Here is a 47,451-nt window from a genome sequence, read left to right as displayed (position 1 = left end):
CCCAGAGCCATGGAGTGCCTGGCCAAGGATCGGGAGGAGCTGCTGGCGTTCTATGACTACCCGGCAGAACACTGGGTGCATATCCGCACCACCAACCCGATCGAATCGACCTTCGCCACGGTCCGCCTGCGGAGCAAGCGCAGCCGGAACTGCGGCTCCAGAGCGACGACCCTGGCGATGGTCTTCAAGCTGCTTCAGAGCGCCCAGAAGCGCTGGAAGCGGATCAAGGGGTTCAACAAGCTGGAGCTGGTCGTGAACAACGTCCAGTTCAAGGACGGCGAGCCCTTGACCGATCAGTCAGACAGGACTGCCGCCTGACTTGCCGTACACAGGATTTGACAATAACTCAGCCGGCCGAGGTGCCGCGCATCATCTGGCAGACCAACTTCACCGATCAGGCCACACTGCCGGTTTACCTGAACTATCTGTTCAACCGCCTGATGGCACCGAGCTTCGAGTACCGCTTCATGATTACCGCGGCCAGGGCCAGGTTCATCGAGGAGAACTACCCGGGCGAGATTTTCGAGGCGTTCTCGCGGCTGCAGGTAGGGGCGGCTCAGGCCGATTTCTGGCGGGTGCTGGTGCTGCAGAAGCACGGCGGGGTGTATCTGGATATCGACGCCCACGCGGTGTGGCCGCTGGCGCGGATCGTCAAGCCGGGGATGGAGGAGCTGTTCGTGACCACCAAGCGTGGCGACATCAGCAATTACTTCATTGCCAGCAAGCCCGACAATCCGCACCTGCAAAAGGTGATCGACGCCATCTACGCCAACATCGAGAGCGGTGAGGAGAAGGGTATCTTCCACCTCACCGGCCCCACGGTTTACAACGAAGTGCTGCCTCGCGACGAGGTACGCACGGCTTCGTACCGCTACACCTGCAACCAGGGCAACTTCACCAACGAGTACTTTCAGTACATCGACAAGCCCCAGGGCAAGTGGACCAAGGAGCAGTATCAGGTCGACGTGGTGCGCAAGCGGTAGTGAAACGCCTCCCGAACCGCTGGCCGTGGCGTTCGGGAGGGGCTCGCTGAGCAACACTGTGCGTATAAGGTTAATGGTGCTGCTCGAACGCGGCGGCCGTTACATGGTCTTCTTGATGAAGTCGATGACGTTGTCGCATTTTTCGATATCGGCATAGCGGCGTCCGACATCGCGAAGGTTGTCGTGATGCGGACCTTCTTCGATATCGCCCACACAGTCTTCAGGCACGATGGTTCGGAATCCGTAGGAAAAGCTGTCTATTGTGGAAGCTCGGATGCAGCCACTGGTGTTGCAGCCCGTGATGATCACGGTTTCGACACCCTCTTTGACAAAATAGGAAACGACAGGCGTTTGGAAGAAGATGGAAGGGCCATACTTGCACACCACGATATCGTATTCGGGGTCGTACACCTTCGGGTCCAGTGCTGAGCTCGGGTGGTCTTCTCGGAATGTTTCGCGAACGGCCGTGATCTTCCAGTGCGGATGGTGACGTTCGTTCTTGTAGGCCGTATTACATTGTACGATTGGGACATTATGCTCCCTGGCCACGTCGAGTAACCTTGCCGTATTGTCGACGGCACGCATGGTGAGAGGTGCGCCCCCCAGAGGATACTGGGCATCCGTGAACGCAAGTTGGAAGTCGACGACGACGATACCCACTTTGCCTCGCATGCCGATGGCAACTTCCCCATATGAGCGATTCTTGTAGTCATCCATTGTGACACTCCGTTGTTAAATTTATTAGTGTGCTAATTAAATGGTGGCACTGTTCCCGATACTCGATCGTTCAATCGTCGGGTCAGGTGCCTGGAGGCGGCAGAAAGTGAGCGACTGTGGCCTCCCAAGAAAAAAGTCAGGCGTGCTTGCTTTTTTCTTGAACCGAGTCTAGGCTCAGATTTGCAAGCCTGTCAAGGCAACGAAATGTGAGCGCTCAGACAGGCGAAAAGCTTGAAATCCTTACCCAAAAATAACAAAGGAGATCAGCAAAATGTCTTTACTAACCAGCGCTTAGATGTGATCAGCCGGTACGAGGCAGGCCTTCGTCAGGTAGTTGACGTGTCATGGTGTCGAGGTTTTCTGCCTGAGGCCGATAAAAGACAACCGATAACATCAACAATGGTGCTCCAATGATAATCAGAAGACCCCGTACTCCTGAGGCGTTGCCTGCCTCTACAAGCTCGAAATGGGTTGCCGTGCGGCTGGCTACTACGGCCATGACTTGTGCTGCGTTGACGCTTGGCGCTACTGCTCAGGCTTCGATAAATTTCATTGCCAACTCTTGGTACGATCAGCAGCATCCTCACTCACTGTTCGGTTACACGGAATGGGCCGAGACGGTGCGCGAGCTCTCCAATGGAGAGTTGGATCCCGAAGTCTATACAGGTACTGTTTTGCTTGCGCCGCGTGCCGCTTTGCAGGGCATTCGCGACAATATCGTTCAGGTGGCGCACCATGCGGCTATCTTTACCCCTTCGGAGCTTCCGGTTGCCAATGCTGTGCAGGAGTTGGGTTTCAACTTCAGCGACCCACTGGTCACTTCCTTGGCCGTCACCGATTTTAGTCTGAACAATGCCGCTCAGCTCGAGGAGTGGGAGGAAGTTGGTGTCGTCTATCTTGGTGCCTATACTACGTCACCCTACGTGCTTTTCTGTCGTGAGCCAGTGCGAAATCTGCGCGAGATGCAGGGTAAGCGAATCCGAACGGCGGGCTCGATGGTGTCTCAATGGGTAGAGCAGGCTGGTGGCATTCCTGTCAACGTACCTTCAAGTGAGATGTACTCTGGGCTTGATCGTGGCTCGCTCGACTGTGCCTCCAACTCGCCGCTCGATCTGATTACTCGCTCACTATGGGAGGTGGCGGAACATACCACCATGCTGCCGACAGGCATGTATTGGTCCGGTCCGCAGTGGGGGTACAATCCTGATTTTTGGTCTGGGCTTTCCGAAGAGCATCGTAGGGTACTCATGGAAGCCTCAGCAAAAGCGATGACACGCATGATCGTGCAATACGTCAAACTCGATGAGTCTTCACTGGCAGAGGCGAGAGAGAAGGGTAATAACATTTATGAGCCTGAAGGCGACCTGCTCGAATCTGCCGAGAACTTCAGGGAAGCTGCCATTTCCGAGATCTACGATGTTGCGCGCGAGCGACATGGTATCCAGGAGCCGGAAGCCCTGATCGATGATTTTCTGGCTACTTACGAGAAATGGGAGGCGTTGGTCGCCGAGGTAGACCGGGAGGACGAAGAGGCGTTAGCGCAGTTGGCAATGCGTGAGATCTACGACAAGTTACCTGACAATTACGCCGTGCGCTGAACCTGGGGCGGATGCTTGTATATGATCGAGCAGTGCTCCACCATCGATTGGTGGAGCACCTCGGTAAAAGGAAATTTTTATGTGTGCTGCTGTGCTGCAAGCAAGGAAATCCGAAAACACTCGTCAGACGATCCTGAAAGCTGCGATCGAGGAAATTCTGACCGAAGGGATACATCACGCAACGACCATCAATATTGCGCAGCGTGCCGGGATGTCCCGCGGCGCAATATTGCACCATTATCCCACTCGTGATGAGTTAATGCATGCGGCGCTGGAGAAAGTACTGCTTGAAGAGCTTGAGTCCTTCAAGGAGTTGACAAAGCAGGCAAAAAGCAAGGAAATCACGCTTGACGAACTGCTGGATCATATATGGGAGCACTTTTCCGGCCCTATGTTCATGGTTTCTCTGGAGTATCTGACAGCTGCAAGAACGAACAAAGAAATAAAGGGGGTCTTGATGCCTCTGGCCAGGGACTTCAATAATTCGATTGAAGATATATGGGGAACCATGGTGCCGGATCCGCATCTGCGGGAAGCTACTTTGCACTCGACACTCTGCATGATGCGAGGTATGAGCTTGCAGAGTATATGGCGTGAAGATCCCGATTTCAGCGAAAGGTTGCTTTTGTACTGGAAGGAGCAGATTCGAAAGTCGATAGAGGGTGCTGGCGACTGATCTTCATCTCGCTTTAAAATAATAATTGCGAGGCACTGCATGCATATTCTAGATAAAGCTAATAAGTGTGTTGCGAATGTGGCGCTTGTGCTGGGCTGCGCTTTTATGCTCCTGATGACCCTGCATGTTACTCTTGATGTCGCGATTCGATATTTCTTTGCGCGGGGCATACCTGGTACCCTGGAGGTCGTGTCTTTCTATTATATGGTTTGTGCTGTATTTCTTCCCTTGGCATATGTCGAGGCAAGAGGTGAGCATATAAGTGTGGATGTCTTTACCCAACGCTTGCCGAAGAATATACAACTTGCTCTTTATATTTTCGCATGTCTGCTTGGCCTGCTTTATTTTGGCATGCTGTGCTACCAAAGTTTTTTGGATGCCATGCGGGCGACCCAGCGAAAGGAGACAGCCATGGCAAATTTCAGGTTTTATTTGTGGCCAAGTAGGTGGGCGTTACCCATTGGCTTTTTGGCTATGTGTTTTGCTATTTTTTCTAATATGGTCAAGGCAATAAGACTAAAAAAAGCCTTATAGCACTGAGGTTTTATAATAACATTATACAACTGTAAGGCTTGAAAACAATGACAAATCTGGAAATTGGTATTGCAGGTATTGTGGTGGCGTTGTGCTTGATTGCGCTGCGCGTTCCCATAGGTATTGCTCTGGGGCTAGTCTCGATTTTTGGTATTGCAGAAATGACCAGCATGCGCGTGGCCTGGGGGATGATTTCGGCCACGCCTTTCGATTTTGTCGGAACCTGGGAGTTGACTGCTGCGCCCATGTTCTTGCTGATGGGATATCTGGCGACATCAACCAACCTCACTCAGGGTTTATTCAACGCCATGCGCCTATTTCTTGCGCGGCTACCGGGTGGATTGGCGGTTTCGAGCGTGATGGCTTCGGCACTGTTTGCTGCTGCCTCGGGATCGAGCGTGGCCACTTCCGCTGCCATGTCGCGCATTGCCGTGCCTGAGATGCTCAAGTATCACTATAATAAAGGGCTTGCAACGGGCACGGTGGCGGCGGCGGGTACCTTGGGTTCTTTGATACCTCCTAGCGTGTTGCTGGTCTTGTATGGAGTGTACGCTCAAGTCTCGGTTGGCCAACTGTTCATGGCAGGTTTCATACCCGGTGTTATTTCGGCGCTTTTGTATGCCGTCATGATCATGGTGCGTGTCAAGATAAAGCCTTCGTTGGCTGGAAGTGCGCAGATCACTTCCACCAAGGCGGAAAAGCTCACCGCGCTTAAAGAAGTATGGCCGCTGCCATTGCTCATTTTTTCTGTACTTGGGGGTATCTTTATCGGGCTTTTTTCTCCCACCGAAGCGGGTGCGGTAGGCACGGTGGCTGCCGCTCTGATTGCCTTGGCGCGTGGTACCTTGACGCCGGCTGCCATTAGGGAGGCGCTAGCCAATACGGCAGTAAGCACTGCGAGTATTTTCATCATCTTGATAGGCTCTCTGCTTTTTACTCGGTTCTTGGCGATGAGTGGCGTGCCAACGGCTTTCTCATCGCTGATATTAGGGATAAGCACGGAAACATGGTGGATTCTTCTGGCAGTAGCCATTATCTATCTCGTTCTGGGAATGTTCATCGATTCGATAGGTCTGCTATTGCTCACGCTTCCCCTCATCCTTCCTCTGATTCAAGGAGCAGATCTCAATCTCATCTGGTTTGGCATAATCGTAGTAAAGCTCCTTGAAATGGGTCTGGTGACGCCACCTATCGGGCTCAATGTTTATGTCATAAAAGGAACGCTCGGCAAAGCCGTCACGCTCCAGGAAGTATTCAAGGGTGTAAGCTGGTTTATCGTAATGGACGTGGTGGCCTTGCTGTTCATTATCATGATTCCGGCACTTTCCCTCTATCTTCCTGGTCGCATGCTCTGAACGCTTGACGATTTTTATACTGCTAAGGAGAACGAATAATGACAACTCTTGTTTTGAAAAATGCCAATCTCATCGATGTCCGTAAAGGCCAGGTAGTGGGCGAGCGGGACCTGCTGATCCAAGACGGACGCATTGCCGGTATTGATACACGGATTGAAGGGAATAATATCGACGCTGTCATCGATCTTGGCGGCCGTTTCATGATGCCAGGTCTTGTCGATTCGCATGTCCATGTGACTGCCATCACGCCGAATTTTGCACTGTTGGAGGTGCTGTCACCTTTTTACGTGGGGGCGAAATCGAGCGAATTGCTCCAAGGTATGTTGATGCGTGGTTTCACTACGGTTCGCGATGCCGGCGGGGCGGATCACGGTCTGGCGCAGGCTGTCGAGGAAGGGTCGATTATTGGACCTCGCGTCCTCTACGCGGGTCGTGCCCTGTCACAGACGGGGGGGCATGCCGATATGCGTGGCCCCGGACAGCAGACGTTTGAGGGCTGTTTTTGCTGCGCCGGTTTGGGGCGTGTGTGTGACGGTGTTAGCGAAGTTCGCCGTGCAGCGCGTGATGAGATCCGAAAAGGGGCCAATCAGATCAAGATCATGGCTTCCGGTGGTGTCGCTTCACCGACGGACCGTATCGATAGTACGCAGTTTTCCATCGAAGAGATCGATGCCATCGTCGAAGAGGCAACGGCTGCGAACATCCACACCATGGCACATGCCTATACGGCCCGGGCCATCAACCGGCTGCTGCCAAGGGGAGTAAGGACTATCGAGCATGGGAATTTGATGGATGAAGAGAGTTGCAGATTGTTTCTCGAGCATGGCGCGTATTTGACGCCGACACTGTCCACCTACGACGCCTTGGCCAAAGAAGGCGTAGAAGCGGGTATGGCTCCGCACCTCCAGCAAAAAGTTTTTGATGTTCTCGATGCGGGCGGTGTAGCACTGGAAATGGCGCAACGGCATCGTGTCAAGATGCTGTATGGCTCCGATCTGCTGGGGCGCATGCAGCGGCATCAGCTCAATGAATTCCATCTTCGCAAGGATGTAGTGCCGGCTGACGAGTTGATTCGTTCCGCGACGTCGAATGCGGCCGATGCTTATGGTCAAACAGGGGATTTCGGCGAGCTCATCCCAGGGGCACGGGCGGATATCATCGTGCTCGAGAAGAATCCGCTGGAAGATGTTACAGTGCTTACCACTCCCGAGGAGCAACTCAAGCTCATCGTCAAGGGCGGGCGGGTGTTCAAGAATTCGCTCTAATGTAATTTTGCCGGATCGTATGAATGCGACCTTGCGTTAGCCCTTCTGCAATGCAGCATGGTCATTACAGATCGTATTCGTCTAGCCGGCTGCTGGCCTGCTGCCTGAGGAGATGCGGAAAGGCGCGCTCTACTGCCTGTGTTGCCGAGAGTTCGCGCAGCTCGTCGCGTAGCAGCGTGGCGACGAGGCGTGCCTGGGCCTCATCGCGATGGCGCTTGAGGGGCTCTCGGTCGGGCTGCTGACTGACATACCACTTGTGAAGCACGAAAGCTCGCGGGTCCACGGTCGAGAGCCTTAACGGCATGCCTTTCTCGTCGAAGACGACGGCCTCGAAGCGTGGCGAAGCGATGGCCCACTTTAGCGAGTCGATCCCTACCGGTTTCAGGTCTCCCGCTTCCAGATAGCGCTCGAAGTCGCTCATCTTCATAGGATCAGCGGCTTGAGTGATGAAGTCGATCATGTAGCCTTTGGCGTTGGCAGCCCGAAATTCGTAGGGCGCTTGGGTGAGCGGCTGGAAAGATCGGTCGCTGGCCCGTATCACCGATAGCAGCGTCTCCCCGGCGAGAGCGGTGATGATTCTCAAGCCTTGCCGGGCATCCATGAGCACATCGATATCGGCGGTTGCCAGGTGCTCGGGTTCGATCAGCACGCCGGCGCGGGCTTCATAGGCATACAGGGCGTTGGTGCCGATTACCCTGAAAGGGATTTCCTTGCGTTGAAGCGCCCTTATCGCCCTGGCACCGGCCAGTGGGAAGCGGTTCAGCCGGTTGGCCCGTACATAGGCCGCATGCAGCTGAAGCTGCTCCTTGAGCGACTGTTCGCGGGCATGATGTTCCGCTTTGTGCTCCTCGAACACTTGCTGAATGGCTTCAGTTTCGGGGGAGCGCGGGCCGAGAGAGTGGTTCTTGCCGCCTGTGTAGGCGCGGTAAAGATACTCTCGTCCATTGATGTGCTTCCAATGCATCGAGCCCTTTACCTGGCGCGCTTGAGCACGATGCTGCTCCAGCGCCTCGAAGAGCTGGATGGCGTTTACGGCTACACGGGATGCCTCGGATTGAAGGCGTTGGTAGGACATCGAGAGCCCCCTGGATGGGCTTTAACTAATCTCATTCCAATTATGGTCAATAATTAGTTAAAGTCTACCCCCATCGTGCGGGTCACCCCTTCGGGGCGACGCTGTCGCTTTCCTTTCCTTTCCCTTCCCTTCCTTTCCTTGGCAACTAGTAACGTGAAATGGCCAGGGCCGCCTCCGCCGCCAGAGGGAAGAATTTCTCCCGAAAGGCCGCTTCCGTCCAATCGCTCATCGAACCGGCAATGTGCACGGCGCCGCAGGGGCGGCCGTTACGGCCGGCTATGGGCACCCCGATGGCGATCTCGCCGATCAGGATCTCTTCCCGAGCCAGAGCGTAGCCAAGCTCTCGCGCTTCTTGCACCTTGGCCAGGATGGCTTGGGGATCGGTGATGGTTTTTGGCGTGATGGGGGTGCGGTCCGAGCGCTCGATGATGTCCCGTACTTCTGCATCCTCGAGCCGGGAAAGGATGGCGCGCCCCCCCGAGCTGCAGAAGGTCGGTACGCTGTGGCCGACCAGCGTGGCGAAGAAGGTTTCGCGCTTGCTCTGCATGCGGGCGGCGTACACCACCCTCAAGTCGTCGAACAGGCTCAGATCGACTCGCTCCTGAGTATGGCGACGCAGCTCCAGAAGGATGGGCGTGGCGTTGCGGATCATTGGGTCGAGGCTGAGGAAGTCCAGGGTGTGGTCGAGAATGCGCATGGCCGGCAGGAAACCGCGGTCGTCCTGGTCGCGGCGTAGATAACCGAGCTCACGTAGGGTGTGTACGATGCGCTGGGCAGCGCTGCGCCCTATGCCCGCCTTGGCTGCTATCTCCGAGAGGCTCATCGGGCCATCGGCTTCATGAAAGGCCGAGAGAACGCCAGCGGCCCTGGCAATGGATTGTATGAATAACGGGTCCTGGCGGTGCGCTTCCGTGATGGCTTGCTGGTGGGCTGACGATCTGAGCGTGCGCTTCATTAATTTTGTTCCTTCTTTGCAGGATCCTGTTTCCCTGTCTATGGTGTGTTCGTAACCAATAAAACAATACGACCGTATCGCTGTTCAATACAACCAGTGCTTTTTTGCGATTGAGCAACGACACGCGCCAACGGGGAAAATGATAATGACCTACCGTGTGGCCATGGGTGGTTTTCTGCATGAGACCAACACCTTCGCGCCGAGTCCGGCGACCTTTGCCGACTTCGAGCAGGGTGGCGGCTATATGCCCATGGTTCGCGGCCAGGAGATGCTGGCTGCGTGCGCTGGCATCAATCTGGGTATCTCCGGCGCCGTAGAGGCGGCAGAACAGGCGGGGTGGGAACTGGTGCCCCTGGTCTGGGCCGGGGCCATTCCCTCTGCACCGGTGACTCGCGATGCTTATGAGCGTATCGCCGGTGAAATCGTTGAGGGAGTGAGGAAAGCAGGGCCTGTAGATGGCGTTTTCCTGGACCTGCACGGCGCCATGGTATGCGAGCACCTGGACGATGGTGAGGGCGAACTGCTGGAGAGAGTGCGGCGCGTAGTCGGCCCTGCCGTTCCCGTGGTGGCGTGCCTGGACCTGCATGGCAATGTCACCTCCCGGATGGTGGAGATGGCGGACGCGATGGTGGGGTTCAGGACCTACCCTCACATCGATATGGCCGATTCCGGTGGTAGAGCCGTTCGGGTGTTGGCCAGGCTGATGGCCGGTGAGCGTTTTGCCAAAGCGTTTACCCGATTCGATTACCTCATTCCCATTCCCTGGCAGTGCACGGACCTGGAGCCGGCGGCAAGCCTTTACCGCCAACTCGCTGAGGCGGAGCGGCAGGGCGCTGTCAGCGCCTCGCTGTTCATGGGGTTTCCGGCGGCAGACTTTGCCGAATGCGGCCCGACACTGGCGGTTTATGGCGAGACAACCGAAGCCGCCGAGCGTGCAATGACGGAATTGGCGCAAGCTTTTGCCGCGGCGGAAGCGGAGTTCTCCGGTCGTGTGTATGACGCGCAGGCGGCAGTGGCCGAAGCGCAGCGCCTGGTGGGGGCCGGGGCTAAGGGCCCGGTGATACTGGCCGACACCCAGGATAATCCCGGCGCTGGCGGCGACTCGAATACCACCGGCATGTTGCGTGCGCTGGTTGAAGGTGGGGTACGCGATGCCGCGATTGGCCTGCTGGTAGACGCCGAGGCTGCACGGCTTGCCCATGACGCAGGAGAAGGAAGCCTCGTTGCTTTGTCGCTGGGCGGCAGCTCGGGGGTGGCGGGCGATTCCCCTTATTCCGTCGAGGCTCGGGTCGAGCGGTTGGCGTCCGGTCGATTGACCGCCAGCGGGCCTTTTTACGGTGGCGCGCAATTGGATCTGGGGCTTTCCGCCTGCCTGCGTATCGGCGGTGTCCGGGTGGTCGTCACCAGCCACAAGGCGCAGATGGCCGACCGTGAAATGTTCCGGTTCGTGGGTATCGAGCCGGAAACCACCGAGATCCTGGTGGTAAAGAGTTCCACTCACTTCCGGGCCGATTTTGCGCCCATCGCTTCACACATCCTGATCTGCATCGCGCCGGGCCCGATGGCGTTTCATCCAGCCGACCTGAACTGGACTCGACTGGCGCCGGGCATGCGGCTGGGGCCACTTGGCAAAGTCTTTCAGCCTGCCGCACCTCACAACAACAAACTCAACATGAGGGATGACGTATGACGATCGACAATCTGAAGTCCCGCTTCGTACATAAATGGCCAACTGCCGCCGCTGTGGCTCTCTCGGCAGCCGCGTTGACGTTGCCAATGGGCGTCAAGGCTGAAGAGAACACCATTACGGCGGTGATGCACTCGAGCCTTCGGGTGCTCGACCCGATCATTACCACGGCGCACATCACTCGAAATCATGGCTACATGATCTACGACGTGCTGCTTGCTTCCGATGAAGAGTTCAACCCGCAGCCACAAATGGCAGACTGGGAGGTATCGGATGACGGTTTGACCTACACCTTCACCTTGCGGGAAGGGCTCCTGTTCCATGATGGAGAGCCGGTAACGGCCGAGGACGCGGTGGCCTCGCTGGAGCGCTGGGGCGAGCGTGACTCCGGTGGGCAGTTGATTTTCGATGTCACCGACCGGCTTGAAGCAAGTGACGATCGCACCATCAGTTGGACGCTCACCGAGCCGTTTCCGCCCTTGATCGACACACTGGCCAAGCAATCCGCCGTACCGCCCTTCATCATGCCGGCTCGCATTGCCGCGACCTCTTCCGACTCTTCGATCTCGGAGCATATCGGCTCGGGGCCTTTCCGCTTCGTGGCGGAAGAGTACGAGCCGGGTGTCAGCGTGACCTATGCGAAGTTTGAGGAGTACGTTCCGCGCGATGAGGAGCCGAGCTGGATGGCCGGCGGTAAGGTCGTGCACGTGGACCGGGTGGTATGGACCTCGATGCCGGATGCGCAAACGGCAGTGAATGCGCTGGTATCCGGTGAGATCGACTATATCGAGCAGGTTCAGGTCGACCTGTTGCCCATCCTCGAGTCGAGCCCCGATGTCATCGTCGAGAACCGGGATCCACTGGGTTATCAGACCATGGGCCGGCTCAACTTCAAGCATCCACCCTTCGATGACAAGCGTATTCGCCAAGCGGCGCTGAAAGCGATGAACCAGGAGGACGTGCTGGCCGCGATGATGGGCGACCCGGACTATTACGACGTCTGTGGTGCGATTTTCGGTTGCGGTACGCCGTTGGCGGACGATACCGGCTCCGAATCGCTGCTCAATGGAGGCGACCCGGAGGGCGCCCGCCAACTGCTCGAAGAGGCCGGTTACGACGGCACGCCCATCGTGCTCATGCAACCCACGGATGTGAGCAGTCTCACCGCCCAGCCGGTAGTGGCTGCCCAGGCCCTGCGTAATGCCGGTTTCACTGTCGACATGCAGCCCATGGATTGGCAAACCTTGGTCAACCGCCGTGCCAGCATGGCTGCGCCTGACGAGGGTGGCTGGAATGTCTTCTTCACCAATTGGATGGTGCCTGAAATCACTTCACCTCTGATCAACGTCATGCTCAATGGCAGAGGGGAGGATGGTTGGTTCGGCTGGCCGGAAGACGAGGAGCTCGAGGCGCTGCGTGCCGAGTTCATTGCCGCTGAATCGCTCGAGGAGCAGCAGGAGGCTGCACGCAAGCTTCAGGCTCACACGCTGGAGGAAGTCATTTACATCCCTCTCGGGCAGTACATGATGCCGCAGGCACGGCGTGACAACATCACCGACATGATTCCTGCTCCGGTTCCGGTGTTCTGGAACATCCAGAAACAGTGAGGCAGGCCGCGGGCGGCAGCGTTGTCGCCCGCATTGCGAAGCCGTTGAGCTGATTCTCCGGGCGGAACCCAAGGAGTAGTGGCGGATGTTCGTCTATATCCTCAAGCGCCTGCTGGCGGTCATTCCCGTACTCGTGATCGTGGCGCTGTTCGTTTTTCTGATGCTGAGGCTGACGCCGGGCGACCCGGCGGCGATTCTTGCCGGCGATTCGGCAACGCCTGCCCAGTTGGAGCGCATTCGCGAGAATCTGGGCCTCAACCTCCCGCTGCATGTGCAATTCATTCAGTGGGTGACCAATATGCTGCAGGGCGATTTAGGCGTTTCGCTGATTTCCAATACCCCGGTCAGCACCATGATCGCTCAGCGTATCTGGCCGACGCTCAATATCGCTCTGCTGACCATCACCATCTCCGTCCTGCTGGCAGTGCCCATGGGGGTCCTGGCTGCCTGGCGGCACCGTAGCTGGATCGATTACGCGGTAATGACGTTTTCGGTGTTGGGTTTCTCGATACCCGTTTTCGTCATTGGTTATGTCTTCATCCAGATTTTTGCCATTGAGCTTCGTTGGTTGCCGGTACAGGGCTATACCGCGCCGACGAGGGACTTTGCCGCCTTCCTTCAACGAGCGTTGCTGCCGGCGTTTACGCTGGCCACCATCTACGTGGCGCTGATAGCTCGCATGACGCGAGCCAGTATGCTCGATGTGCTGGGGGAGGATTATATCCGCACCGCTCGCGCAAAGGGCTTGCGAGAAAATGTGATTCTTTTCCGGCACGCCCTACGCAACGCAGCGGTGCCCATCATGACGATCATCGGTACGGGGTTTGCGTTGCTGATCGCCGGCGTGGTGGTCACGGAGAGCGTATTCAACATTCCCGGGGTCGGCCGGCTGACGGTGGATGCCATTCTGGCGCGTGACTATCCGGTCATTCAGGCCATGATTCTGCTCACGGCAGGCCTTTATGTATTGGTCAATTTGTTGATCGATATTTCCTACACGCTCATCGACCCGAGGATCCGTTACTGATGGCTCAGATTACGCAACCCTCGTCTGCGATGCAGGTGGTGTTGGGAGTGCTGTCATTTCCCCGGCGCTGGCGGTTGGGAGCCGGCCCTGTCATGGCCGCTGTCGTGCTGCTGGTGATCGTACTCTCGGCGCTGCTGGCTCCTTTCTACATTCCCTATGACCCCATGCAAATGAATTCTCTGAACCGCTTGCAGCCGGCGGGGCCAGAGCATTGGCTTGGAACCGACCAGTATGGGCGTGACCTGTTCAGCCGCATCATGATGGGTGGACGTGTCTCGCTGATGATCGGGATAGGGGCGGCGGCATTCAGCGTATTGGTGGGGCTGATAATCGGACTGGTTTCAGGGTTCTTTCGTACGGCCGACGCCATCATCATGCGCATCATGGACAGCTTGATGGCCATCCCGGCCATTCTGCTGGCCATTGCCCTGGTCGCCTTGAATGGCCCCAGCATTTGGTCGGTCATCGTGGCCATTACCATTCCTGAGGTGCCAAGAGTGGTGCGTCTGGTGCGTTCGGTAGTGCTCAGCGCCCGCGAGGAGCCTTACGTGGAGGCGGCCATCGCCCTGGGCAGCACCATGCCGCGCATTCTTTGGCAGCACCTGATGCCGAACACGTTACCGGCACTGATCGTTCAGGGCACTTATATCTGTGCTTCGGCCATTCTCACCGAAGCGCTGCTTTCGTTTCTGGGCGCTGGGGTGAGTACCGAGATTCCTACGTGGGGCAACATCATGGCGGAGGGGCGCACTTACTTTCAGATCAACCCCGGGCTGATCTTCTGGACGGGGGCGGTACTTTCGCTGTGCATCCTGTCGATCAACCTGTTGGGTGACACGGCTCGCGACATGCTGGATCCGCGGCTGAAGAAGCGGGAGGTTTGAGGATGAAGTTCAAGACCAAGGACCTGGACCGAGCCGAGGTAGTGCTGGATATACGCCATCTCACCGTGAGGCTCGCAGGAGCCGAAAGTGGCCAGGAGCCGGTGCTCAACGACGTTAGCCTACGGGTGCGTGCAGGGGAAACCGCTTGTCTGGTGGGAGAGAGTGGTTCCGGCAAGTCGGTGACCTCGCTTACCGTCATGGGGTTGCTACCCAAGGGAGCGCTGGAAGTTGCGGGCGGCGAGATCGAGCTCGATGGCGAGCAGCTGCTCAGCATGACGCCAAGCCAGATGAGGCGGCTGCGGGGTCAGCGTATCGCAATGATCTTCCAGGAACCCATGACGGCCCTCAATCCCGTCATGCGGGTGGGCGACCAGATTGCCGAGGTACTCAAGACACACGCTTCTCTTGCTGGCCAAGCGTGCCGTGCCCGTGTGTTGGATGTCATGGAGCAGGTGTACCTGCCGGATGTCGAGCGGATCTACGCTTCTTACCCGCACCAGCTCTCCGGTGGGCAGCGTCAGCGCATCATGATTGCGATGGCGTTGGTCATGGAGCCGCGCCTGTTGATCGCCGATGAGCCAACCACGGCGTTGGATGTGACCACCCAGGCCCAGATCCTCTCGCTGATTGCAGAGCTGCAGGAACGCCACGGTACGGCGGTGCTTTTCATCACCCACGATATGGGGGTGGTGGCCGAGGTGGCTCACACCGTACACGTCATGAAGAATGGACGTGTGGTTGAGCATGCGCCGGTGGAGCAGTTGCTGCGCCGCCCTGTGCAGGAGTACACCCACCGTTTGCTGACGTCGGTACCGAGCTTGTTGCCGCGGCCCGAGCGCCCCGTAGGAGCAACTGAGCCCGTGCTCGAGGTGCGCAATTTGAACAAGACCTATGGCCGGGGCGGCTGGCTGTTCCGCCGGCCTGGCACGGCTGCGGCGCGCGAGGTCAATTTCTCGGTCATGCCTGGCAGGACCCTGGGCATCGTGGGGGAGAGCGGTTCCGGAAAATCCACGGTGGCACGCAGCATCATGCGTCTGGTGGATCCCAGCTCGGGAGAGATACATGTCGCCGGCAAGGAAATCGCCCGGCTGTCACGGCGCGCACTGCGGCCGCATCGCCGGCATTTCCAGGTGGTTTTTCAGGATCCGTTCCGCTCTCTCAATCCGCGCTGGAGCGTAGGCCGCAGTCTTACCGAGGGGCTGGTCAACTTTGGCACGCCTCAGCGTGAGGCCAGGGAGCGCGCCTTGGAGATGATGGAGCTGGTCGGCTTGCCGACGGATTCGCTGCAGCGCTACCCCCATCAGTTCTCCGGTGGCCAGCGGCAACGCATTGCCATCGCCCGCGCGGTGATGATGCGACCGGACGTTCTCGTTGCCGACGAGGCGGTATCCGCCCTCGATGTGTCGGTACAGGCCCAGGTGTTGGCCTTGCTCGATGAGATCCAGCTGAAGCTGGGCATTGCCATTCTCTTCATTACCCACGATCTACGGGTGGCGGCGCAGATTTGCGATGACGTGATCGTGATGCAGCATGGCGTCATCGTCGAGCATGGCAGCGCTCGCGAGGTGTTGACGTCGCCTCGTCATTCTTACACCCGCAGCCTGATCGATGCCGCACCCGGTCGCGAGTGGGATTTCGCCAACTTTTGCGAACTGCAAGTGGCTTCCTGACATATCACAACGTTACCGAGAGGTGCTTCATGCCGACTATCTCCCGTATTGCCGAGTACCAGGATGAGCTGGCCGAGATCCGCCACGACATTCATGCTCACCCGGAGTTGGGGTTCGAGGAGACTCGCACTGCGGCGCTTGTTGCCGAGAAGCTCCGCGCCTGGGGCATCGATGAGGTGCATACCGATATCGCGGGCACCGGCGTCGTGGGGGTGATCAAGGGGCGGGAGGAGGGGCGCTGCATCGGGCTGCGGGCCGACATGGATGCGCTGCCGATTCAGGAGGCTACCGACTTGCCCTACGCCTCTCGTCATGCCGGCAAGATGCATGCCTGCGGCCATGATGGCCATACGACCATTTTGCTCGGTGCCGCTCGCTATCTGGCCGAGACACGTGATTTCGCCGGCACGGTGGTGCTCATTTTCCAGCCTGCCGAGGAGGGATTGGGTGGTGCGCGCCGGATGCTGGCCGATCGCCTCTTCGAGCGCTTTCCCTGTGATGAGATCTACGGCATTCATAACGACCCCACCAGCGACCCCGGTAAAGTGTCGGTGACTCCGGGGCCCGCCATGGCGGGAGCGACGTTCTTCGACATCGTCATCGAAGGCAAGGGGGCACATGCCGCGATGCCCCATCAGTCGAACGACCCTGTCATCGTGGCGGCGGAGCTGATTCACCAGCTGCAGACGGTGGTTAGCCGTAACACCTCGCCGACCAGCCCGCTGGTGCTCTCCGTCACTCAGGTGCATGCCGGCTCGGCTTATAACGTGATTCCCAACGAGGCGACCTTGGCCGGCACCATACGCTATTTCGACGATGAGGTGTGCGAGCGCACCCACGAGCGCATCCGGCAGCTATGCAAGGGGCTCGAGCTGGCCCATGAGGTGAAGATCCGGCTCGACCTGCGCAACATCTTCAATGTGCTGGTCAATGAGCCCGGTTGCGCTGGCGCCTATGTGGCAGCCGCCGCTGAGGTTGTCGGAGAGGAAAACGCAGCGCTGGTGGATCGGCTGGTAACCGGCAGTGAGGATTTCGCCGACATGCTGCAAGTGGTGCCGGGCGCCTACTGCTGGGTGGGGCATGCAGGGAGCGTTCCGTTGCACAATCCCGGTTACGTGCTGGACGACGGTATCCTGCCGGTAGGCGCCAGCATCATGGCCAGGGTGGTAGAGCGCCGCCTGCCGGTTCAGCAGGGGGCGAGTGCATGACGATTACGGTTTATCCTGCGCGGCGCATTCATACGCTCAACCCTTCACAGCCTGAAGGGCACTATCTAGCAGTCAAGGATGGTCGGGTGCTCAGCGTGGGGCCTCTGGAGGCCATTCGGGCCTTTGGCGAAATCGAACTCGACGACCGCTTTGCCGATAAAGTGCTGGTGCCTGGCTTTGTCGAAGGGCATAGCCATGCTCTGGAAGGGGCGATCTGGGATTTTGTCTATCTGGGCTGGTTCGACAAGCGGGACCCTGATGGCCAGCACTGGTCGGGAGTACGCGATGCCGAAGCCATTCAGCAGCGGCTTCGGCAGCGTCTGGTCGGACACGACCCGGCCAAGCCGTTGCTTGCCTGGGGGTTCGATCCGATCTACTTCTCCGGTACCCGGCTGGACAAGCGTTTGCTGGATGCGGTGAGCGGCGAGATACCCATCGTCGTGATGCATGCGAGCCTGCATGTGATGACCGTCAATTCGGTAGCCCTTGCCCAGGCGAACATCGCTGCGCAGGAGATCGATGGCATCGTTCGCGATGCCCAGGGGGAATGCATCGGTGAGCTGCAGGAGATGCCTGCCATGCATCTCATCTTCGATCGCTACGATATCGACCTGTTCGAGCAGGCCAGCCAGCCGCGGGCGTTGCGCCAATATGCCCGAGCCGCGCGCCGTGAGGGGATCACCACCATCGTCGATCTGCTCAACCCGTTGAGCGATGAAGCGATCGATGCCATGGTCGAGACCACCCGGGCGCCGGGGTATCAGGTGCGCCTGGTGCCGGCGCTGAATGCGCTGGCCTGGTCGCCGGAGGCGGGCAACGAGCAACTACGCAAGGCCATGGCCAGAGGCCATGAAAAGCTGCATTTCGGTATCGTCAAGATAGTGACCGACGGGGCGATTCAGAACTATACCGCGCGCTTGCAGTGGCCAGGCTATCTGGAGGAAGAGCGGCAGGGGGTGTGGAATGCGCCGCCTCAAACGTTTCACGATCTGGTGCAGTATTACCATCAGGCGGGCCTGCAGCTACATATCCATACCAACGGCGATGAGGCCGTGGCGATCATGCTCGAGGCGTTGGAGGAGGCTCTGGCGTTGTGGCCACGCCCAAACCACCGACACACGCTTCAACATGTGCAGCTGATTCGCCAGGATCAGCTGCTGCGCGCTCGGGAGTTGGGGCTGTGCCTGAATATTTTTGCCAACCATATCTATTATTGGGGCGATATCCACCTTTCGCGCACGTTGGGCTTCGATCGTTGCCAGCGGCTCGAGCCTGCAGCCAGCGCGGAGCGCCTCGGCATTCCATTCGGTATTCATTGCGATGCTCCGGTGACCCCGCTGTCTCCGCTATTCACCGCGCACTGTGCCCATGCACGCGAGACTGCCACGGGCCAGGTATTGGGCACGGCGGAATCCATCGGCCGCCGAAGTGCACTGGAGGCCATTACCCTTGGGGCTGCACGCACTCTGCACCTCGATGCCTACCTTGGCAGCTTGGAGCCAGGCAAGTGGGCCGATGTGGCGGTGCTCGATGAGGATCCGCTCGATGAGCATGTGCCGCTGAAGGAGATAGGCGTCCACGGCACCCTGCTGGGAGGCGTACCGACCCATGACTGAAGCGAGCACACCGATAGGTGTGACGTTGATATGTGGCTTTCTCGGTAGCGGAAAAACCACTCGTATCAACGCCCTGATCGCCAATGGCGAGCTGGAGAACGCACTTTTTCTCGTCAATGACTTCGGTCGCTTGAATATCGATGCCTCGCTGATCGAGTCGCGAGAGGGTGAGGTGGTGCGGCTCAACAACGGCTGCGCATGTTGCGGGTTGGCCGGCGACCTTTCGGCGCAGCTCAGGCGTATTCGTCGCTGGCCCAGGCCACCTTCACGGATGGTGATGGAGGCGAGCGGTGTTGCCAGGCCGAGGCCGCTGGCACAGCTGTTCACCGCGGCGCCGGGATATGCCTTGGAACAGGTGGAGTTTCTGGTGGATGCGTCGACTCTCGGTTCGTTGCTGAACGACCCCAGCGTGGGCGAGCTGGTGCGCGATCAATTGAGGGACGTAGAGAGAATCAGCGTGAATCGCTGGCATCACCTGGAGGCGGCTGAGCGTTGCCACCTCGTGACGCGGCTGAAGGCGCTCAACCCGGATGCCATGCTGCAATGGGACGACGCTCTACCGGAGCCTCTCGACAATATGGAACGAATGGTTGACCGAAAAGTTGACCGAGGTGAAGCGGATGAGGGCAGCCGTGCCGTTGGGCTTACGCCGGGTGCGCTTGCTTCCTTGAGTATACGACTGCCAGCGAGGCTGGATGCGGGTCGGTTAGGCCGGGCTTTGGATGCCGCGCGCCCTTTCCTTCTGCGTGCCAAGGGTTTCATCCATGCCGGCGAAACCCGTGATGGCCTGACGCTGGTTCAATGGACTCCCAGCGGTTGTCGCTTCACGCCCGCGCATGGCGACAAGCCTGCGGTGCTGGTGCTCATCGGCAAAGGGCGGGATAACCTCGAAGCGTTGGCCGAGCGGTTATCCGTACTGTCCCAGATGGCAATTACCGCTTCTCTGCGTTGAGGGCACATGCGGTTTGGCAGCTCGTCAGTGGCCCTCGCCGACAGGTTGTTTTCGGTCCTTGGCGGTCACCTTGTCGATGACGACTTCGGGGTGGTGACGCTTGATCGCCTCTCGAAACGTCTCTTCCTGCTCGTCGGGGACATCGATGATCAGCAGCATGGAGCCCCGCTTGATCGCCTTGTCGTACTTGCCGACTTTGACGTCGCGTACCGAAACGCCGACCATCGTGCTGGTCCACACGCCGAACAGGGCGCCAAAGAGCATCATGCCAAGCGCCATCCAGATGATATTCGTGTCGATCAGCACATAGTGAGCGATAAAGCCCAGCACTAGGCCGAGTACGGCCCCGACGATGGCGCCGCGAATCGAGGCGTTGACCACATCGGTCGTCTGGATCAGCGTGGCGACTGGCACGCCCTCCTTTTCCAGCGGTTGCCAGTCCTTGCCCATGACATGCAGATCATCCTTGGGCAAGCCCATCAAATTCAGCTCGTTGACCACCTCGGTGGTGGTTTCCTTGTCGGGTATCAAAAAGTACAGGCGTTGCATCATGCCCCTCCTTCCTTGTAGGGAGAGTTTCGTCCTTCCTCACCCTGTAGGTGTAGCAGTCTTGCGGCGGAGCTTGCCAGGTGCCTTGCGCTACGACAGGGCGCGCTCGAGCATGCCGGGCTGGCGGGGGAGGAGGCCTACCCTCAGGCCCAGCGGCCGATATACGCGGTTCATGGTGTCCAGCGTGATGTTGGCGCGGTTGCGCTCCAGGTCGGAGAGGGTGCGCCGGCTGATTCCCACCAGCTTGGCGTAGGCGTCCTGGGAGAGGCCCAGCACGTCCCGCCGCAGTATGCGCAGAGCATCGCCCTCGTTGATCTCTTCGGCGAGCAGTTGGCGTACGACCTCCACCAGCTTCGCTTCGCGTTCGTCGGGGTTTAGCTCACGTCTTTTCATGGCATGCTCCTGTTCATTAAAGCTTCGCACCGTTTGAGCAGCATAATGCTCAATTTTGAGCCAAGACGTAAGATTTGAGCAGCATGATGCACATTTTGCATGCACGAGGAAATTATCCCGATTGGGAAAATTCTCACTGGTTGGGGGGTGAGGAGCTGAGTTTTTTTCCCGCTAGGGAAAAGTGCGCTAGGTGAGGGAGCGGCTGCGCCACCGGCCGGCACGCGAGGCGTGCCGGTCGGGGTGGTGCGGGCTTCAGGGCGCCGGCGGTTCGCCCAGGATGTCGGGCCCGGTGCCCAGCTTGGCCTCGATGGCCTGGCCGATGGCCAGCAGCCGCGCTTCTTGCCAGGGGCCGGCCAGTACTTGCAGCCCGACCGGCATGCCGGCGGCATCGCGGCCGACCGGCAGGGTCAGCCCGCACAGCCCCATGAAGTTGGCCATCACGGTGTTGCGCAACGCCTTCATGTTGGCCTTGGGGTAGGCGCCTTCCGGCTCAAGGCTTTCCAGCGTGGGCGGAGTGATGGCCACGGTGGGGGTGAGCACGGCATCCACCTGGCCCATGCGCTCGGTAGCGGCGGTGCAGAGCTTGTCGAGCAGGCTGCGGCGCCGTACGTACTCCCAGGCGGGCATGTCGTCGGCGGCGTGAATGCGGGCTGCCACGTTGGGGTCGAGCGCGTCTTCCATTTCGGGCAGTTCGGCCTTGAGGAAGGCGGCCAGCTCGGCGGCGGCCAGGCCGCCTTTCTGGAACAGCTCGTAGGCTTCGTCGGTGTTGGGCAGCTCAAGGGTGACCACCCGCGCACCGGCGGCTTCCAACTGGCGAATGGCCTGTTGCACGGCTTCGGCAATGCCGGGGCTGCAGTCGTCCCAGAAGAAGGATTCCGGCACGCCGAAGGTGAGGTCGGCCAGCTCTGGGGTGGCGCTTACCCGTGAAGGCCGCGGGCTCAAGTTCGCATCCAGGGCGTCGAAGGCATAGGCCAGATCGTCGACCCGACGGGCCAGCAGCCCGGGGGTGTCGAGCGTGGTGGAGAGCGGCACGATCTGCTGCGCCGGCCAGCGGCCGGCGGTGGTCTTGAGGCCGGCTACGCCGGTCATGCTGGCGGGAATGCGAACCGAGCCGGCGGTGTCGGTACCCAGCGCCAGGCCGGCGGTGCCGCTGATCAGCGAAACGCCCGCGCCGGAGCTGGAGCCGCCCGGTGTGCGGTGCGCCTGGCTGTCCCAGGGGTTGCGCGGCGCGCCCCAGTGGGCGTTGGTGCCCAGCCCGCCGAAGGCGAACTCCACGGTGTGGGTCTTTCCCATCAGGCTGGGTAGCTGGGCCAGCAGTGCCTCGACGATGGGGCCCGGCCGCTCCCAGCTGGCCGGCAGGCGACGCGAGGAGCCGGCGTAGGTGGGCAAGCCCGGTACGGCGTAGATGTCCTTGATCGACACCGGAATGCCCATCAACGGGCCGCTGTCGCCGCCTTGGGCGATTAGGGCGTCGGTGGCGCGGGCGAAGGCCAGGGCGGCCTCGCCTTGCCAGGTGAGGTAGGCGTTGTCGTGCTTGCCCCGGCTGGCGTAGGCCGCGCAGGCGGCTTCGGCCAGCTCGCTGGCGCTCAGCGTGCCGTCACGCAGGGCAGCGGCCTGCTGGCGCAGGGGCTGGAGCAGCGGTGAATTCGTGGTCATGCAGTCTCTCCTGGTCAAGAGGCCCTGTTCAATCGCGAATCTCGAAGATCGCTTCGACTTCCACCGCGGCGTTGCCGGGCAGGGTCGCCACGCCGATGGCGGTGCGGGCGTGGCGGCTGGCCTCGCCGAACAGGTCGATGAATAGCTCAGAGGCGCCGTTGATGACCAGCGGCACGTCGTGGAAGCCGGGCGCCACGTTGACGAAGCCATTCATGCGCACGCAGCGCACCACACGCTCGATATTGCCATCCACGGCGTCGCTGAGCGAAGCGAGCAGGTTCAGCGCGCAGGCCTGGGCGGCAAGCTTGCCGGTTTCGAGATCGAACTCGGCGCCGACCTTGCCGGGGTAGAGCACTTCGCCGCCGCGCTCGCAGATCTGGCCGGCCAGGAACAGTTGGTTGCCGAGCCGCGACCAGGGCACGAAACTCCCCCGGGGCTGGGGAATGGCCGGCAGTGTGAGGCCGCGCTCGGCGACGGCTTGGGCGATGGTCGTCATTGTCATTGTCCTTGTGTCATGGGTTGAGCAGTCTTTCGACGGTGTCGGCAAGGGCGCGCACGGCCGTTTCGGCGTCGCTGCGCTCGATGTGTTCATCCGGGTGGTGGCTGATGCCGGCGCGGCAGGGCGTGAACAGCATGACGGTGGGGCAAACCCGTGCCAGGTGAATGGCATCGTGGAAAGCTCCGGAGACCAGCTGCGGGGCATCTGGGCTGTGCGACTTCGCGGCGCTGTCGGCGAGTTCGACCAGGGCTGGATCGAAGCTCACCGGTGCGACCCGCGACGTGACCCTAAGGCTGATATCGCAGCCGGACCATTGGCGTTGGGCCAGCTCGTGAAACGCGGTATCCAGCCTTTCGAGCACGGCCTGGCTGGGGTGGCGCAGGTCGATGGTGAAGTCGGCCCGCTGGGGAATGGTGTTGGTGGAGCCGGGCGAGACGCTGAACTTGCCGATGGTGAAGCGTACCTGGTCGTCCTGCTCGGCGACGGCATCGCGCAGTGCGCCGATCAGCGCATGGGCGCCCATGAGGGCGTCGCGGCGTGCGGCTTCCGGCGTGGTGCCGGCGTGATTGGCCTGGCCGTGCACCTCGATCTCGTACCAGTTGACTCCCTGGATGCCGCTGACGGCGCACACCGGCACGCCCAGGCTCTCCAGCACCGGGCCCTGCTCGATATGCAGTTCGAGGAAGGCATGAGGCACGAAGGGCGCGGGACGGAAGGCGGATGCCCCATGCCGCTCGAGTTCTGCGAGGCATGCCGCCAGGGCATCGGCAAAGCGGGTGCCTTGATCGTCATGGGCTTCCAGGATGGTGGCGGCGTCGCGCTGGCCGGCGAACCAGGAGGAGCCAGAGGCTCCGGGCGCAAAGCGTGCGCCTTCTTCGTTGGTCCAGGCCACCACTTCGATGGGGCGTGCATGCTCGATGTCTTGCTCTTGCAGCGTACGTAGCACCGCCAGCCCGGCTATCACGCCCAGCGTGCCGTCGTAGCTGCCGGCGCTGGGTTGGCTGTCCATATGGCTGCCGATGAGCAGCGCCGACAGCCCCGGCTCCTGCCCCTCGCGGCGCAGGAAGACGTTGCCCATGGCGTCGTGAAAGGCGTGACAGCCCAGCGCCTGGCCCTGTTCGATCAACCACAAACGAGCGCGGTTGTCGTTTTCGTCGAGCGCCAGGCGGCGCAGCCCCCGTGGCTGCAGCGCGCCGATTTCGGCCTGGGCCTGCAGGTCGGCCCAGAACCGCTCGCCATCGAGACGCTCGCCCAGGGAAGGAGTTTGACTCATGTTCGGGTTTCCTCTTTCCGGTGAGCGTCAGTAGATCAACGAGGGCACCCAGGTGCTGAACCAGGGTACGTAGGTGAGCACGATCAGGGCGATGAACATCACCACGATCAGCGGGATGCAGGCACGGAACACCTCGAGCAGAGACATGCGCGAGATGGCCATGGCCACGAACAGGTTGAGGCCCACGGGTGGGGTGATCATGCCCACCGAGAAGTTGACCAGGGTGATGATGCCGAAGTGCACCGGGTCGACGCCGACCTGGGCCGCAATGGGCTGCAGCAGCGGCGAGAGCACGATGATGGCCGAGGCGCTGTCGAGGAAGAAACCGGCAACGATCATGACCACATTGAACAGTGCCATCACCTGTACCGGATGGTCGGTGAGCGAGAGTACCTGGCTGGCCAACTGGGTCGGGGTGCCGGTGATGGCCAGCAGCCAGGAGAAGGCCGAGGCGCCCGCGGTGATCAGCAGCAGCGTGGCCGAGGTCAGCCCCGAGTTGCGCAGGGTGCCGAGCAGCTCGCGCCAGCCGATGGTGCGATACACCACCATACCGACGAAGAGGCCGTACATGCAGGCCACGGCGGCGGATTCGGTGGGCGTGAAGATGCCGCTGTAGATACCGCCGAGCAGGATGACCGGCAGCCCCAGCCCCCAGGCAGCGGACTTCACCGCGGCAGCGATCTCTCGCAGGGTGGGGAAGGGCGCCCGGGCGTAGCCCTTGAACGAGGAGTAGACCATGCAGTAGGCGATCAGCAGCGAGGCGATCAGGATGGCGGGAAGCAGACCTGCTGCGAACAGGCGCCCTACCGAGGTGCCGGTTACCGAGCCGTAGATGATCAGCGCGATGCTGGGCGGCACGATGGGGCCGAGCGTACCGGCGGTGGCGATCAGGCCGATGGCGAAGCGCTTGTCGTAGCCGGCCGCCACCAGGGCGGGGAACATGATCGAGCCGATGGCTACCACGGTGGCGGGGCTGGAGCCGGAGATGGCGCCGAACAGCAGGCACGAAAGCACCGTGGCGGCGGCCAGGCCACCCGGTACCCAGCCGACCAGTGCCTTGGCCAGTTCGATCAGCCGGCCGGAGAGACCACCGATACGCATCAGCTCTGCGGCCAGAATGAAGAAGGGGATGGCCATCAGCGAGAAGTTGTTCATTCCCGTGAACATGCGCATCGGCACGATCACCGGATTGGTGGTGCCGAAGAAGTCGATGGCGAGGAACACGGCGAAGGCCAGTGAAGCGAAAATGGGCAGCCCCAGCAGCAGCACCGCGAAGAAGATGGGAAGCAGAGCCGTAATCATGAGGAACTCCAGTCGTCAGACGAGCTTGTCTTTTTCGGCGGCGAGCTCTTCGGCGAGGCTGACCGGTGGCTTGGTCCAGGCTTCGTGAATCACCCACAGATAGCGCAGGATCAGCAGAATCCCCGAGACGCCGATCGGCAGATAGAACCAGGCCATTGGCAGGCGCAGGGCGGCGGTGAGCTGGCCACGCCCCAGGGTGTTGAAGTAGAGCTGGAAGCCGTAGTAGGCCAGGTAGCCGGCGAAGGCGATGCCGAGCAGGGCGGCGATGATGTGCAGCCAGCGATTGACGGCAGGCGGCACGAAGGCGTTGAGCACGTCGACGGAGATGTGCACCCCGTGACGTACGCCCATGCTGGCGCCGACGAAGCTCATGCAGATGATGGAGTAGATGACGACTTCCTCGACCCAGAAGATCGAGCTGTTGAAGCCATACCGATAGACGACTTGAAGCGTGGTGAGCACGGTGGCGATCGACATGAACACGACCATCGCCACGCTCTCCAGGAAGTCGAGTACCTTGTTGAGTGCATCGAACATGGTTGAGGCCACTCGGTTGGAGTCAGGGAAGGCACGGTACCGCTGCCCGGCGCTCATGGCGCGGGCAGCGGCAGACCTGCGGTTGCGTGGCTTCAGTAGGAGATGCCGACCTCGTCGTACACCTTGTGCAGCAGCTCGGTGGTCACCACGCTTTCGTATTCGCGGTGTACCGGCATGCTGGCTTCGATGAACGCCTCGCGGGCTTCGGGGGAGAGCTCGTTGATGGCGATCTCGTCCTGGATGGCCTCGAGAATGCGCTCTTCATCTTGCAGCGTCAGCTCGCGGGCCATATCGCGGCCGTTGTCGAACGCTTCGCGCATGACCTCCTGAAGGTCCTCGGGCAGGGAGTTCCAGGAATCGCTGTTCATCACGGCGGCATAGCCGTGGTAGGCGTGGTTGGTCAGGGTGAGGTAGTCCTGCACTTCATGGAAGCGCATGGTGTAGATGTTGGCCAGCGGGTTCTCCTGGCCGGAGACGACGCCCTGCTGCAGGCCGTTGTAAACCTCGGTGAAGGCCATGGCCGTGGCGTTGGCGCCGAAGTTCTGATAGGTGGAAATGATGATCGGCGCCTGCATGGTGCGCATGCGAATGCGCTCCAGGTCGTCCGGGCCTTCGATGGGTCGCTCGTTGTTGCTCATGTGACGGAAGCCGGCCCCCCAGAAGTTAACACCGTACATGTTGTGGGCTTCCAGGGTGTCGAGGATCTCACGGCCCACGTCGCCGTCCAGCACCTTGACCATGGTGTCGTAGTCCGAGATCAGGAACGGTAGATCGAGGATCTGCAGGCGCGGCTCGAAGTTGCCCAGGGTGGCCGTCGGCGGGATGCCGATGTCGATCAGCCCCATCTGGATCTGTTCGATGATCTCCACGTCGCCGCCCACCTGGGCTGCCGGCAACACGTCGATACGAATTCTGCCGTCCGAGTTCTCTTCCACTTCCTGCTTGAAGCGCAGCGCGGCCTGACCGTTCGGGGTGTCTTCGATCAGTACGTGAGCGAAGCGGAAGGTGTATTCGGCGGCCTGGGCCTGACCCATGCCAAGGGAGGCGGCGGCAATGGCCGCGACCAGCGTTGCTTTGCTCAGTTTGTTTTTCATCTTTCACCTCGTTGTGGGTTCTTGTCGCGTGTCCAACGTTGCTGGTTGCGCATGGGCAGCCGATTGCAGCTCGTACGCCATGCGTCATGACCTCGTTTCCCTGCGAAACTCGCCCGAGGCAGGTTCCTGGCTCATGTCCGCTATGGCGCGTCAGGCGGCCAGGAGTTTCACTCTCTCCGCCAGCGGCTGAGCGCCGGTGGAGGCAAGTAGTGTCGATAACGCCAGGCGTGCCTTGCGTGCGCTAAGGTCGGTAACCGGCATGACCCCCGCCGACTCCAGGCTGGCGAGGCTGCCGATGAACTCGTAACTGGCGTGTACGGGGCCGCTGGCGCAGCTGCTGACCACCATGACCGGTATGCCGCGTGCGGTGACATTGGCGATGGCTTGCATCCAGTCGGGAGGTACGTGGCCACGCCCAAGGCCCTCGATCACAAGTCCGACTGCACCGCTTGCCACCGCCGCTTCGATCAGGCTTGGCGAAGCGCCGAGATAAGCGGGCAGGATGTCGACCCGGGGCATGGCGCTCTCTATCGGTAAGGGCGTGCCTGCAGGACGCTGCGGGATGGCGCTCAGCCGCACTTGGGCGCCGTCCACGTACCCCAATGGCCCGGTGTCGGGGGCGGCGAAGCCGTGCACCTGAAAGGTACTGACCTTGCGTACCTGTCTGGCGGCGAAGATCGATTGGTTGAAAACCACCAGCGGACCGAGCCCGGCCGCTTGTGACGAGGCTGCCACCTTCAAGGCATCGGCGATGTTGCAGAAGGCGTCGGTGCCCGGTTCATGAGGAGCCCGCTGAGAGCCGGTCAGCACTACTGGCTTGCCGACGGGCAGGGTGATGTCGAGAAAGTAGGCGGTCTCTTCGAGGGTGTCGGTACCGTGAGTGATGACGATGCCGAGCACGTCGTCTTGGGCGGCGATATCCAGGCACGCTTCACGTAGGCCCAATAGGTCTTCGAAGGTAATGGCATTGCTGGGCTTTTGCAGGAGCGAGCGCACCTCGACCTGTGCGGTGAAATCGCTCGGCAGGCTGACCTGGGCCAGCAGAGTCTCGCCCTTGAGGGCTCCGGAGCGGTTGCGTCCCGAGGCGTCGAGCTGGCTGGCGATGGTGCCGCCCGTGGTCAGGACGACGATCTTGCTTCTTGTCATTGCGGTGTCCGTTCAGATGGCGCGTACCTATGACGCCTGCTTGCAAGACATCTGATGTCTGATGTCAGTTGTGATATGCTATGCAAAGATTTGCTACAAACGCAAGAGAGCGACACAATCGAGAGGCTATGGACGATACTTGAGGGGCAGGCAGCGGTGCGTTAACTGGTTGTTGTGTCTAATAAAAATTTGGAAGTTCGTTAACCGTAGAACGAGAGGCCACATGAGTACGAAACGCCAGCTCACCGCCCGAGCCACCCCATGCGACTCTTTTGGTGGCTCCATCGAGAGAAGCTCAGTGGCCATGCAACTGCTCGAGCGAATCAAGGGCGCTCTGATCCGTGGTGAGCTCAAGCCTGGCGATTTCCTGCCCTCCGAGACGGAGTTGACGCATAGTCTGGGCATCGGCAAGTCCAGCGTTCGTGAGGCCATCAAGATGCTCCAGGCAATCGGCATCGTGGAGGTGCGGCGTGGGCAGGGCACGATGATTCGGCGCGAACCCGGCGACCCGATCGTCGACCCCATGGCCTTCGGCATGATCCTGGCCCGCGGCATGACCCGCGACTTGCTCGAGTTTCGCCGGATGTTCGAGCCGGCCTACACCTTGCAGGCGATGGGCAATGCCACTGCGGAGGATCATGCGCGGATTCGCCAGGCCATCGATGACATGGAGGCGGCCATTGCCAACGGTGAGCAGACGGCGCGACACGATGTTGCCTTCCACCGGGCCATTCTTCACGCCACCCACAACCCGATGACCATTCGCGTCGGCGAGACGCTGCTGCAATTGATCGAGGCGGCGCTGGAAACCTCCATGCAGACCCTGCCCGACGTGGCACTGAAGGATCACAAGGCGATCTACCAGGCATTTCAACAAGGTGATGGCGAAGCCGTTCGCGCCGCCATCGAAGTGAGCAGCAAAAGCTGGGAGACCAATCTGACCTACGTGGAAGGAGAGACCTAGCGGTTGATCAATGCGCGGTCCAGCCGCCATCGACCATCAAGGCGCTGCCGGTGATCAGGTTGGCGGCGGGCGAGGCGAGAAACACCACAGGGCCCATCACATCTTCGATGCGGCCGAGCCTTTCCAGCGGTATTTGCGCGAGCACTGCCTCCCGGAAGCCGGGTTCCTGGAAGAAGGGTTGTGTCATCGGGGTTTCGATGAAGGTCGGGCAAAGGGTGTTGACGCGAATGCCGCGAGAGCCCAGCTCGACTGCCATGGCGCGGGTCATGCCTTCTACCGCGGCTTTCGAGGCGCAGTAGAGACTGCGGTTCTTGGCGCCCACGTGCCCCATCTGCGAGGAGACGTTGATCACGCTGCCGCCGGCGGGCATCTCTTCGATCACCGTTTGAGTCAGGAAGTAGGTAGCCCGGACGTTGAGTTCCATGACGGCGGCGTAGTCCTCTTCCGTGACCTGGTCGATCGGTTTGGGCCGGTTGGTGCCGGCGTTGTTGACCAGTATGTCGAAGCGCTGACCCGCCAGGGCGCGACGGGTGGCAGCCTGGTCTTGAACGTCCAGCGCCAGACCTTCGGCCTCGTGACCGGCGGCGCGCAGGGCCGCGACCACTTCTTCCAGCCGCTCGGCGTTGCGGGCCACCAGGGTCACTCGTGCGCCGGCTTGAGCCAGGGCGCAGGCACAGGCCAGCCCGATGCCCTGGCTGGCGCCGGTGACCAGAGCGCTGCGCCCCTCCAGGCGCAGGCTAGGGGTTTGGGGCAGCTTCATACCGGTACCGCGGAGGCATAGGGTACGTCACGCTTGCCGTAGCGGCGTACGCGTTCGTTGGCCTGCTCGCCGTGTCCGGCAAAGCCCTCCAGCGCACACAGGCGTGAGCAGTAGCTGCCGATTTCGGCGGAAGCCTCGTCGGTGAGCACCTTCTGATAGGTACAGGTCTTGAGGAACTTGCCGACCCACAGCCCGCCGGTATATCGCGCGGCCTTCCGGGTCGGCAGGGTATGGTTGGTGCCGATCACCTTGTCGCCGTAGGCCACGTTGGTGCGCGGGCCGAGGAAGAGGGCGCCGTAGTTCGTCAGCCTGTCGAGATAGAGGTTGGGGTCTTCGGTCATCACCTGGACGTGCTCGTAGGCCATCTCGTCGGCGACCTGCAGCATTTCTTCGTGGTTGTCGCAAACGATGACCTCGCCGTAGTCGTTCCATGCCTGGCGGGCGATCTCGGCGGTGGGCAGCTTGGCCAGCAGCTCATCGATGGCGGTGAGCGTCGCCTTGGCCAACGCCTCGGAGTTGGTGAGCAGGGCCGCGGGCGAGGTGGGGCCGTGCTCGGCCTGACCCAGCAGGTCGGTAGCGCAGAGCAGGCCGTCGACGGTTTCGTCGGCGATGACCAGGGTTTCGGTGGGGCCGGCGAACAGGTCGATGCCGACCCGGCCGAAGAGCTGTCGCTTGGCTTCGGCAACGAAGGCATTGCCGGGGCCGACCAGCATATCGACCGGTTCGATGGACTCGGTACCGATGGCCATGGCGCCAACCGCCTGTACGCCACCAAGCACCAGGATTTCATCGGCTCCGGCCAGATGCATCGCCGCCACGATGGCCGGATGCGGCTTTCCTTGATAAGGCGGGGCGGCAGCGATGACGCGTTTGACACCGGCTACCTTGGCGGTCAGCACGCTCATGTGCGCAGAGGCGACCATGGGGTAGGCGCCGCCGGGTACGTAGCAGCCAACGGAATTGACCGGGATGTGCTTATGCCCGAGCACCACGCCGGGCCGTGTTTCCACTTCGACGTCTTGCATACTGGCCAACTGGGCCTCGGCGAAGCGGCGAATCTGCGCTTGGGCGAAGCGGATGTCGTCGAGTTCTTGCGCCGTGAGCTCCGATATTGCCCGTTCTATCTCGGCTTGGCTCAGCCGGAAGGTGGCGGGCGACCAGCGGTCGAATTTTTCCGAAAGCTCTCGCACGGCTTCATCGCCGCGTGTCTCGATGGCTTGAAGCGTTTGTTCGACGGTTTCCCGCACCTTACGGTCGGCTTCGGCGCGGGCTTCGCTCGGGGCGCCCGCTTTCAGTCGTCGGATCATGGCGGTTTCCTGCTGAATTGTACGAGTAATCGAGTTGCCTCGACAGACGGCTCACCGCAAAGTTAGTATCGATTGCATACGAATGCAATCCCAGTTTTCAAGCCGAAAGGAGGCAGCATGTCGGAACCTATCGCGGTAGTGGGTGCAGGATTGATTGGGCGGGCTTGGTCGATGGTCTTTGCGCGGGCGGGGCGCTCGGTGCGGCTGTACGATGCCCAGCCGGAGGCCTTGGCCGGGGCGAAGCAAGCGATTCATCAGTCGTTGCATGATCTACAGCGTGCCGGGCTGGTCGAAGAGCCCGCAGCGATTCTCGCGCGCATTGAGTTCGAACCCGACCTGGCGCTTGCCGTGGCGGGGGCCGGCTACGTGCAGGAGTGCGGCCCCGAGAATCTCGAGGTGAAGCAGGAAATATACAGCCGACTCGAAGCGGCGACGGCGCCGGATACCATTCTTGCCAGCTCCACTTCGGGCATTGCCGCGTCGCGTTTTACCGGGCACTTGGCGCATCCGCAGCGCTGTCTGGTGGCGCACCCGGTGAACCCCCCTTATCTGGTGCCTGTGGTCGAGGTGGTGCCTGCGCCGAATACCGCTCAGGATGCGGTCGATAGAACGCTGGCCTTGATGTCCGAGGTGGGCCAGGTGCCGGTGCTGGTCAGGCGTGAGTTGCCGGGGTTCGTTCTCAACCGGCTGCAGGGGGCGCTGCTCAACGAGGCGTTGCGCCTGTTCCGTGACGGTTATGTCTCGGCCGAGGATCTGGACAAGACAGTCAAGCACGGCCTGGGCCTGCGCTGGTCGTTCATGGGGCCGTTCGAGACGATCGATCTCAATGCCCCGGCCGGGGTGACCGATTACGCTCGCCGCTATGGCCCGCTCTATGCCGATGTGGATGCTCAGCGTGATGGCGCCTCGCCCTGGCAGGAGGAGACCCTCGCGGCGCTGGAGGCGGAACGGCGCTCGGCGCTGCCGCTCGAAGGGCTGGCCGAACGCCAGGCGTGGCGCGACCGCCAGCTGATGGCGCTTGGTGCCTACCGCAAGTTGCTCTCTTAGCGTATTGGCGCGTAACCAGACCAATTGATGATTCGTACCGCTCATTGAGAACTAAGGCAAGCAAGCGGTTTCAAGCAGAAAAGCGGATGTGGAAGCCATTTCCATGCACTATTCGAATGCAAACGCACGTTTCGTGGCAGCCTCGGGGCGAATGCTGCCCCTTGAGAGCAAAGTTTCGTAAACCTGATGAAATGTCGACAAAGCTGGGGCATGATGTTTCTCGATGTCACAAAGGAGAAACCTCATGCCAACACAGCAGCGTGTGGATGCCGATGTGTGCGAAGTCCTGAACCACTGGGTTTCCCATGCCTTGGCCCAGCAAGCGGCGAACGATGCTCTCGTCGCTTACATTCACTGAACCAGCGTTACCCGTTGCACCCAAGGGCCAGGGAGGGTCCTGACGACATCGACTCCCGTATCGCTGTACTGTTCTGGCCTCTATTCTCTTTTCACTTCCTTAGTCTTCTTCTTCGCTATATCGGATGCCGACATCATCTCGGATGGGCAAACACCTGTGTCCAGAAGGGGGAGTAGCGAGAACTTTCCTCTTCGAAGGAAGCCGCCCCCATTTCGCTGAAGTCGCCACTCATGATATTCGCGCAGTGCCCAGGGCTTTCCAGCCAGCCTTGCATGACACGCTCGACCTCTGCCTGACCGGCGGCAATGTTCTCTCCAACAGCCTGCCATACATAGCCGGTGTCGCTTACCCGAGCGGCGACGCCTTGATCGTCGGTGTCGCTGTGACCAAAGAATTCCTCTTCAGCCATGTTCCGTGAATGGCCGTGCGCGGCCTCGGCCAGGCTGCAATTCCATTCCAGGGGATGGGTGGCGGGAAAGCTCTCATCGCCGCACTGGCGGCTTTCGCTGCGTACATCGTTGACCCGCTCGAGCATCTCGCGTTGATCGGCGCTGAGCTCGCATTCTGCCGCGGCAGTATTGGCATGAGCCAGGCTCAGCAGTACAAACGAGAAGAGAGTACAAGAACGTAGCATCGACCTTCCTTTGGTCTAGGGGTTTCCCTTGTCACTCTAGTTGGGAGAGGGCTGAACGGCGAGGCGGTGCTTTACGAGAGTTTTGCGAGAATTTTGCGAGAGTTTTACCATCAACGAAAAACCGCCACTCGGCATGACCCGTTAGTGGCGGTTTTCTCGAATCAGATGGTCGGAGCGACAGGATTCGAACCTGCGACCTCTGCAACCCCATTGCAGCGCGCTACCAAGCTGCGCCACGCTCCGACTATTTTTCTCGGCTTCCAGCAATGGCCAGGTCGCGGCCAGGCCCCCGAGAACGAGGCGTATACTAGCGCGTTCGAGTGTAAATGAAAAGCCTCTTTTGTACTTTCCTTTCAGATGGTTGCCTTTAGCCGGCTTAGCGAGTGAAGGAAGCGGCCTGTTACGTGATGTGGCTGTCTTGCTGCCTTATGATGGTTGGCGACAGCGCATTGGCAGAGGGGGAGGGATGCAGCGGCAGGTGCGACACGGTCTTCTCAAGGGCATGAACGCCAGGGTTACCCTGGTGAGTTTCGTGGTGGTGACGGTCTCTCTGTTTTACGGGGCCTTCCATACCGAGCGTCTCGGCCGAGGGCTGGCATTGGCCCGAGGCGTGCTCGACCCCTTTTTGGAGTGGTACTACGTGCTCCTGGTCGCTTTTCTGCTGCTGTTCATGGTGTGGCTGGGCATGGGTCGATACAAGAACGTGCGCCTGGGAGGCGACTTCGAGCAGCCCGAGTTCAGCTTTTTCTCCTGGGTGGCGATGCTGTTCGCAGCCGGTACCGGAGTGGGTATTCTATTCTGGTCGGTGGCCCAGCCGATCCTTCAGTTCCAGGACAATCCCTTCATTGAGCAGGGAATGAGCCCCGATGCCGCCAGGGTCGCCATGCGCTTGACCTATTTTCACTGGGGCTTGAACGGCTGGGCGATCTTCTCCTTCGTGGCGCTCGTGCTGGCTTACTTTGCCTATCGCTGGAATCTGCCGCTGACGATTCGCTCGGCGCTGGCTCCGCTGCTGGGCAAGCGTACCGAAGGCACTCTGGGCGATGTCGTCGATGTGCTGGCCGTTTTCGGTACCGTCTTCGGTATTGCGACGACGCTAGGGCTCGGCGTTCAGCAGATGAATGCCGGTCTCGAGGCGGTGTTCGGGCTGCAGTCGTCAATGCTGCTGCAGCTGATGGTCACCGCCGTGATCATGTCCATCGCCACACTCTCGGTGGTTTCCGGAGTGAAGCGTGGGGTGCGTCTGCTTTCCGAGGCCAACTTCTGGTTGAGTATCGTTGCGGTGCTCTTTCTGCTGCTATTGGGTCCCACGCAGTACCTGATTGCCATTACCATCGAGTCTGCTGGGGACTATATCCAGAACCTCCTGGGGATGACCTTCCACACCAATGCCACCCGCGGTGACGCCTGGCAGTCGGAATGGACGGTCTTCTTCTGGGGCTGGTGGCTGGCCTGGTCGCCGTTCGTGGGAATGTTTATTGCCCGTGTCTCGCGGGGGCGCACCTTTCGCGAATTCGTCATGGGTGTGCTGCTGGTGCCGACCGTCATCACCATCGTGTGGATCGGGCTTTTCGGTGGCACAGCGCTGCATCATGAGCTATTCGGCAGCGGGGGCATCGTGGCGGCCGTGGACGACAACGTCGCTACGGCGGTCTTTGCCACTATCAAGGCAATGGACCTGGGGCTGCTGGGGCAGGGCTTCTCCGCCATGCTGTTGTTGCTGATAGCGACGTATCTCATCACCTCGGCCAATGCCGGCACGCTGGTCATCAATACGATCCTGGCGGGTGGCGACCCCGAGCCGCCCACCGCTCACAGATTGCTATGGGGTGGGCTGCTAGGGCTGTTGACTGCGGTACTGCTGATGGCAGGTGGGCTGGAAACGCTGCAGGCCGCCGTGATCATGGCGGCACTGCCATTCTCTGTAGTGGTCATGCTGATGATCGCCGGGCTGCTCAAGGCACTGCATCGTGAGCGTTATGCGGCACGTACCGGCGAGCGCGTGGAAGCGCCTCGGGAGCCGTGGGCAGATCTCGAGGATGCCGGTACCCAGCCGAGCCCGGTGTCCGACGATGAGACTCACAAGCTGCATTGACCCATTATGCGTGATGCGTGTCTCAGATCTCTTCCCAGATCCGGCGCCGGAATTCCTGAGGCATGGAGGCGACGTGCTTGAGGCGCTGCATGTGCTGATCGGCAACCTCGCGCGCTATCTCCTCGTAGCACTCTTTCATCTTTTCGGGGTCGGCCCCATGGGTGTCATAGCAGTGTCCGAGCTGCTGTCCCGCCTCGGAGAGCGCTGCGAGGAACTTCGCTTCCTGAAGCATCATGTCCGATACGCTCTCCATCCATGCCAGTTGAAGGCGCGTCATCGGGGTGACGCCCTGAATCCATTGCTGCGACCACCATTCCATGAGTGGCAGGGAGGCATCGAGGGCAGGGTTGGGCGCAGGGCGACCGGGTGTTGGGCTGGCCATGGCGATCTCCGTGATATGTCGAATGGGCGATTGGAACAGGGCAGAACGCTTGCATTCGAGTGTAGTCCAGCAAAGGTGGCTCTCCCATGCTTTTTTGCTGCATTGCGGTATGCGATTTCGTGATATCGAACTCGCCACTGCGATACTGGCTTTCAGGCCAGTGTCTTACCGCCACTGGGGTGGTTGTGTCATGCTCTAGGGCCAGCCGGCCTACAGGGGAGAATGGCGATGTGGGGAGTCATCAAATCGGTGCTGGCGGCATTTTTCGGCGTTCAGCGCGATAGACAGCGGCGTGAGGATTTCGAGCGTGGCAATCCCATGGCTTTCATCGTGACCGGAATCGTCATGGGGGTGCTGCTGGTGGGGGTGCTGGCCCTGGTGGCGATCTGGGTTGCGGGCTGAGCGTAGCAGTGTCCAGCGTTGACTGCTGCGTTAGCCATAAGGTGAAGGTCAGGCGAGTGACTTTCTAAACTTGTCTCCATATACTCGGCTAGAAGAAGCGGCTAATGTTCTCTGGGACGAGAACCCCCATACCCTGACTCGTGGGGCGCCGTTATCGACACAACTACAAACTTGGGAGGCGTCGATGCGCACTCTGCTCGTCTGGCTGGCAGGGGGCTTGACCCTTGCTGGCTCGAGCCAGATGGCTCTGGCTAGCGGCTGGAACATGCCGGTTGGGGTCACTGACCTCAGTAGAGAAATCTACAACCTTCACATGGCGATCTTCTGGATCTGTGTGATCATCGGCGTGATCGTATTCGGGGTCATGTTCTACTCCCTGGTTCGCTATCGTCATTCCAAGGGCGCAAAGGCTGCCAATTTCCACGAAAATACGACGGTCGAGATCATCTGGACGGCCATTCCGCTGCTGATTCTCATCGGCATGGCCATACCAGCGACCGCCACTCTCCAGAAAATTTACGATCCTTCCGGGGCCGAGCTGGACGTCATGGTCACCGGCCAGCAATGGCGTTGGCGCTACGAATATCTCGGTGAAGATGTCGCCTTCAACTCCAATCTCGCCACCCCGAGGGCGCAGATTCGCGGCGATGAGGAGCGTGGTGAGAATTATCTGCTCGAGGTGGATGAGCCGCTGGTTCTGCCGATCAACCGCAAGGTTCGCTTCCTCTTCACCTCCGACGATGTCATTCATGCCTGGTGGGTGCCCGATTTCGCCGTGAAACAGGATACGGTGCCGGGCTTCATCACCGAGAACTGGGTGCGCATCAACGAACCGGGCATCTATCGCGGCCAGTGTGCCGAGCTGTGCGGGGTCGACCACGCCTTCATGCCGATCGTGGTGCACGCGGTGGAAGAGGACGAGTTCGACGCCTGGCTGGCCGAGCGCCAGGAAATGGCGGCAGAAGAGGCCATGGGCATCGACCGCGAGTGGGAGTTCGATGAGCTGATGGAGCGGGGCGAGGGCGTCTACGGAAGCATCTGTGCTTCCTGTCACCAGCCTGAAGGCCAAGGGTCGCCGCCGGCCTTCCCCGCACTGGCCGGCAACGAGCAGCTGCTGGCGGATCTGGAGTGGCACAAGGACGTCATCATCAACGGCGTGTCCGGGACTGCCATGCCGTCGTTCCGTACTACGCTCAATCCGGTCGAGCTGGCTGCGGTGATCACCTATACCCGTAACGCCTGGGGCAACGAGTCCGGCGACGCGGTACAGCCGGCCGAGATCGCCGAGCGGCTGCAATGATCGTCGCCCTCACGTCGCCGCGCGACGTGAGGGACCCCTGACAAGCTGCGACAAAACAAGACAATGAGATTGGAGTATTCCGATGGCCCCTAAGGTACCTCCTCAGCCGACGCTCGAGCAGAGCACTACCGCCGCGGAAGCGGGGCATGGACATGCCCACGAAGCCCCTCCCAAGGGCATCATGCGCTGGCTGCTGACCACCAATCACAAGGAGATCGGGACGATGTACCTGATCTTCTCGCTGATCATGTTCTTCATCGGTGGCATTTTCGCCCTGGTGGTTCGCCTGGAGCTTTTCCAGCCCGGATTGCAGTTCGTCAATCCGGAATTCTTCAATCAGATGACCACCATGCACGGCCTGATCATGGTCTTCGCGGCGGTCATGCCGGCCTTCACCGGGCTGGCCAACTGGATGATTCCGCTGCAGATCGGCGCACCGGACATGGCCCTGCCGCGGCTCAACAACTTCAGCTTCTGGCTGCTTCCGGTGGCATTCGGTCTGCTGCTCTCGACCCTGTTCATGCCGGGTGGCGGGCCGAATTTCGGCTGGACGTTCTACGCGCCGTTGTCCACGACCTATGCGCCGCCTTCCACCACCTTCTTCATCCTGTCGCTGCACATTGCCGGCATCAGTTCGATTCTGGGGGCGATCAACATCATCGCCACCATTCTCAACATGCGTGCACCCGGTATGCGCATGATGGACATGCCGCTGTTCGTGTGGACCTGGCTGATCACCTCCTTCCTGCTGATCGCAGTAATGCCGGTACTCGCCGGGGTGATCACGATGATGTTGATGGACATCAACTTCGGCACCAGCTTCTTCGACGCCTCGGGCGGCGGCGATCCGGTCCTGTTCCAGCACCTGTTCTGGTTCTTCGGCCATCCCGAGGTCTACATCATGATCCTGCCGGCCTTCGGTATCGTGTCGGCGATCATTCCGGCCTTTGCCCGCAAGCGCCTGTTCGGCTATGCCTCCATGGTGTATGCCACCGCCGCCATTGCGGTGCTGTCGTTCCTGGTCTGGGGGCACCACATGTTCGTGGTGGGCATGCCGCTGGCCGGTCAGCTGTTCTTCATGTACGCCACCATGCTGATTGCCGTGCCCACCGGGGTGAAGGTGTTCAACTGGGTGACCACGCTGTTCCGCGGCTCCATCAGCTTCGAGCCGCCGATGCTGTTTGCCCTGGCCTTCGTGGTGCTGTTCACCATCGGCGGCTTCTCGGGGTTGATGCTGGCCATCGCTCCGGCCGACTTCCAGTACCATGACACCTACTTCGTGGTGGCGCACTTCCATTACGTGCTGGTGCCGGGTGCCATCTTCTCCATCATGGCCGCCGTCTATTTCTGGCTGCCCAAGTGGACCGGCCACTATCCCAACGTACGCCTCTCTCAGTGGCACTTCTGGCTCTCGGTGATCAGCGTCAACCTGACCTTCTTCCCGATGCACTTCTCGGGGCTGGCCGGTATGCCGCGGCGGATTCCCGACTATGCGCTGCAGTTTGCCGACTTCAACCTGGTGTCCTCCATCGGCGCCTTCATGTTCGGCTTCTCCCAACTGCTGTTCGTTGCCGTGATCGTCATGTGCGTGCGTGGCGGCAAGAAGGCGCCGGCGGCGGCCTGGGGCGAATACGCCGATGATCTGGAGTGGAGCGTACCCAGCCCCGCGCCGCTGCACACCTTCGAGACGCCGCCGACCTTCCAGCGACCGGCTCACTGATTCGTATTGCCGGCCATGCGTGGCCGGCCGTCGAAAGGAGGAGTGAAGCATGACTCAGCATGATACGGAGGCCAGGCAGGCAGGGGTTCGCCGCACGGTCTGGCGCAGCGTGGCGGCGCTGGTCGGCATGTTCGCCTTCGCCTTCGCGCTGGTGCCGCTGTACGACGTGTTCTGTCGGGTGACTGGCATCAACGGCAAGGTCGATACCACGGCTCAGGCGTTGGTTCACGACGAGGTGGACGAGTCGCGCCTGGTCACGGTGCAGTTCATCACACGTAACGGCTCCGGTTTGCCCTGGCGGTTGGATGTCGAGACCCGGCAGGTACGGCTGCATCCCGGGCAGACCTCCGAGGTGAATTTCACGTTCAGCAATCAGAGCAGCGGCGAGAGCTGGGGTCGTGCCGTGCCCAGCGTTTCGCCCAGCACTGCGACTCGCCATGTACGCAAGTCGAGCTGCTTCTGTTTCGAGGAGCAGCAGCTGCAGGCTGGGGAGCGGGTCGAACTGCCGCTGGTGTTCCAACTGGCTCGAGACCTCCCCCCCGAGGTCAACACTGTCACTCTGGTCTATACCCTCTATCCCGTTGAGGGCAAAACCCAATCGCTGCAGGCCGGGGTCAAGCGTGACGAAGGAGGTGAGGCATGAGTGGTGGCAGTTATTACGTACCCGCGACCAGCAAGTGGCCCGTTCTTGGCTCACTCGCTCTCGGGGTGATGATGATCGGCACCGGCATGGTGCTGGTGCATGGGCGCGGCACGCTGATCACGCTGGTGGGCCTGGTGGGAGTCATCGCCGTGATGGCGCTGTGGTTCCGCGACGTGGTGCTGGAGTCGCGCAGCGGGCTCTATGACGCCCAGATGGATCGCTCGTTCCGCTGGGGCATGGGCTGGTTCATCTTCTCCGAGGTGATGTTCTTCGCCGCCTTCTTCGGTGCGCTGTTCTACGTGCGGACCTTCGCCGTGCCGTGGTTGGCGGGGGAAGGTACCAAGGGCGCAACCGCGCTGCTGTGGCCGGAGTTCGTCGCGCATTGGCCGCTGCTCAGCCCGCCCGATCCCTCCGTGGCGGGGCCCTCTCAGGTCTTCAGCCCTTGGCACTTGCCGCTGGTGAACACGCTGATCCTGGTCTCTTCGAGCATTACCTTGACCGTGGCGCACGAGGCGTTGAAGGAAGGCAAGCGCAAGATATGCCGCAACTGGCTGGCGGGCACCATTCTGCTGGGCCTCACCTTCATCGTCATTCAGGGGGTTGAGTACTACGAAGCCTACGCCCATTACGGCATCACGCTGCAGGCAGGCATCTACGGTGCCACCTTCTTCATACTGACAGGCTTCCATGGGGTTCACGTCATCGTCGGGACGCTGATCCTCATCGTGATGCTGTTCAGGGTGATGCGCTATCACTTCTCCCCGGAAGACCATTTCGGCTTCGAGGCCTCGTGCTGGTACTGGCACTTCGTCGATGTGGTGTGGGTGGGGCTGTTCCTGTTCGTCTATGTGTTCTGACATGATGCTGTGATGAATAGCCCCATGTATCCTCATGGGGCGGGTAGTAGCGACAGCCTGGGGTCAAATCTCTCCCAGGCTGCCGAAATAGAAGCCGTAGAACAGCAGGGCCAGCAGCAGTGCGGCCAGAGAGACGCGAATCTTCAGCGATACGAGCAGGCGCCGCGAGCTGGAGTCGTCGCGTAGCAGAAAGCCAACGCCGGCGGCCAGGCTGGTCAGCATGGCCAGGAACACCACGGCTATCAGGGTTTTGAGGAACATGGGGCACTCCATTGGAAGTCAGGGGGGCGGAAAGTGGCGACTGAGGATCTGGTTCTCGTTCTGGTCGGCACTGGTCGCATTGGGCTTGTTCCTTGGACTATGGCAGTGGGAGCGGGCGGACGACAAGCGCGAATACCTGGCGCGTCTCGACGCCGCCCCAACGCTGCAGGCACCTATCGAAACTCCCCCCGAAGGCACTCGCCTGACGTTGCGTGGCCGCTATCTCGAGGAGCAGACTCTGTTTCTCGACAACCGCACCCACCAAGGTCAACTGGGCGTGGCGGTACTCACCCCCCTGCGAACCGAAGATGGCCGGCTGTGGCTGGTTCAGCGAGGCTTTCTGCCCACCGGGCCGAGCCGCGAGGCGCCTGAGGTGGAAACTCCCGTGGGAGAAGTCGTCGTCGCAGGCCGCTGGCAGGCGGCTGGCAGTGGCACTCCTTTGTTCGGTCCCAATCGTGAAGGTAGCCGTTTGCAGCGCATCGAGCTGGAGGCTTGGGAGGCGGATTTCGCCCACGCCGGGTGGATGCATCTCGAACGGGGGGCCGGCCTGCTCGAGCCGTGGTGGCAGCCCAGCGTGATGCCCCCCAGCCGGCATGTCGGCTACGCCGTTCAATGGTGGGGATTGGCGCTGGCCGCTCTGGTCGTGATGCTGCTGGGCGGGCGCAGGCTGGTCAGAGACCGTCGTACTGCCGCTACAACCGCAGGTCGGAATGCACATGAGGAGGCAAAGCCTTGCAGGAAGCCATGAGAATTCGTCACCAGCGCTTCAAGTTGCTGGCACTGATCGCAATATTCGCCTTGCCGGTCATTGCCGCCTGGGTGATGGTGCAGTGGCGCATCGGCATCCCGGAGCAGCGCACGGCCCATGGCGAGCTGGCACCGGACGTTCCCCAACTGGCGCAATGGCCCCTGGTGGAGCTTACGGACGGCCTGGATGAGGGCGATTGGGTGTTGGCCTTCGACTGCAGCGTGGCGTGTGCAGAAAACGCCGACCGTTGGTGGCGACTGCATCGTGCACTCGGTCGCGAGGCCCCCAGGGTGACGAGGTTGCGCATTGGCGGGGCGGGCGAGACTTTGCCGGGAGAGCTTTTGCCGGGAGAGATCGGCGCGCAGTGGCTGGATGTGCCTGACTGGCAGGCGCCTGGGCAGGTATGGCTACTCGACCCGCGGGGCCAGGTGGTATTGACCTATGGTCGTGAGGTCGGCGAGCGCGATGTGATGGATGATCTCAGTCATCTGCTGCGCATGAACCCCGACCGGCGCAGTGTGCCGGAGCGTAACGGCGATACGCGCTGAGCAGAGTTTCCATAATCCGATCAGGGAGGCCGAGCCACACCATGCAGAGTGCTTCGATGTCGAATGCTTCCATTCAGCGCGATGCGGCGCGGCTGCGCCTGTTGCTGCGGTTGAGTCTGGCTGGGGTCGTCTTCACCACCGTGGTGATTCTGATCGGCGTGTGGACGCGTCTGGTCGATGCCGGGCTTGGCTGCCCTGACTGGCCGGGTTGCTATGGGCGCCTGGTGGTGCCGGATGCCGAGCGGGCGATGGCGCACTCTCCCGATGCGCCGCTGGAAGCGTTCAAGGCCTGGGTGGAGATGGTCCACCGCTACGTGGCATCGGCCCTCGGTTTGCTGGTCATCTCCTTGTTGGCACTGGGGGCAGGGTTGCGCCGCCGCCCCGGCTACCCGTGGATGACCAATATCGCTCTGCTGATCGTGATTCTGCTTCAGGGAGCCTTCGGTGCCTTCACCGTGACGCTAAAGCTGTGGCCGCAGGTCGTGACCCTGCATCTGTTGGGTGGGTTGGCAGTGTTGCTGCTGTTCCTGTGGCTGCATTTGAGCCTGCGCCGGTTTGCCAGGGGGGCTGCGGCACCCGGCGTGGCGAGGCGGCGTCTCACTCCGCTGTGGGGCATCGCCATGCTCTGTCTGCTGCTGCAACTGGCGCTGGGTGGCTGGGTGTCGAGCAACTATGCGGGCATTGCCTGTCAGGGCTTCCCCACCTGTAACGGCCAATGGTGGCCGGAGATGGATTGGAGCGAGGGCTTTCATCTGACCCAGACGGTGGGGCCGAACTATCTGCACGGGCAACTGCATGCGGATGCCAGGACCGCCATCCATCAGGGACACAGGATCGGCGCTCTGGTTCTGGGGCTGGCCTTGATAGCGCTGGCTCTGCGCTATTGGCGCGAGGCGCGGCTGCGCCCCTGGCTCGGTGGGCTCGTCTTCGCCTATGGTATTCAACTGGGGCTTGGCATCGCCAATGTGCTGATGTGGTTGCCCTTGTGGCTGGCATTGCTGCATACGGCCGGTGCCGTGGCGCTGGTGCTGCTACTGGCATTGGCGGTGTGGCACTGGCGGGAGTCGGCCGTTGCGGCCGAAGATTCAACACGACGGGACAAGGAGTGGGTGCATGTCTAACGCGCTGATGAGACGTGGCGAGGTGAAGCGCGTTCTGCTGTCACAGCTGGAAGGCTCCAACTGGAGCTGGCAGGACCTGCTCACGTTATGCAAGCCGAGAGTGGTATTGGTCATGCTGGCCTGCGCGCTGGTGGGGATGGCGTTGGCAACGCCAAGCTTGCCTTCCCTTGCCACGGTGGTGTTCGGCCTGGCCGGCATCGGCATGGCAGCCGGTGGGGCGGCGGCCTTCAATCATGTGGTGGATCGACGCCTCGATGCGATGATGCTACGCACTTCCCAGCGGCCGCTTGCGGCCCAGCGCATGCCGACGGTGTTGGCGCTGGGCTGGGCATCGCTGCTGTCCATCGCCGGTATCATCCTGTTGCTGTGGCAGGTCAACGCGCTCACGGCATGGCTGACGCTGGCATCGCTGATCGGTTATGCGCTGATCTATACGGCCTTCCTGAAGCGGGCCACACCGCAGAACATCGTCATCGGTGGCGTGGCCGGGGCGGCGCCGCCGATGCTGGGCTGGACGGCGGTGACGGGGCAGTTGGGGCCGGAGCCGCTGCTGCTGGTACTGATCGTGTTCGCCTGGACGCCGCCACACTTCTGGGCATTGGCGATCCACAAGCGCGACGAGTATGCGCGTGCCGGTGTGCCGATGCTGCCGGTGACCCACGGCGAAGCGTTCACGCGGCTGCAGATATGGCTTTATGCCTGGTTGACCGTGGCCGTCACGCTGCTGCCCTTCGTCATCGGCATGAGCGGGGCCGTCTACCTGGTGGGCGTGATGGCGCTGAATCTGCGCTTCATGTACTGGAACTGGAAGGTCTGGCGGGGAGCCGACCCCAACGCGCCGCTGGCGGCATTCTGGTTCTCGATTCGCTACATTCTCGGCGTGTTCGGCGTGCTGTTGCTAGACCACTATGCTGGTCTCTGGGTAGCGTAAGCAAGTCAGGTGGTTTTTCTCTTTCGAGCGCCCGGCAAGTGCCGGGCACTCGCGTTTCGGTCTGCTGAATCATTGCGACAGGGAGTGGCAGCGTGGTGGAGAAGGGAGGCGCGGTGTCGCTGCTGCCCGATGGGCGAGCGCTGCGCGAGCTGTGCGAGGCGGCGGGCCGCGACATTCTGCGCGTCCGCGAGAGGCGCTACGAGGTGGTTGGCAAGGCCGACGGCAGCCCGGTTACGGAGGCCGACATGGCGGCGCATCGGCGCCTGGTGCGGGGCTTGCCGAGGCTGCTGGACATTCCGGTACTCTCCGAAGAGCAGGCCGACATTGCCTGGGCGGAGCGCTCCGGCTGGCATCGCTACTGGTTGGTCGACCCGCTCGACGGCACCCGGGAGTTCGTCGACGGCTTCGATGACTTCACCGTCAACGTGGCGCTAATCGAGCAGGGGGTGGTGCGGCTGGGTGTGGTGCACGCGCCGGCACTGGCCACGACGTGGATGGGCGGAAAGGGGATCGGCGCCTGGCGCTGGCACGAGAACCGCTGCCGTGAGCTGGTCGTGCGTGTCGAGAGGCCGCCACGCATTCTCGTCAGCCGGGCCCATCTCGATGCGCAGACCCAGGCCTGGCTGGCGCGCTTCCCCGAAGCCACGCTCGAGCGCTGCGGCAGTTCGGTGAAGTTCTGCCGTATTGCCGAAGGTCGCGCCGATCTGTACCCGCGCTTCGGCCCCACCTGCGAATGGGATACCGCTGCCGGTCAGGCAGTGCTGGAAGGGGCCGGCGGAGCGGTGGTCGAGCCACACAGTGGCCAAGCGCTGCGCTACAACCGGGGTGAGAGTTTGATCAATGGTCCTTTTATCGCCTGTAGCGATCCCGCTCTGATCGAATAAGGCTGGGGGCGGGTCCTGCTCCGTGCTCGTGCTTGCGTTACAATGCTGCCCTCAATCCATCTTCTGGAGTTTGAATGACGACGACGACGGCATTGATTCTGCTCGCCGTGGGCTTGGCCATCATTGCCGGCCTGGCAGCTTACGCTTACACCTTGTGGAAGGAGGTGCAGCGGCGTGAGGCGTTTCGTGAGGATGAGTTGCGCCGTGCTCATGAGAATTGCCTGGCCAATCTCGAGATCGTCGCCTCTTCGCTGCTGCAGGAGCAGGTCGACATCACCGAAGGCGCATGGCGCTGCAAGCTGCTGCTCGACATTCTCGATCCGAGCCTGCTCGAGCGACCCGACTTTCAGGCTTTCGCCGAGGTCCATGCGCGTACCCAGCACCTGCATACGCACTCCGCTCGCAAGGAGCTGGCGCCCCGCGACCGCATGCGCGAGGATCGCGAGCGTCTCGAGGTCGAGGCGGAGTGGCGTCAGCCGGTACTTGCGGCGGCCCAGGAAGTGCTCAAGTTTCGCCGAGACTGGCCCGGAAGACTGCATTAAGATCTATACAAAGGCTTTACAGCGCGGTATGTTGGCAGCGCCTTGGGCGCTCCGCCAAGCCAAACATGGCCATTCCCCGGGTGTTTACTGGCAGAAAATGGCAGAATGACTCAGGAAAAGGAGTGAGGCGGCGCTTTGAGCGAGGCCGATAAAGGCCTACACTTTAAGCCGTTGGGTCAATGAGTGTCCTGACCATCGGGAAATTCGCGTTTCGTGCAGCCCGAGATGAAAATCAAGAAGGAGTCTTGCAATGAAAAAATCAACGACTGGCTTGCTGTTGGGTTCAGCTCTGGTACTCGGCCTTTCCGGCTGTGCCACGGATTTTCAGCGGGGCGGTGAGCGCGCGGGCGGTACCGCGGCAGCCGGCACCGGTGCAGGCGGTACCGCCTGGTATCAGCAGCCCGTGGTCTGCGGTATCGCCGGTGGCCTGATCGGTGGCAGCATCGGCTATGCGGTGAGCGGCGAATCCGACGAGGATGCCGGTATTGCCGTAGGCGGTGCCACCGGTGCTGCCATCGGCGCTCTGCTGTGCGCCGACCATACTCCGCCGCCGCAGCCGGTTGCCGAGCCGGAGCCCGAGCCGATGCCCGAGCCCGAGCCGGCTCCGGTCACCGAGTTCGAGCCGGTTACCCTCGATAGCGAAGTCACCTTCGCTTTCGATTCCGCCGAGATCCGTCCGGGTGCCTATCAGACCCTGGATCAGGTGGCGACCACGCTGCGCGAAAATCCCAACCTGCGCGTGCGCATCGAAGGCCACACAGACTCCGTGGGCTCCCCGCAGTACAACGTGGGCCTCTCCGAGCGTCGTGCGAACTCCGTGCGTGACTTCCTCGTCTCACGCGGTATCGCCGAGAATCGCATGACCACTCGCGGTTTCGGTGAAGAGCGCCCGGTTGCCACCAACGATACCGACGAAGGACGGGCACAGAACCGTCGCGTCGAGATCCTGAACTGGGATTGATGCCTGGCGCTGGATGAGCTTCCAGCACCGTCATCAGCAGGGGCACCTTCGGGTGCCCCTGTCGCGTCTGTGTCCCTTTCATCTGCCCAGGCGATGCTCGCCATGGCGCAAGCAGGGGCTGTTCTGGTAGTCTTGTCGGTCGCCGTGACCTGCAGCGGGGCCGATGAATGCGGCACCCGTATCGCCCAAGGTAGTGGGTGGGCTGCATGTCTCGCTGACGACCCGTTTTTCGTATCTGCTATCAACCGCGACACGTGATCCCTGGTATGGATCACCACTGCGCAAAGGACCCTTCGATGCCCATCGTGACCCTGCCGGACGGCAGTCAGAGAACTTTCGACGAACCCATCAGCGTGATGCAGCTGGCCGAGTCCATCGGTCCCGGGCTGGCCAAGGCCTGCGTGGCCGGCAAGATCGACGGCGAGCTGGTGGATGCCGCCGACCTCATCGAGCATGACGCCGAGGTGGCCATCATCACCGCCCGCGACCCCGAAGGTCTCGAGGTGATCCGCCACTCCTGCGCGCATCTGATCGGGCATGCGGTCAAGCAGCTGTATCCGGAAGCCAAGATGGCCATCGGTCCGGTGATCGATGACGGCTTCTATTACGACATCGATTTCGGCCGCTCGGTGACGCCGGACGATCTGGCCGCCATCGAAACGCGCATGAAGCAACTGATCGACACCGACTACGACGTGGTGCGCGAGTATGTCGATCGCGACAAGGCG

Annotated in this window: 48 protein-coding genes and 1 tRNA gene (1 of these 49 cut by a window edge); 31 read left to right on the top strand and 18 right to left on the bottom strand. The window is 61.0% G+C overall.

The features are described from left to right. Together C4S71_RS02355 and C4S71_RS02350 are read left to right on the top strand one after the other, a co-directional pair. A partial coding sequence (locus C4S71_RS02355) for a transposase (protein WP_200825212.1) occupies window positions 1-318 on the top strand: 318 nt, incomplete at its 5' end. 17 nt (window positions 319-335) lie between these two features. After that, the gene (locus C4S71_RS02350; protein WP_235014143.1) at window positions 336-983 is read left to right on the top strand and encodes a glycosyltransferase family 32 protein; all 648 of its coding nucleotides are present in this window, start codon (window positions 336-338) and stop codon (window positions 981-983) included. A 99-nt stretch (window positions 984-1,082) separates the two neighbouring features. Here C4S71_RS02350 and C4S71_RS02345 read toward each other — a convergent pair whose 3' ends face one another. Next, window positions 1,083-1,700, bottom strand: a complete 618-nt coding sequence (locus C4S71_RS02345; protein WP_103968074.1) for an isochorismatase family protein — start codon at window positions 1,698-1,700, stop codon at window positions 1,083-1,085. Between the two features lie 497 nt (window positions 1,701-2,197). Between C4S71_RS02345 and C4S71_RS02340 the strand changes: the two genes are divergently transcribed. From C4S71_RS02340 to C4S71_RS02320, 5 genes are all read left to right on the top strand, one after another. Then, window positions 2,198-3,298, top strand: a complete 1,101-nt coding sequence (locus tag C4S71_RS02340; protein WP_103968073.1) for a C4-dicarboxylate TRAP transporter substrate-binding protein — start codon at window positions 2,198-2,200, stop codon at window positions 3,296-3,298. A 79-nt stretch (window positions 3,299-3,377) separates the two neighbouring features. Then, entirely contained in the window at window positions 3,378-3,974 is a 597-nt protein-coding gene (locus tag C4S71_RS02335) for a TetR/AcrR family transcriptional regulator (protein WP_103968072.1), read from the top strand. A 39-nt stretch (window positions 3,975-4,013) separates the two neighbouring features. Further along, window positions 4,014-4,508, top strand: a complete 495-nt coding sequence (locus C4S71_RS02330; protein WP_103968071.1) for a TRAP transporter small permease — start codon at window positions 4,014-4,016, stop codon at window positions 4,506-4,508. Between the two features lie 47 nt (window positions 4,509-4,555). Further along, window positions 4,556-5,863: a TRAP transporter large permease gene (locus C4S71_RS02325; RefSeq protein ID WP_103968070.1), complete on the top strand. Its 1,308-nt coding sequence runs from the start codon at window positions 4,556-4,558 to the stop codon at window positions 5,861-5,863. 38 nt (window positions 5,864-5,901) lie between these two features. Then, window positions 5,902-7,128, top strand: coding sequence for a metal-dependent hydrolase family protein (locus C4S71_RS02320; protein WP_103968069.1), 1,227 nt, complete (start codon window positions 5,902-5,904; stop codon window positions 7,126-7,128). 64 nt (window positions 7,129-7,192) lie between these two features. Here C4S71_RS02320 and C4S71_RS02315 read toward each other — a convergent pair whose 3' ends face one another. Then, the gene (locus C4S71_RS02315) at window positions 7,193-8,203 is read right to left on the bottom strand and encodes a GSU2403 family nucleotidyltransferase fold protein (RefSeq protein ID WP_103968068.1); all 1,011 of its coding nucleotides are present in this window, start codon (window positions 8,201-8,203) and stop codon (window positions 7,193-7,195) included. 145 nt (window positions 8,204-8,348) lie between these two features. Next, window positions 8,349-9,158 (bottom strand): IclR family transcriptional regulator, encoded by an 810-nt coding sequence (locus C4S71_RS02310; protein ID WP_103968067.1) that lies wholly within the window; start codon window positions 9,156-9,158, stop codon window positions 8,349-8,351. Window positions 9,159-9,303: 145 nt separating this feature from the next. On the opposite strand from C4S71_RS02310, the gene C4S71_RS02305 reads away from it, so the two are divergent. The 8 genes from C4S71_RS02305 (at window position 9,304) to C4S71_RS02270 (ending at window position 19,809) form a co-directional block, all read left to right on the top strand. Continuing rightward, on the top strand, window positions 9,304-10,848 hold the full coding sequence (locus C4S71_RS02305; RefSeq protein ID WP_200825211.1) for a M81 family metallopeptidase: 1,545 nt from the start codon (window positions 9,304-9,306) through the stop codon (window positions 10,846-10,848). Further along, window positions 10,845-12,452, top strand: a complete 1,608-nt coding sequence (locus tag C4S71_RS02300) for an ABC transporter substrate-binding protein (RefSeq protein WP_103968065.1) — start codon at window positions 10,845-10,847, stop codon at window positions 12,450-12,452. The genes C4S71_RS02305 and C4S71_RS02300 overlap by 4 nt, the downstream gene beginning before the upstream one ends. A gap of 85 nt (window positions 12,453-12,537) precedes the next feature. Continuing rightward, window positions 12,538-13,479, top strand: a complete 942-nt coding sequence (locus C4S71_RS02295; RefSeq protein WP_103968064.1) for an ABC transporter permease — start codon at window positions 12,538-12,540, stop codon at window positions 13,477-13,479. Continuing rightward, entirely contained in the window at window positions 13,479-14,363 is an 885-nt protein-coding gene (locus tag C4S71_RS02290; RefSeq protein ID WP_086508855.1) for an ABC transporter permease, read from the top strand. Before C4S71_RS02295 ends, C4S71_RS02290 begins: the two co-directional genes overlap by 1 nt. Window positions 14,364-14,365: 2 nt before the next feature. Further along, window positions 14,366-16,033 (top strand): ABC transporter ATP-binding protein, encoded by a 1,668-nt coding sequence (locus C4S71_RS02285; protein WP_103968063.1) that lies wholly within the window; start codon window positions 14,366-14,368, stop codon window positions 16,031-16,033. Window positions 16,034-16,062: 29 nt separating this feature from the next. After that, entirely contained in the window at window positions 16,063-17,241 is a 1,179-nt protein-coding gene (locus tag C4S71_RS02280; RefSeq protein ID WP_103968062.1) for a M20 aminoacylase family protein, read from the top strand. Continuing rightward, window positions 17,238-18,857, top strand: a complete 1,620-nt coding sequence (locus C4S71_RS02275; RefSeq protein ID WP_103968061.1) for an amidohydrolase — start codon at window positions 17,238-17,240, stop codon at window positions 18,855-18,857. Before C4S71_RS02280 ends, C4S71_RS02275 begins: the two co-directional genes overlap by 4 nt. Further along, on the top strand, window positions 18,850-19,809 hold the full coding sequence (locus tag C4S71_RS02270; protein WP_103968060.1) for a CobW family GTP-binding protein: 960 nt from the start codon (window positions 18,850-18,852) through the stop codon (window positions 19,807-19,809). Before C4S71_RS02275 ends, C4S71_RS02270 begins: the two co-directional genes overlap by 8 nt. 24 nt (window positions 19,810-19,833) lie before the next feature. Here C4S71_RS02270 and C4S71_RS02265 read toward each other — a convergent pair whose 3' ends face one another. The 9 genes from C4S71_RS02265 to C4S71_RS02225 form a co-directional block, all read right to left on the bottom strand. Next, window positions 19,834-20,361 (bottom strand): DUF1269 domain-containing protein, encoded by a 528-nt coding sequence (locus tag C4S71_RS02265; RefSeq protein WP_103968059.1) that lies wholly within the window; start codon window positions 20,359-20,361, stop codon window positions 19,834-19,836. An 87-nt stretch (window positions 20,362-20,448) separates the two neighbouring features. After that, the gene (locus C4S71_RS02260) at window positions 20,449-20,751 is read right to left on the bottom strand and encodes a helix-turn-helix transcriptional regulator (RefSeq protein ID WP_103968058.1); all 303 of its coding nucleotides are present in this window, start codon (window positions 20,749-20,751) and stop codon (window positions 20,449-20,451) included. A 252-nt stretch (window positions 20,752-21,003) separates the two neighbouring features. Then, complete coding sequence (locus tag C4S71_RS02255; protein WP_103968057.1) at window positions 21,004-22,407, bottom strand: amidase; 1,404 nt, start codon at window positions 22,405-22,407, stop codon at window positions 21,004-21,006. A 28-nt stretch (window positions 22,408-22,435) separates the two neighbouring features. Then, window positions 22,436-22,903: a RidA family protein gene (locus tag C4S71_RS02250; protein ID WP_103968056.1), complete on the bottom strand. Its 468-nt coding sequence runs from the start codon at window positions 22,901-22,903 to the stop codon at window positions 22,436-22,438. 16 nt (window positions 22,904-22,919) lie between these two features. Next, window positions 22,920-24,179 (bottom strand): M20 family metallo-hydrolase, encoded by a 1,260-nt coding sequence (locus C4S71_RS02245; protein ID WP_103968055.1) that lies wholly within the window; start codon window positions 24,177-24,179, stop codon window positions 22,920-22,922. A 27-nt stretch (window positions 24,180-24,206) separates the two neighbouring features. Next, window positions 24,207-25,481, bottom strand: coding sequence for a TRAP transporter large permease (locus C4S71_RS02240; RefSeq protein WP_103968054.1), 1,275 nt, complete (start codon window positions 25,479-25,481; stop codon window positions 24,207-24,209). Between the two features lie 15 nt (window positions 25,482-25,496). Further along, window positions 25,497-26,018, bottom strand: a complete 522-nt coding sequence (locus C4S71_RS02235; protein ID WP_103968053.1) for a TRAP transporter small permease — start codon at window positions 26,016-26,018, stop codon at window positions 25,497-25,499. 92 nt (window positions 26,019-26,110) lie between these two features. Then, window positions 26,111-27,112, bottom strand: coding sequence for a TRAP transporter substrate-binding protein (locus C4S71_RS02230; RefSeq protein WP_086508843.1), 1,002 nt, complete (start codon window positions 27,110-27,112; stop codon window positions 26,111-26,113). 150 nt (window positions 27,113-27,262) lie between these two features. After that, window positions 27,263-28,258, bottom strand: coding sequence for an asparaginase (locus C4S71_RS02225; protein WP_103968052.1), 996 nt, complete (start codon window positions 28,256-28,258; stop codon window positions 27,263-27,265). A 223-nt stretch (window positions 28,259-28,481) separates the two neighbouring features. On the opposite strand from C4S71_RS02225, the gene C4S71_RS02220 reads away from it, so the two are divergent. Next, complete coding sequence (locus tag C4S71_RS02220) at window positions 28,482-29,222, top strand: FadR/GntR family transcriptional regulator (RefSeq protein ID WP_234238852.1); 741 nt, start codon at window positions 28,482-28,484, stop codon at window positions 29,220-29,222. 7 nt (window positions 29,223-29,229) lie between these two features. On the opposite strand, the gene C4S71_RS02215 is transcribed toward C4S71_RS02220, so the two are convergent. Next, a complete protein-coding gene (locus C4S71_RS02215) occupies window positions 29,230-29,982 on the bottom strand; it encodes an SDR family NAD(P)-dependent oxidoreductase (RefSeq protein WP_103968051.1) in 753 nt (250 codons plus the stop codon). Further along, window positions 29,979-31,289, bottom strand: coding sequence for a histidinol dehydrogenase (gene hisD / locus C4S71_RS02210; protein ID WP_103968050.1), 1,311 nt, complete (start codon window positions 31,287-31,289; stop codon window positions 29,979-29,981). Before hisD ends, C4S71_RS02215 begins: the two co-directional genes overlap by 4 nt. Before the next feature lie 117 nt (window positions 31,290-31,406). On the opposite strand from hisD, the gene C4S71_RS02205 reads away from it, so the two are divergent. Next, on the top strand, window positions 31,407-32,336 hold the full coding sequence (locus C4S71_RS02205; RefSeq protein WP_103968049.1) for a 3-hydroxyacyl-CoA dehydrogenase: 930 nt from the start codon (window positions 31,407-31,409) through the stop codon (window positions 32,334-32,336). A gap of 491 nt (window positions 32,337-32,827) precedes the next feature. Here the strand turns inward: C4S71_RS02205 and C4S71_RS02200 are convergent, their stop codons facing one another. After that, window positions 32,828-33,328: a CAP domain-containing protein gene (locus C4S71_RS02200; RefSeq protein ID WP_086508838.1), complete on the bottom strand. Its 501-nt coding sequence runs from the start codon at window positions 33,326-33,328 to the stop codon at window positions 32,828-32,830. A 166-nt stretch (window positions 33,329-33,494) separates the two neighbouring features. After that, window positions 33,495-33,571, bottom strand: a tRNA-Pro gene (locus C4S71_RS02195). A gap of 223 nt (window positions 33,572-33,794) precedes the next feature. On the opposite strand from C4S71_RS02195, the gene C4S71_RS02190 reads away from it, so the two are divergent. Further along, entirely contained in the window at window positions 33,795-35,423 is a 1,629-nt protein-coding gene (locus C4S71_RS02190; protein WP_086508837.1) for a BCCT family transporter, read from the top strand. A gap of 22 nt (window positions 35,424-35,445) precedes the next feature. On the opposite strand, the gene C4S71_RS02185 is transcribed toward C4S71_RS02190, so the two are convergent. Beyond that, the gene (locus C4S71_RS02185; RefSeq protein WP_086508836.1) at window positions 35,446-35,805 is read right to left on the bottom strand and encodes a hypothetical protein; all 360 of its coding nucleotides are present in this window, start codon (window positions 35,803-35,805) and stop codon (window positions 35,446-35,448) included. Between the two features lie 228 nt (window positions 35,806-36,033). Here C4S71_RS02185 and C4S71_RS02180 point away from each other — a divergent pair, with 228 nt between their 5' ends. The 5 genes from C4S71_RS02180 (at window position 36,034) to C4S71_RS02160 (ending at window position 40,727) form a co-directional block, all read left to right on the top strand. Then, complete coding sequence (locus tag C4S71_RS02180) at window positions 36,034-36,207, top strand: DUF2970 domain-containing protein (protein ID WP_086508835.1); 174 nt, start codon at window positions 36,034-36,036, stop codon at window positions 36,205-36,207. A 184-nt stretch (window positions 36,208-36,391) separates the two neighbouring features. Then, on the top strand, window positions 36,392-37,507 hold the full coding sequence (gene coxB, locus C4S71_RS02175) for a cytochrome c oxidase subunit II (RefSeq protein WP_200825209.1): 1,116 nt from the start codon (window positions 36,392-36,394) through the stop codon (window positions 37,505-37,507). Window positions 37,508-37,589: 82 nt separating this feature from the next. Beyond that, window positions 37,590-39,227, top strand: coding sequence for a cytochrome c oxidase subunit I (ctaD, locus tag C4S71_RS02170; protein ID WP_103968048.1), 1,638 nt, complete (start codon window positions 37,590-37,592; stop codon window positions 39,225-39,227). Between the two features lie 49 nt (window positions 39,228-39,276). Continuing rightward, window positions 39,277-39,870, top strand: a complete 594-nt coding sequence (locus tag C4S71_RS02165) for a cytochrome c oxidase assembly protein (protein ID WP_103968047.1) — start codon at window positions 39,277-39,279, stop codon at window positions 39,868-39,870. Beyond that, entirely contained in the window at window positions 39,867-40,727 is an 861-nt protein-coding gene (locus C4S71_RS02160; protein WP_103968046.1) for a cytochrome c oxidase subunit 3, read from the top strand. Before C4S71_RS02165 ends, C4S71_RS02160 begins: the two co-directional genes overlap by 4 nt. 63 nt (window positions 40,728-40,790) lie before the next feature. On the opposite strand, the gene C4S71_RS02155 is transcribed toward C4S71_RS02160, so the two are convergent. After that, the gene (locus C4S71_RS02155; RefSeq protein ID WP_010628703.1) at window positions 40,791-40,988 is read right to left on the bottom strand and encodes a DUF2909 family protein; all 198 of its coding nucleotides are present in this window, start codon (window positions 40,986-40,988) and stop codon (window positions 40,791-40,793) included. Here C4S71_RS02155 and C4S71_RS02150 point away from each other — a divergent pair. The 8 genes from C4S71_RS02150 to thrS all read left to right on the top strand — a co-directional run. Then, window positions 40,987-41,736, top strand: a complete 750-nt coding sequence (locus C4S71_RS02150; protein WP_103968045.1) for an SURF1 family protein — start codon at window positions 40,987-40,989, stop codon at window positions 41,734-41,736. The two genes, C4S71_RS02155 and C4S71_RS02150, sit on opposite strands and share 2 nt — an antisense overlap. Further along, entirely contained in the window at window positions 41,733-42,284 is a 552-nt protein-coding gene (locus C4S71_RS02145; protein WP_235014141.1) for a hypothetical protein, read from the top strand. The genes C4S71_RS02150 and C4S71_RS02145 overlap by 4 nt, the downstream gene beginning before the upstream one ends. Before the next feature lie 56 nt (window positions 42,285-42,340). Then, window positions 42,341-43,405: a COX15/CtaA family protein gene (locus C4S71_RS02140; protein ID WP_234277108.1), complete on the top strand. Its 1,065-nt coding sequence runs from the start codon at window positions 42,341-42,343 to the stop codon at window positions 43,403-43,405. Then, window positions 43,398-44,336 carry a heme o synthase gene (gene cyoE, locus C4S71_RS02135; protein ID WP_422666831.1) on the top strand — a complete coding sequence of 313 codons (939 nt, stop codon included), beginning with the start codon at window positions 43,398-43,400 and terminating at the stop codon, window positions 44,334-44,336. The genes C4S71_RS02140 and cyoE overlap by 8 nt, the downstream gene beginning before the upstream one ends. Window positions 44,337-44,428: 92 nt before the next feature. Further along, complete coding sequence (cysQ, locus tag C4S71_RS02130) at window positions 44,429-45,220, top strand: 3'(2'),5'-bisphosphate nucleotidase CysQ (protein ID WP_235014139.1); 792 nt, start codon at window positions 44,429-44,431, stop codon at window positions 45,218-45,220. Window positions 45,221-45,294: 74 nt separating this feature from the next. After that, complete coding sequence (locus C4S71_RS02125) at window positions 45,295-45,762, top strand: DUF2489 domain-containing protein (RefSeq protein WP_103968043.1); 468 nt, start codon at window positions 45,295-45,297, stop codon at window positions 45,760-45,762. Between the two features lie 250 nt (window positions 45,763-46,012). Beyond that, on the top strand, window positions 46,013-46,723 hold the full coding sequence (locus tag C4S71_RS02120) for an OmpA family protein (RefSeq protein WP_103968042.1): 711 nt from the start codon (window positions 46,013-46,015) through the stop codon (window positions 46,721-46,723). 296 nt (window positions 46,724-47,019) lie between these two features. Next, window positions 47,020-47,451, top strand: partial view of a threonine--tRNA ligase gene (thrS, locus tag C4S71_RS02115; RefSeq protein WP_103968041.1) — the 5' portion only. The gene runs 1,467 nt beyond the window's last position; only the first 432 of its 1,899 coding nucleotides appear in the window; the start codon lies at window positions 47,020-47,022; its stop codon lies beyond the right edge, outside the window.

The sequence above is a fragment of the Billgrantia desiderata genome (assembly GCF_900108215.1).
In the GTDB taxonomy this organism is placed as follows: Bacteria; Pseudomonadota; Gammaproteobacteria; order Pseudomonadales; family Halomonadaceae; genus Halomonas; species Halomonas desiderata.
The sequence above is the reverse complement of the archived record's forward strand: the minus strand, read 5'-3'. Positions and strand labels throughout refer to the sequence as shown.

Excerpts from the sequence above, each read along its gene's own strand:
- C4S71_RS02345 (WP_103968074.1), bottom strand. The coding sequence starts at position 1,700 with ATGGATGACTACAAGAATCGCTCATATGGGGAAGTTGCCATCGGCATG.
- C4S71_RS02340 (WP_103968073.1), top strand. The coding sequence starts at position 2,198 with ATGACTTGTGCTGCGTTGACGCTTGGCGCTACTGCTCAGGCTTCGATA.
- C4S71_RS02335 (WP_103968072.1), top strand. The coding sequence starts at position 3,378 with ATGTGTGCTGCTGTGCTGCAAGCAAGGAAATCCGAAAACACTCGTCAG.
- C4S71_RS02330 (WP_103968071.1), top strand. The coding sequence starts at position 4,014 with ATGCATATTCTAGATAAAGCTAATAAGTGTGTTGCGAATGTGGCGCTT.
- C4S71_RS02325 (WP_103968070.1), top strand. The coding sequence starts at position 4,556 with ATGACAAATCTGGAAATTGGTATTGCAGGTATTGTGGTGGCGTTGTGC.
- C4S71_RS02320 (WP_103968069.1), top strand. The coding sequence starts at position 5,902 with ATGACAACTCTTGTTTTGAAAAATGCCAATCTCATCGATGTCCGTAAA.
- C4S71_RS02315 (WP_103968068.1), bottom strand. The coding sequence starts at position 8,203 with ATGTCCTACCAACGCCTTCAATCCGAGGCATCCCGTGTAGCCGTAAAC.
- C4S71_RS02310 (WP_103968067.1), bottom strand. The coding sequence starts at position 9,158 with ATGAAGCGCACGCTCAGATCGTCAGCCCACCAGCAAGCCATCACGGAA.
- C4S71_RS02305 (WP_200825211.1), top strand. The coding sequence starts at position 9,304 with ATGACCTACCGTGTGGCCATGGGTGGTTTTCTGCATGAGACCAACACC.
- C4S71_RS02300 (WP_103968065.1), top strand. The coding sequence starts at position 10,845 with ATGACGATCGACAATCTGAAGTCCCGCTTCGTACATAAATGGCCAACT.
- C4S71_RS02295 (WP_103968064.1), top strand. The coding sequence starts at position 12,538 with ATGTTCGTCTATATCCTCAAGCGCCTGCTGGCGGTCATTCCCGTACTC.
- C4S71_RS02290 (WP_086508855.1), top strand. The coding sequence starts at position 13,479 with ATGGCTCAGATTACGCAACCCTCGTCTGCGATGCAGGTGGTGTTGGGA.
- C4S71_RS02285 (WP_103968063.1), top strand. The coding sequence starts at position 14,366 with ATGAAGTTCAAGACCAAGGACCTGGACCGAGCCGAGGTAGTGCTGGAT.
- C4S71_RS02280 (WP_103968062.1), top strand. The coding sequence starts at position 16,063 with ATGCCGACTATCTCCCGTATTGCCGAGTACCAGGATGAGCTGGCCGAG.
- C4S71_RS02275 (WP_103968061.1), top strand. The coding sequence starts at position 17,238 with ATGACGATTACGGTTTATCCTGCGCGGCGCATTCATACGCTCAACCCT.
- C4S71_RS02270 (WP_103968060.1), top strand. The coding sequence starts at position 18,850 with ATGACTGAAGCGAGCACACCGATAGGTGTGACGTTGATATGTGGCTTT.
- C4S71_RS02265 (WP_103968059.1), bottom strand. The coding sequence starts at position 20,361 with ATGATGCAACGCCTGTACTTTTTGATACCCGACAAGGAAACCACCACC.
- C4S71_RS02260 (WP_103968058.1), bottom strand. The coding sequence starts at position 20,751 with ATGAAAAGACGTGAGCTAAACCCCGACGAACGCGAAGCGAAGCTGGTG.
- C4S71_RS02255 (WP_103968057.1), bottom strand. The coding sequence starts at position 22,407 with ATGACCACGAATTCACCGCTGCTCCAGCCCCTGCGCCAGCAGGCCGCT.
- C4S71_RS02250 (WP_103968056.1), bottom strand. The coding sequence starts at position 22,903 with ATGACGACCATCGCCCAAGCCGTCGCCGAGCGCGGCCTCACACTGCCG.
- C4S71_RS02245 (WP_103968055.1), bottom strand. The coding sequence starts at position 24,179 with ATGAGTCAAACTCCTTCCCTGGGCGAGCGTCTCGATGGCGAGCGGTTC.
- C4S71_RS02240 (WP_103968054.1), bottom strand. The coding sequence starts at position 25,481 with ATGATTACGGCTCTGCTTCCCATCTTCTTCGCGGTGCTGCTGCTGGGG.
- C4S71_RS02235 (WP_103968053.1), bottom strand. The coding sequence starts at position 26,018 with ATGTTCGATGCACTCAACAAGGTACTCGACTTCCTGGAGAGCGTGGCG.
- C4S71_RS02230 (WP_086508843.1), bottom strand. The coding sequence starts at position 27,112 with ATGAAAAACAAACTGAGCAAAGCAACGCTGGTCGCGGCCATTGCCGCC.
- C4S71_RS02225 (WP_103968052.1), bottom strand. The coding sequence starts at position 28,258 with ATGACAAGAAGCAAGATCGTCGTCCTGACCACGGGCGGCACCATCGCC.
- C4S71_RS02220 (WP_234238852.1), top strand. The coding sequence starts at position 28,482 with ATGAGTACGAAACGCCAGCTCACCGCCCGAGCCACCCCATGCGACTCT.
- C4S71_RS02215 (WP_103968051.1), bottom strand. The coding sequence starts at position 29,982 with ATGAAGCTGCCCCAAACCCCTAGCCTGCGCCTGGAGGGGCGCAGCGCT.
- hisD (WP_103968050.1), bottom strand. The coding sequence starts at position 31,289 with ATGATCCGACGACTGAAAGCGGGCGCCCCGAGCGAAGCCCGCGCCGAA.
- C4S71_RS02205 (WP_103968049.1), top strand. The coding sequence starts at position 31,407 with ATGTCGGAACCTATCGCGGTAGTGGGTGCAGGATTGATTGGGCGGGCT.
- C4S71_RS02200 (WP_086508838.1), bottom strand. The coding sequence starts at position 33,328 with ATGCTACGTTCTTGTACTCTCTTCTCGTTTGTACTGCTGAGCCTGGCT.
- C4S71_RS02190 (WP_086508837.1), top strand. The coding sequence starts at position 33,795 with ATGCAGCGGCAGGTGCGACACGGTCTTCTCAAGGGCATGAACGCCAGG.
- C4S71_RS02185 (WP_086508836.1), bottom strand. The coding sequence starts at position 35,805 with ATGGCCAGCCCAACACCCGGTCGCCCTGCGCCCAACCCTGCCCTCGAT.
- C4S71_RS02180 (WP_086508835.1), top strand. The coding sequence starts at position 36,034 with ATGTGGGGAGTCATCAAATCGGTGCTGGCGGCATTTTTCGGCGTTCAG.
- coxB (WP_200825209.1), top strand. The coding sequence starts at position 36,392 with ATGCGCACTCTGCTCGTCTGGCTGGCAGGGGGCTTGACCCTTGCTGGC.
- ctaD (WP_103968048.1), top strand. The coding sequence starts at position 37,590 with ATGGCCCCTAAGGTACCTCCTCAGCCGACGCTCGAGCAGAGCACTACC.
- C4S71_RS02165 (WP_103968047.1), top strand. The coding sequence starts at position 39,277 with ATGACTCAGCATGATACGGAGGCCAGGCAGGCAGGGGTTCGCCGCACG.
- C4S71_RS02160 (WP_103968046.1), top strand. The coding sequence starts at position 39,867 with ATGAGTGGTGGCAGTTATTACGTACCCGCGACCAGCAAGTGGCCCGTT.
- C4S71_RS02150 (WP_103968045.1), top strand. The coding sequence starts at position 40,987 with ATGGGGCACTCCATTGGAAGTCAGGGGGGCGGAAAGTGGCGACTGAGG.
- C4S71_RS02155 (WP_010628703.1), bottom strand. The coding sequence starts at position 40,988 with ATGTTCCTCAAAACCCTGATAGCCGTGGTGTTCCTGGCCATGCTGACC.
- C4S71_RS02145 (WP_235014141.1), top strand. The coding sequence starts at position 41,733 with ATGAGAATTCGTCACCAGCGCTTCAAGTTGCTGGCACTGATCGCAATA.
- C4S71_RS02140 (WP_234277108.1), top strand. The coding sequence starts at position 42,341 with ATGTCGAATGCTTCCATTCAGCGCGATGCGGCGCGGCTGCGCCTGTTG.
- cyoE (WP_422666831.1), top strand. The coding sequence starts at position 43,398 with ATGTCTAACGCGCTGATGAGACGTGGCGAGGTGAAGCGCGTTCTGCTG.
- C4S71_RS02125 (WP_103968043.1), top strand. The coding sequence starts at position 45,295 with ATGACGACGACGACGGCATTGATTCTGCTCGCCGTGGGCTTGGCCATC.
- C4S71_RS02120 (WP_103968042.1), top strand. The coding sequence starts at position 46,013 with ATGAAAAAATCAACGACTGGCTTGCTGTTGGGTTCAGCTCTGGTACTC.